The organism is Aeromonas rivuli (genome assembly GCF_020149575.1).
Lineage (GTDB): Bacteria > Pseudomonadota > Gammaproteobacteria > Enterobacterales > Aeromonadaceae > Aeromonas > Aeromonas rivuli.
Genome location: NZ_CP079742.1, coordinates 1,317,644 through 1,375,314 on the forward strand (window position 1 = coordinate 1,317,644; position 57,671 = coordinate 1,375,314).

At 61.0% G+C, this 57,671-nt stretch carries 47 protein-coding genes and 2 tRNA genes (2 of these 49 running past the window's edge); 23 read left to right on the forward strand and 26 right to left on the reverse strand.

Annotated features, from left to right (window positions below):
* Positions 1 to 53 carry the final stretch of an MFS transporter gene (locus KYK33_RS06315; RefSeq protein ID WP_224432417.1) on the forward strand. The gene continues 1,120 nt to the left of window position 1, outside the view, so only the last 53 of its 1,173 coding nucleotides appear in the window; its start codon lies off the left edge, out of view; it ends in the stop codon at positions 51 to 53.
* A 131-nt stretch (positions 54 to 184) separates the two neighbouring features.
* Here KYK33_RS06315 and KYK33_RS06320 read toward each other — a convergent pair whose 3' ends face one another.
* Positions 185 to 1,078, reverse strand: coding sequence for a LysR family transcriptional regulator (locus KYK33_RS06320; RefSeq protein WP_224432418.1), 894 nt, complete (start codon positions 1,076 to 1,078; stop codon positions 185 to 187).
* A gap of 91 nt (positions 1,079 to 1,169) precedes the next feature.
* Positions 1,170 to 1,925 carry a YciK family oxidoreductase gene (locus KYK33_RS06325; protein ID WP_224432419.1) on the reverse strand — a complete coding sequence of 252 codons (756 nt, stop codon included), beginning with the start codon at positions 1,923 to 1,925 and terminating at the stop codon, positions 1,170 to 1,172.
* 361 nt (positions 1,926 to 2,286) lie between these two features.
* On the opposite strand from KYK33_RS06325, the gene sohB reads away from it, so the two are divergent.
* Positions 2,287 to 3,294, forward strand: coding sequence for a protease SohB (sohB, locus tag KYK33_RS06330; RefSeq protein WP_042041486.1), 1,008 nt, complete (start codon positions 2,287 to 2,289; stop codon positions 3,292 to 3,294).
* A 215-nt stretch (positions 3,295 to 3,509) separates the two neighbouring features.
* Here sohB and astB read toward each other — a convergent pair whose 3' ends face one another.
* Positions 3,510 to 4,847 (reverse strand): N-succinylarginine dihydrolase, encoded by a 1,338-nt coding sequence (gene astB, locus KYK33_RS06335; protein WP_042041487.1) that lies wholly within the window; start codon positions 4,845 to 4,847, stop codon positions 3,510 to 3,512.
* Positions 4,848 to 5,209: 362 nt separating this feature from the next.
* Here astB and topA point away from each other — a divergent pair, with 362 nt between their 5' ends.
* Positions 5,210 to 7,831, forward strand: a complete 2,622-nt coding sequence (topA, locus tag KYK33_RS06340; RefSeq protein WP_042041488.1) for a type I DNA topoisomerase — start codon at positions 5,210 to 5,212, stop codon at positions 7,829 to 7,831.
* Between the two features lie 103 nt (positions 7,832 to 7,934).
* A complete protein-coding gene (locus tag KYK33_RS06345) occupies positions 7,935 to 8,102 on the forward strand; it encodes a hypothetical protein (protein WP_198135252.1) in 168 nt (55 codons plus the stop codon).
* Between the two features lie 48 nt (positions 8,103 to 8,150).
* On the opposite strand, the gene KYK33_RS06350 is transcribed toward KYK33_RS06345, so the two are convergent.
* From KYK33_RS06350 to KYK33_RS06405, 13 genes are all read right to left on the reverse strand, one after another.
* Complete coding sequence (locus KYK33_RS06350) at positions 8,151 to 8,501, reverse strand: MGMT family protein (protein WP_042041489.1); 351 nt, start codon at positions 8,499 to 8,501, stop codon at positions 8,151 to 8,153.
* 142 nt (positions 8,502 to 8,643) lie between these two features.
* Positions 8,644 to 10,197: a methyl-accepting chemotaxis protein gene (locus KYK33_RS06355; protein WP_224432420.1), complete on the reverse strand. Its 1,554-nt coding sequence runs from the start codon at positions 10,195 to 10,197 to the stop codon at positions 8,644 to 8,646.
* Between the two features lie 228 nt (positions 10,198 to 10,425).
* A complete protein-coding gene (locus KYK33_RS06360) occupies positions 10,426 to 12,294 on the reverse strand; it encodes a beta-N-acetylhexosaminidase (protein ID WP_224432421.1) in 1,869 nt (622 codons plus the stop codon).
* Entirely contained in the window at positions 12,279 to 13,178 is a 900-nt protein-coding gene (locus tag KYK33_RS06365; protein ID WP_224432422.1) for a BadF/BadG/BcrA/BcrD ATPase family protein, read from the reverse strand. Before KYK33_RS06365 ends, KYK33_RS06360 begins: the two co-directional genes overlap by 16 nt.
* Complete coding sequence (locus KYK33_RS06370) at positions 13,171 to 14,877, reverse strand: glycoside hydrolase family 9 protein (RefSeq protein ID WP_224432423.1); 1,707 nt, start codon at positions 14,875 to 14,877, stop codon at positions 13,171 to 13,173. The genes KYK33_RS06365 and KYK33_RS06370 overlap by 8 nt, the downstream gene beginning before the upstream one ends.
* 136 nt (positions 14,878 to 15,013) lie before the next feature.
* The gene (locus KYK33_RS06375) at positions 15,014 to 16,006 is read right to left on the reverse strand and encodes an ABC transporter ATP-binding protein (protein WP_042041494.1); all 993 of its coding nucleotides are present in this window, start codon (positions 16,004 to 16,006) and stop codon (positions 15,014 to 15,016) included.
* Between the two features lie 10 nt (positions 16,007 to 16,016).
* Complete coding sequence (locus KYK33_RS06380; RefSeq protein WP_224432424.1) at positions 16,017 to 17,048, reverse strand: ABC transporter ATP-binding protein; 1,032 nt, start codon at positions 17,046 to 17,048, stop codon at positions 16,017 to 16,019.
* Positions 17,045 to 17,959, reverse strand: a complete 915-nt coding sequence (locus KYK33_RS06385) for an ABC transporter permease (protein WP_224432425.1) — start codon at positions 17,957 to 17,959, stop codon at positions 17,045 to 17,047. The genes KYK33_RS06380 and KYK33_RS06385 overlap by 4 nt, the downstream gene beginning before the upstream one ends.
* A 1-nt stretch (position 17,960) precedes the next feature.
* Entirely contained in the window at positions 17,961 to 18,944 is a 984-nt protein-coding gene (locus KYK33_RS06390) for an ABC transporter permease (RefSeq protein WP_042041498.1), read from the reverse strand.
* Positions 18,945 to 19,061: 117 nt separating this feature from the next.
* Positions 19,062 to 20,747 carry an ABC transporter substrate-binding protein gene (locus KYK33_RS06395; protein WP_042041499.1) on the reverse strand — a complete coding sequence of 562 codons (1,686 nt, stop codon included), beginning with the start codon at positions 20,745 to 20,747 and terminating at the stop codon, positions 19,062 to 19,064.
* Between the two features lie 680 nt (positions 20,748 to 21,427).
* Positions 21,428 to 21,562 (reverse strand): hypothetical protein, encoded by a 135-nt coding sequence (locus tag KYK33_RS20130; protein ID WP_263480022.1) that lies wholly within the window; start codon positions 21,560 to 21,562, stop codon positions 21,428 to 21,430.
* A 393-nt stretch (positions 21,563 to 21,955) separates the two neighbouring features.
* Positions 21,956 to 23,635 carry an ABC transporter substrate-binding protein gene (locus tag KYK33_RS06400; protein ID WP_224432426.1) on the reverse strand — a complete coding sequence of 560 codons (1,680 nt, stop codon included), beginning with the start codon at positions 23,633 to 23,635 and terminating at the stop codon, positions 21,956 to 21,958.
* An 878-nt stretch (positions 23,636 to 24,513) separates the two neighbouring features.
* Positions 24,514 to 27,951 carry an ATP-binding protein gene (locus tag KYK33_RS06405; protein WP_224432427.1) on the reverse strand — a complete coding sequence of 1,146 codons (3,438 nt, stop codon included), beginning with the start codon at positions 27,949 to 27,951 and terminating at the stop codon, positions 24,514 to 24,516.
* 250 nt (positions 27,952 to 28,201) lie between these two features.
* Here KYK33_RS06405 and KYK33_RS06410 point away from each other — a divergent pair.
* Together KYK33_RS06410 and KYK33_RS06415 are read left to right on the forward strand one after the other, a co-directional pair.
* Positions 28,202 to 28,277: transfer RNA gene (locus tag KYK33_RS06410), tRNA-Gly, on the forward strand.
* A 60-nt stretch (positions 28,278 to 28,337) separates the two neighbouring features.
* Positions 28,338 to 28,411 (forward strand) — tRNA-Cys (locus KYK33_RS06415).
* Between the two features lie 23 nt (positions 28,412 to 28,434).
* Here KYK33_RS06415 and KYK33_RS06420 read toward each other — a convergent pair.
* The gene (locus KYK33_RS06420; RefSeq protein WP_224432428.1) at positions 28,435 to 28,719 is read right to left on the reverse strand and encodes a hypothetical protein; all 285 of its coding nucleotides are present in this window, start codon (positions 28,717 to 28,719) and stop codon (positions 28,435 to 28,437) included.
* Positions 28,720 to 28,928: 209 nt separating this feature from the next.
* Between KYK33_RS06420 and KYK33_RS06425 the strand changes: the two genes are divergently transcribed.
* The 8 genes from KYK33_RS06425 to KYK33_RS06460 all read left to right on the forward strand — a co-directional run bounded on the left by KYK33_RS06425 (position 28,929) and on the right by KYK33_RS06460 (position 34,190).
* Positions 28,929 to 29,129 carry a YbfA family protein gene (locus tag KYK33_RS06425; RefSeq protein WP_042041503.1) on the forward strand — a complete coding sequence of 67 codons (201 nt, stop codon included), beginning with the start codon at positions 28,929 to 28,931 and terminating at the stop codon, positions 29,127 to 29,129.
* A gap of 235 nt (positions 29,130 to 29,364) precedes the next feature.
* A complete protein-coding gene (locus KYK33_RS06430) occupies positions 29,365 to 29,622 on the forward strand; it encodes a BufA1 family periplasmic bufferin-type metallophore (RefSeq protein WP_042041505.1) in 258 nt (85 codons plus the stop codon).
* A gap of 68 nt (positions 29,623 to 29,690) precedes the next feature.
* Positions 29,691 to 30,533 carry an MNIO family bufferin maturase gene (gene bufB / locus KYK33_RS06435; RefSeq protein WP_224432429.1) on the forward strand — a complete coding sequence of 281 codons (843 nt, stop codon included), beginning with the start codon at positions 29,691 to 29,693 and terminating at the stop codon, positions 30,531 to 30,533.
* Positions 30,526 to 31,326 (forward strand): HvfC/BufC N-terminal domain-containing protein, encoded by an 801-nt coding sequence (locus tag KYK33_RS06440; RefSeq protein WP_224432430.1) that lies wholly within the window; start codon positions 30,526 to 30,528, stop codon positions 31,324 to 31,326. The genes bufB and KYK33_RS06440 overlap by 8 nt, the downstream gene beginning before the upstream one ends.
* Positions 31,327 to 31,348: 22 nt before the next feature.
* A complete protein-coding gene (locus tag KYK33_RS06445; protein WP_224432431.1) occupies positions 31,349 to 31,789 on the forward strand; it encodes a DoxX family protein in 441 nt (146 codons plus the stop codon).
* A 118-nt stretch (positions 31,790 to 31,907) separates the two neighbouring features.
* Positions 31,908 to 32,891, forward strand: coding sequence for a D-2-hydroxyacid dehydrogenase family protein (locus tag KYK33_RS06450; protein WP_224432432.1), 984 nt, complete (start codon positions 31,908 to 31,910; stop codon positions 32,889 to 32,891).
* Complete coding sequence (locus KYK33_RS06455; protein ID WP_224432433.1) at positions 32,888 to 33,355, forward strand: GNAT family N-acetyltransferase; 468 nt, start codon at positions 32,888 to 32,890, stop codon at positions 33,353 to 33,355. The genes KYK33_RS06450 and KYK33_RS06455 overlap by 4 nt, the downstream gene beginning before the upstream one ends.
* A 277-nt stretch (positions 33,356 to 33,632) precedes the next feature.
* Positions 33,633 to 34,190, forward strand: coding sequence for a DUF3332 domain-containing protein (locus KYK33_RS06460; protein WP_224432962.1), 558 nt, complete (start codon positions 33,633 to 33,635; stop codon positions 34,188 to 34,190).
* Positions 34,191 to 34,257: 67 nt separating this feature from the next.
* On the opposite strand, the gene KYK33_RS06465 is transcribed toward KYK33_RS06460, so the two are convergent.
* The 4 genes from KYK33_RS06465 to KYK33_RS06480 form a co-directional block, all read right to left on the reverse strand.
* Entirely contained in the window at positions 34,258 to 35,331 is a 1,074-nt protein-coding gene (locus tag KYK33_RS06465; protein WP_224432434.1) for an FUSC family protein, read from the reverse strand.
* 59 nt (positions 35,332 to 35,390) lie between these two features.
* A complete protein-coding gene (mobB, locus tag KYK33_RS20235) occupies positions 35,391 to 36,149 on the reverse strand; it encodes a molybdopterin-guanine dinucleotide biosynthesis protein B (RefSeq protein ID WP_224432435.1) in 759 nt (252 codons plus the stop codon).
* Positions 36,146 to 36,790, reverse strand: coding sequence for a molybdenum cofactor guanylyltransferase MobA (gene mobA / locus KYK33_RS06475; protein ID WP_224432436.1), 645 nt, complete (start codon positions 36,788 to 36,790; stop codon positions 36,146 to 36,148). Before mobA ends, mobB begins: the two co-directional genes overlap by 4 nt.
* A gap of 246 nt (positions 36,791 to 37,036) precedes the next feature.
* Positions 37,037 to 37,624: a TMEM175 family protein gene (locus tag KYK33_RS06480; protein ID WP_224432437.1), complete on the reverse strand. Its 588-nt coding sequence runs from the start codon at positions 37,622 to 37,624 to the stop codon at positions 37,037 to 37,039.
* 260 nt (positions 37,625 to 37,884) lie between these two features.
* On the opposite strand from KYK33_RS06480, the gene KYK33_RS06485 reads away from it, so the two are divergent.
* The 4 genes from KYK33_RS06485 (at position 37,885) to KYK33_RS06500 (ending at position 42,863) form a co-directional block, all read left to right on the forward strand.
* Positions 37,885 to 39,594, forward strand: coding sequence for an NAD-dependent malic enzyme (locus KYK33_RS06485; RefSeq protein ID WP_224432438.1), 1,710 nt, complete (start codon positions 37,885 to 37,887; stop codon positions 39,592 to 39,594).
* 300 nt (positions 39,595 to 39,894) lie between these two features.
* Positions 39,895 to 41,133 (forward strand): uracil-xanthine permease family protein, encoded by a 1,239-nt coding sequence (locus tag KYK33_RS06490; protein WP_042041518.1) that lies wholly within the window; start codon positions 39,895 to 39,897, stop codon positions 41,131 to 41,133.
* 169 nt (positions 41,134 to 41,302) lie between these two features.
* Positions 41,303 to 42,040, forward strand: a complete 738-nt coding sequence (locus KYK33_RS06495; RefSeq protein WP_224432439.1) for a dienelactone hydrolase family protein — start codon at positions 41,303 to 41,305, stop codon at positions 42,038 to 42,040.
* A 256-nt stretch (positions 42,041 to 42,296) separates the two neighbouring features.
* On the forward strand, positions 42,297 to 42,863 hold the full coding sequence (locus KYK33_RS06500; protein WP_042041520.1) for a lipid-binding SYLF domain-containing protein: 567 nt from the start codon (positions 42,297 to 42,299) through the stop codon (positions 42,861 to 42,863).
* 91 nt (positions 42,864 to 42,954) lie between these two features.
* Here KYK33_RS06500 and pgl read toward each other — a convergent pair whose 3' ends face one another.
* Positions 42,955 to 43,968 (reverse strand): 6-phosphogluconolactonase, encoded by a 1,014-nt coding sequence (gene pgl / locus KYK33_RS06505; protein ID WP_224432440.1) that lies wholly within the window; start codon positions 43,966 to 43,968, stop codon positions 42,955 to 42,957.
* Between the two features lie 169 nt (positions 43,969 to 44,137).
* Positions 44,138 to 44,905, reverse strand: a complete 768-nt coding sequence (locus KYK33_RS06510; protein ID WP_042041524.1) for a helix-turn-helix transcriptional regulator — start codon at positions 44,903 to 44,905, stop codon at positions 44,138 to 44,140.
* Positions 44,906 to 45,154: 249 nt separating this feature from the next.
* Here KYK33_RS06510 and KYK33_RS06515 point away from each other — a divergent pair, with 249 nt between their 5' ends.
* From KYK33_RS06515 to KYK33_RS06535, 5 genes are all read left to right on the forward strand, one after another.
* Complete coding sequence (locus KYK33_RS06515; protein WP_224432441.1) at positions 45,155 to 46,234, forward strand: substrate-binding domain-containing protein; 1,080 nt, start codon at positions 45,155 to 45,157, stop codon at positions 46,232 to 46,234.
* A 59-nt stretch (positions 46,235 to 46,293) separates the two neighbouring features.
* Positions 46,294 to 47,778 (forward strand): sugar ABC transporter ATP-binding protein, encoded by a 1,485-nt coding sequence (locus KYK33_RS06520; protein ID WP_042041526.1) that lies wholly within the window; start codon positions 46,294 to 46,296, stop codon positions 47,776 to 47,778.
* Positions 47,779 to 47,795: 17 nt separating this feature from the next.
* Positions 47,796 to 48,776 carry an ABC transporter permease gene (locus KYK33_RS06525; RefSeq protein WP_084218170.1) on the forward strand — a complete coding sequence of 327 codons (981 nt, stop codon included), beginning with the start codon at positions 47,796 to 47,798 and terminating at the stop codon, positions 48,774 to 48,776.
* Between the two features lie 30 nt (positions 48,777 to 48,806).
* Positions 48,807 to 50,414: a glycoside hydrolase family 3 N-terminal domain-containing protein gene (locus KYK33_RS06530; RefSeq protein WP_224432442.1), complete on the forward strand. Its 1,608-nt coding sequence runs from the start codon at positions 48,807 to 48,809 to the stop codon at positions 50,412 to 50,414.
* 124 nt (positions 50,415 to 50,538) lie between these two features.
* Entirely contained in the window at positions 50,539 to 52,716 is a 2,178-nt protein-coding gene (locus KYK33_RS06535) for a carbohydrate-binding protein (RefSeq protein ID WP_224432443.1), read from the forward strand.
* Between the two features lie 94 nt (positions 52,717 to 52,810).
* Here KYK33_RS06535 and KYK33_RS06540 read toward each other — a convergent pair whose 3' ends face one another.
* The 3 genes from KYK33_RS06540 to pykF all read right to left on the reverse strand — a co-directional run.
* Positions 52,811 to 53,422 (reverse strand): LysE family translocator, encoded by a 612-nt coding sequence (locus tag KYK33_RS06540; protein WP_224432444.1) that lies wholly within the window; start codon positions 53,420 to 53,422, stop codon positions 52,811 to 52,813.
* A gap of 190 nt (positions 53,423 to 53,612) precedes the next feature.
* Positions 53,613 to 56,912: a mechanosensitive channel MscK gene (gene mscK, locus KYK33_RS06545; RefSeq protein WP_224432445.1), complete on the reverse strand. Its 3,300-nt coding sequence runs from the start codon at positions 56,910 to 56,912 to the stop codon at positions 53,613 to 53,615.
* Between the two features lie 146 nt (positions 56,913 to 57,058).
* On the reverse strand, positions 57,059 to 57,671 hold the final stretch of the coding sequence (gene pykF / locus KYK33_RS06550; protein WP_263480023.1) for a pyruvate kinase PykF. Its footprint extends 800 nt past the window's final position; 613 of the gene's 1,413 nt are visible here — the last part of the coding sequence; its start codon lies off the right edge, out of view; the stop codon is at positions 57,059 to 57,061.

Here is a 57,671-nt window from a genome sequence, read left to right on the forward strand (position 1 = left end):
TGACCCTGGCCATGCTGGCCCTGGTCGCCTGCTGGCGAGTCCCCAATGCCTGAGTGAGTCTGGCCTGTGGCCAGCGGCATGAATAGAAGAGAAGACCCGCGTTGTGCGGGTTTTTTATTGGCTGGCAAGGGGGAGGGAGAGTGGCGTGTAACGGTGGCCCCGGCGGTGGATCCGGGTCTTGGCCTTAGCGCTCCGGGCGCTTATCCGGATGCTGGTACTCATCGCGCAGGCAACGCAGCAGCAATTCGGTGGCCGGGCCCAGGGCATCCGGGCTCATGGTCAGCAGGTAGGTATAGAGATGGCGCTCGCTGCCACCCTCCAGGGTTAGCGGTACCAGGCTGCCATCGGTCAGGGCGCAGTTGGCCAGGTGGCGTGGCAGCCAACCATAGCCGAGCCCTTGTTGCAGCAGGGCGATCGCCTCCTGGTAGTGGGTTACCTTCCAGCCGGTATCCTCGGCATCATTCCAGTCCACCGAGCGATGAATGGGGGGATGCAGACCTATCTGGTTATGGCTGGCCAGTCTGTCCAGGGGCAGGGGGGCTGGTTCGCAGGCCAGGGGGTGCCCGGGGGCGCACAGGGGCAGCAGAGTGACCTCGTCCAGGGGCAGGCCGGTGCGATCGCTTGGCAGGTGCTCCGAGATCATCAAGTCCCCCAGTTGCAAGGCACTGAAGTGGCAATGCACCCGCTCATGGAGGTTGATGCGGCAGCCCCTACTGCGAGGATAGAAGCGGGCCAGCGCCCGATAGAGTCGCTCCCTGGGTTGCAGCGTGCTGACATAGAGGTTGATCTGGGGTTCCCACTGTCGCTCCAGGTTGTCGGCCAGGTTTTCGAGGTCTTCAACCTGCAGGCTGAGTTGGCGGGCGCGCTTGAGGAAGATCTCTCCCGCAGGCGTCAGCACCGCCTTGCGACCACGTACCTCCAGCAGCGCCACCCCCAGACTCTGCTGCAGCTTGGCTACCGCATGGTTGAGGGAGGACTGGCTCTTGTTCAGTGCCTCGGCCGCCTGGGCGTAGCCGCCACAGTCGACCACGGCCTGAAAGATGCGCCACTGCTCGAAGGTACTCTTGGGTCGAAACATAACTCACCTGCTGGTTATTCTGCACCAAGCCCGTATCAACGGACTCTAATAACACTAACTGCCATTGGCGGGACAGGCCTGTTTTTTCTGGTTATTTGGGTTGGGCGACGAAGGTCTGGCCCGTTTTGCCCTGGCTGTCAGCCCCCATCAGGTAGAGATAAAGGGGCATGAGATCGGCTGGCGTCTTGAGCGTCATGGCATCTTCGGCCGGGAAGGCGCTGGCCCGCATCTTGGTGCGGGTGCCCCCCGGATTGATGCTGTTGACCCGCACCCCAGTGTTATCCAGCTCATCGGCCAGCACCTCCATCATGCCTTCGACCGCGAACTTGGAGATGGCATAGGTGCCCCAGTAGGCGCGGCCCTTTCGGCCCACACCGGAGGAGGTAAACAGCAGGGAGGCCTCGCCATGTTGCTTGGCGGTCTGACGCACCAGCGGCAGCAGCGCCTGGGTCAGCAGAAATTCGGACTTGACGTTGACCTGCATCACCTCGTCCCACTCCTTCTCCTGGATATGCTCGAAGGGCGACAGAGTACCGAGCAGGCCCGCATTGAACAGGACGCCATCGAGGCGCCCGAACTGCTGCGCGAAGGTCTCGGCCATGCCACGGTAGTGGCTGGCGGTGGCCCCCTTGAGATCGACCGGGGCGATGGCGGGCAAGGGGTGACCGGCGGCTTCAATCTGGTCATAGACGGCTTCGAGTTTGGCCACGGTGCGGCCGAGCAGTATGACGGTGGCGCCATGGGCTGCGAAGGTCAGTGCCGCTTCACGGCCAATGCCATCGCCAGCTCCCGTCACCAGGATGACTTTGTTGTTGAGCAAGGTGGCGGGGGCCTGATAATCGAGCATGACAACTCCTTTGATTCTCTGCGGTTGGCCAGTGCGCTCGATCATTGCTGTCGAGCAAGGCGCTGGCATTATCCGGGCAAGTGTACTGAGGCGTTTGGCGGTTTGACCAGCGTCCGGGGGTAAAAATGTGAAGAAAACGAGGGGCTTGCCAGCAAATAATTCAAAGGCGTCAGGCAATGGCGCGCTCTGTGTCCTGTTTCTGTGTCCTGTTTCACCCGGCTCGCTGGCCGAGGCACACCCGGCGCCAAGGGCGGGAGACGGCTCCCCAGCCGCGGCCTGCTTTGGGGCTGGCAACAGTCTTTGCGCCCTTTGGGCAAACTCCCTAGAATGGGAAAAATTTTCACTCTCAACGGAGTTCTCTGTGGCATTTCTGAGCGAATATGGCCTGTTTCTGGCCAAGACACTCACCTTCTTGCTGGCCATCGGCGCCCTGATCCTGATGCTGGTCAGTGCGCGCCACCCCAAGTCCCGCAAGGGTGAGCTGGTGATAAGGGATCTCTCCGCCGAGCTGGAGCAGACCCAGGACAGGTTGCGCACCTCTCTTGCCGGCAAGCAGGAGCGCAAGCTGATCGAGAAACAGCAAAAAGAGCGCAGCAAGCAGCGTGGCAAGCAAGGGGATGAGCGGCGCCGTCTGTTCGTGATGGACTTTCATGGCAGCATGGATGCCAGAGAAGTCGCCTCCCTGCGGGAAGAGGTGAGCGCCGTGATAGGGGTCGCCCAGCCTGGGGATGAGGTATTGCTGCGTCTCGAATCCGGCGGCGGTGTGGTGCATGGCTATGGCCTGGCCGCCTCCCAGTTGCAGCGACTGCGGGACAAGCAGATCACCCTGACGGTGGCCATCGACAAGGTGGCGGCCAGCGGTGGCTACATGATGGCCTGCGTGGCTGACCGGATACTGGCGGCCCCCTTCGCCATCGTCGGCTCCATCGGCGTGGTGGCTCAGATGCCCAACTTCAACAAGCTGCTGAAAAAGCACGACATTGAATTCGAGATGCACACCGCAGGCGAATACAAGCGCACCATCACCATGTTCGGCGAGAACGATGAGCCGGGTCGGGAGAAGTTTCGCGAGGAGCTGGGGGCCATCCATGAGCAGTTCAAAGGCTTCGTGGCCGCCCATCGCCCGGCCCTGGAGATCGACAAGGTCACCACCGGGGAGCACTGGCTCGCCGGTCATGCCAAGGAGCTGGGGCTGGTGGATGAGCTCTGTACCAGCGATGACTACCTGCTGCGCCGTGCGCAAGAGCGGCATCTGGTGGGACTCTGCTTCCAAAAGCCCAAGTCGCTGACCCAGAAGCTGGGCCAGCAGGGGGCGCTGGGGCTGGTGCAGGGGCTGGAGCGGCTCTGGCAGCAGAGCCCCTGGCGCTGAGCAGCCATTACGCAAACGAAATGAAAAAGCCGGGCTCTTGCCCGGCCCTTCGTTTATGGCTTTGTTGCGGCTTAGAACCTGTCTACGAGCTGTCACGAGAGGTCGTCAGCAAGGTAAAGAGCAGCGCAGGAACCGGAGCGTATAGGCATACGTGAGGATTCCGAGCCGCGCATGAGCCTTGATCACGGCCTCGCAGTAAGATCGTGACCAGGTTCTTAGCGCTGGAAGGGATAGACGGAGCCAAGTTTGAGGATCTGGGTCAGCTCGTCCAGGGCGGTGCGGGACTCTTGCACCAGGGCCGGATCGCGCAGGTCATCCAGGGCCAGGCTGTCGCGGTAGTGCTTCTCGACCCAGGCGTCCAGTCGGGCAAACTGGCCGTCATTGATGAGGCAGGCCGGATTGACCGCAGTCAGCTCGGCATCATTCATGGCGACCCGCAGCCGCAGGCAGGCGGGCCCGCCGCCGTTACGCATGCTCTGCTTCACATCCATGAAGTGCACCTGCTTGATGGGGGTGCCCAGGCCAACCAGTTTGTTGAGATAGGCGGACACGGCCGGGTTGTCACGGCACTCGGTCGGGGCGATGATCGCCATCTCGCCTGAGGGCAGGGTCAGGATCTGGGTGTTGAACAGATAGGATTTCACCGCATCTTGTACCGAGACCTCGGCAGTCGGCACCTCGATAAAGTGCAGATCGCCTTCACCAAACTTGGTGCGCACTTCGGCCAGGGCCGAGTCGGTATTGAGGAAGGCCTGCTGGTGGAAGAAGAGCACATTCTGGTTGCCCACCGCGATGACGTCGTTGTGGAATACCCCCTGATCGATCACCTCCGGATTTTGTTGGATGAAGACGGCGGTCTCCTCGCCGAGGCCGTGCAGACGGGCGATGGCCTGGCTCGCTTCCAGGGTCTGGCGCGCTGGGTAGCGTTTGGGCGCAGGCTGGGATACGTCAAAGGCGCTGCGGCCATAGACGAACAGTTCGACGCCCGCCTCGCCGTAGGCGCGACACAGCCGGGTATGGTTGGCGGCCCCCTCGTCGCCGAAGTGATCATTGTCCGGTAGGTGACTGTGGTGACAGAAATGGCGATCGCCCGGGAAGACGGCGCGCAGGATGCGCCCTGTCACGTCGGGCTCGAGGGAGCGATGGAATTTGTTGGTCAGGTTGGCCGGGGTGAAGTGGATGCGGCCATCCTGGGTGTCGGCGCTAGGCGAAACGGTGGCGGCGTTGGCGGTCCACATGCTGGAGGCGGAGAAACAGGCGGCCAGCACGGCGGGGGCCTGGCGGGCTGCCTGCTCAAGCACCCGGGCATCGGAGCCGGTGAAACCCAGGCGACGCAGGGTGGCGAGATCCGGGCGCTCCTGAGGGGCCAGTACCCCCTGGGTCATGCCGAGATCCGTCAGCGCTTTCATTTTGCGCAGCCCCTGCTTGGCCGCTTCCTTCGGGTTGGAGGCTTCTTTGGCATTGTTCTGGGAGGCGACGTTGCCATAGGAGAGGCCGGCGTAGTTGTGGGTCGGGCCGACCAGGCCGTCGAAGTTAACCTCGAAGTGCTTCATCAGAGTACATCCTTTCGATTTTTATATGGGTTGCGGTTCCTTCCGCGCACAAAGCTGCGGGATGTGGCCATTATAAAGAGATTTTGTCTGTTGTAACAAGCTGATAACGAAAGTGCTTTGTTATGTTACGAGGGCGGTTTGTTATGTTGTTTCGGATATAAAAAACGGCGATGTGCGGCATAAAAATGAAAAAGCGGTTGCGTCCGGCGGCTCGGCTTCGCATTAATAAATAAAGAAGCGATGCGGTTAGCCATGGTAAGCAAAGTTGTCGCCAAGATTGCTTTTTGGCGTCAAATCTCTTATACAGCCCCACAAAACCGCACACCAACCCCGACGGGTGCAACGAGGATAAAAGTTACAGCATGGGCAAATCACTGGTCATCGTAGAGTCTCCGGCCAAGGCCAAGACCATTAATAAATACTTGGGTAAAGACTACGTGGTGAAATCCAGCGTCGGTCATATCCGCGACCTGCCGACCAGCGGCAGTGCCAGCAGCGAACCCAAGAAACCCGTTATTCGCGGTATCAAGCTCAGCGAATCCGAGAAGGCTGCCAAGGATCGCAACGCCTTGTTTGCCCGCATGGGGATCAATCCGACCAATGGCTGGCAGGCGAATTACCAGATTTTGCCCGGCAAAGAGAAAGTCGTCAGTGAACTGCAGAGTCTCGCCGCCAAGGCCGACACCATCTATCTCGCAACCGACTTGGATAGAGAGGGAGAGGCGATTGCATGGCACCTGCGCGAGATCATCGGCGGTGACGAGAGCCGCTACAAGCGGGTGGTGTTCAACGAAATCACCAAGAGCGCGATCCAGGAGGCCTTTGCCCAGCCGTCCGAGCTGAACATGCACAGGGTCAATGCCCAGCAGGCCAGGCGTTTCCTGGACCGGGTCGTAGGCTACATGGTCTCCCCGCTGCTCTGGAAGAAGCTGGCCCGCGGCCTCTCCGCCGGTCGGGTGCAGTCGGTGGCCGTGCGCCTCATCGTCGACAAGGAGCGCGAGATCAAGGCGTTCGTGCCGGTGGAATTCTGGGACTTGCATGCCGACTTGATGACCGCCGGGGACGAATCCCTGCGCATGGAAGTGCTCAGCCGCAATGGTGCCGACTTCAAGCCGGTGACCAAGGCCGAGACCGATGCCGCTCTGGCCGCCCTGAACGGGGTGGATTACAAGGTCATCAGCCGCGAAGACAAGCCGACCGGCTCCAAGCCCTCTGCTCCCTTCATCACCTCCACCCTGCAGCAGGCCGCCTCGACGCGTCTGGGCTTTGGGGTGAAGAAGACCATGATGATGGCTCAGCGTCTCTATGAAGCCGGTTACATCACCTATATGCGTACCGACTCCACCAACCTCAGCAAAGAGGCGGTCGAGGCGGTGCGTGACTACATCACCACCCAGTACGGCGCCCCCTATCTGCCAAGCGAGCCGAACCTCTATGGTTCCAAAGCCGGGGCCCAGGAGGCGCACGAGGCGATCCGTCCCTCCAACGTCACCCTGACCACCAGCGAGCTGGAAGGGATGGAGTCGGACGCGGTGCGGCTTTATGACCTCATCTGGCGCCAGTTCGTCGCCTGTCAGATGACCCCGGCCCAGTACGATGCCTCCACCCTGACCGTCAAGGCTGGCGAGTTCGAGCTGAAAGCCCGTGGCCGTATTCTGCGCTTCGCCGGTTGGACCAAGGCGATGCCGCCCATGGGCCGCAAAGGCGAAGATACCCAGTTGCCGGCGGTGACCGTCGGTGAGGCGCTCAAGCTGATCAAGCTGGACCCTCGTCAGCACTTCACCAAGCCGCCTGCTCGCTTTACCGAAGCGGCCCTGGTGCGCGAATTGGAAAAACGCGGTATTGGCCGTCCATCCACCTATGCGTCCATCATCTCCACCATAGTGGACAGGGGCTATGTGCGGGTCGAGAGCCGCCGCTTCTTCGCCGAGAAGATGGGGGAGATAGTCACCGACCGTCTGGTGGAGAACTTCGTCGAGCTGATGAACTACGAGTTCACCGCCAAGATGGAGAACAAGCTCGATGAGGTGGCCCAGGGGGAGCAGGAGTGGAAGGACGTACTCGATGCCTTCTTCGCCGAGTTCACCGAAGAGCTGGCCCAGGCCGACAAACCCGCTGAAGAGGGGGGCATGCGCGCCAACCAGATGGTGCAGACCGACATCGACTGCCCGGATTGTGGGCGCAAGATGGGCATTCGCACCGCCACCACCGGGGTCTTCCTCGGTTGCTCCGGCTATGCCCTGCCGCCCAAAGAGCGCTGCAAGAAGACCATCAACCTGGTCTCGGCGGACGAGTTCGTCTCCGCGGCCGATGGGGAAGAGGCCGAAACCGAGGCGCTGCGCGCCAAGCATCGTTGCACCCTCTGTGGCACCGCCATGGATGCCTACATCATCGATGAGACCCGCAAGCTGCACGTCTGTGGTCGCAACCCCGACTGCGAGGGTTACGAGATCGAGAAGGGCCAGTTCAAGCTCAAGGGCTACGAAGGACCCAGCATAGATTGCGACCGTTGTGGCAGCGAAATGCAGCTCAAGAACGGCCGTTTCGGCAAGTACATGGGCTGCACCAACGAGACCTGTAAAAACACGCGCAAGATCCTGAAAAATGGCGATATTGCACCGCCAAAAGAAGATCCGGTGCCGCTGCCAGAGCTCAAGTGCAGCCAGTCCGATGCGCACTTCGTGCTCCGTGATGGCGCGGCGGGTCTGTTCCTCGCGGCCAGCAATTTCCCGAAATCCCGGGAGACCCGAGCCCCCCTGGTGGAGGAGCTCAAACGCTTCAAGGAGCGGCTCTCGCCCAAGCACCAGTACCTGGCCGATGCCCCGGCGTCAGATCCTGACGGTAACGCATCCATCGTCCGCTTCAGTCGCAAGACCAAGGAGCAGTACGTGATGACCGAGGTAAACGGCAAGGCGACAGGCTGGACGGCCCACTACGACAATGGCAAGTGGCAGGAGAGTCTGGCCAAGGCCAAGAAGGCCTGATCCCTGTATGTCGATAGGCCCCGCATAACGCGGGGCCTTTTTCGTTTATGGGGATATACTGCAAAAGCTGCAAGGTAGCGGCAGGCAAGACAAGGAGTCAAAGATGGATATCAACGAGATCCGGCCAGGCATGAGCTGCCTGACACGCGAGGGGGTTGGCTACGTGCTGGAGGTCGACAGACAGAGCCAGCTGGTATTGCTGCAGCGGGAGGCGGAAACCATACCCGTGCAGGTTCGCAGTGACGAGATCCTCTCATCTCGCGAGGGATGAGCCCTATCATGGGGCTCGTCATGAGCGCCATGTCATGGCAAGGGATCCCTAGAAGGGGATCAGGAACAGCAGCTCGGCGAGATCGGGCTGCCACTGCCACTCCTTCATCCTGACCCGTCCCCCCATCACTGGCACCCCCTCCTGTTGCAGGCGCCCCGTCTGTTCGTCGAATCCCACCGATCCCCTGGGCAGGGAGAGTTTGCCCCCGGCTCCCAGCACGCGGTGCCAGGGCAGGGTTTTCTGGGTCTCTCTGAGTACCTTGCCGACCAGACGAGCCCGGCCCGGCAAGCCGGCGAGATCCGCTACCTGGCCATAGCTTGCCACCCGACCGGCCGGTATCAGCGCCAGTATGGCCTCTATCCTGGCCTGTTTGGTGAGCCCGGTTTCCGTTCCTTGCATGGCTGATCATTTTCCATAACGACAAAGGCGCCATTGTGGCGCCTTTGTCGTTATGGGGGCAAGTTTGGCAAAGGCTCCATGTTGGTGGCGCCTGTGTCGTCAGCTGGGCAAGTGTGACAAAGGCCCCGTTATGGGGGCAAGGTCAGCCGAAGGTCTGGCTCAGCCCCTTGAGCTGGCTGGACTGGTTGAGCAGTGCCTGACTCACCTCATCGACCTCGCGCATCTTGTGGCTGTTGTGCTGGGAGTGCTCGGAGATGGAGTGGATGTTGCGGCTGATCTCTTCAACCACGGCCTGCTGCTGCTCGGCGGCTGCCGCTATCTGGGCCCCGCAGGCACTGACTTGCTCTATCTCTTCCAGCACCTGATGCAGGCTGCTTGAGCCCTGGCGGGTCAAGTCGGCGCAGGTGCGGGTCTGCTGCAAGTTGGTCTGCATCATCGCCTGCCACTGGGTCAGGGTCTGCTGGATCTGGTTGATGCTGCCCTGGATCTGCTCGGTTGCCTTGTGGGTGCGGGTGGAGAGGGTGCGCACCTCGTCGGCCACCACGGCAAAGCCACGGCCCTGTTCGCCAGCGCGAGCGGCCTCGATGGCGGCGTTGAGGGCCAGCAGGTTGGTCTGATCGGCGATGCCCTGGATTTCGCTCATCAGGGTACCGATCCGTGCCGACTCCTCGGCCAGGCTGACGGCCGCCTGATACGCCTGCTCGGCCTGACCGGTCAGGGCGGTGATCTGGCGTTCGGTCTGCGCGAGTTGATCATCGGTCTGCAGGCAGCGGCTGCGAGCCTCGTCCACCTGACCGTGGGAGTCCTGGATATTGCGGGCTATCTCCTGGGCCGTACTGGCCATCTGGGTCATGGCGGCCGCCATCTGCTGGGTCTGGGCATCCTGCTCGCCGATGGCGCTGCAGGCCTGACCAGAGGCGAGTTTGAGGGAGCTGGCGAGTTGTTGCAGCGGCATGGTGGCATCATTGACCCGGCCCAGCACCGTCTTGAGCCTTGCCTCGCCCATCTTGAGGTGGAAATCGGCAATGGCCACCTCTTCCCCCCCCGAATAGACCTGACGGGTCAGGCTGTCATAGTTGTGGCGCAACCCGCGCAGATAGTGGCGGGTGCCGATCAGCTCGTCGCGATAGAGGAGACCGAGCAGCAACAAGGGCATTGGCATCAACAGCGCCGCAGTCGTCCCGGCCATTTGCCAGGCCAGCACCACCAGGGCCGCGAGACCAGCCAGCGCCAACCCGGGCCGCAGGCGGGTAAAGGAGACGCTCATGGAGGCTGCGCCCTGCTCCGCTTGGCGCAGGGTGCGATAGATGGTGCTGGCCCGCTGGATCAGGGCGGGAGTGGGCTTGCAGCGCACCGACTGGTAGCCGCTGATCTTGCCCTCCTCATAAAGCGGGGTGACGTAGGCATCGACCCAGTAGTAGCGACCATCCTTGCAACGGTTCTTGACCATGCCGCGCCAGGGTTTGCCTGCCTTGAGTTGCAGCCAGAGGTCGGCGAAGGCGGCCTTGGGCATCTCGGGGTGGCGGACCAGATTGTGATGCTGGCCAATCAGCTGTTCCCGGGTATAACCGGCCACCTCGCAGAAGTGCGGATTGGCATAGGTGATCACCCCGCGCAAGTCCGTGATAGAGACGAGTTGGACCGAATCGGGGAAGGTTACTTCCTGGTCGTTCAGGGGAGCCGGCTGATTGGGCATGGGAGAGTTCCTTTCGTATGGGCGAGCGTTGTTATTATTATCGGCTTCAATCGAGATCCATTGAGGGCTGCTTATGGGATTTACAGGGCAACAGGTGGATAATATGTATCCATATGGCACGTTAAAAGCCGCGCAAAGTGTATGTCTTTTGATGCGAAGAAGTAAACAAGAGGTTGGGGGCGGGATAAAAAAAGGCGGCCGCGCAGACCGCCAAACAGAGTGACAACATTACCTTTGCGGTGTCCGGTAACGCACCTGCTGCTGGTCGAGTATCGCCAGTTGACCGGGCAACCGGGCACAGAAGTGCGCCCAATCCTTGTCACTCGGCAGACTCCAGGCGACTTCCGCCGTGGCCAGCATGCGTGGGAACAGCATATAGTCGAGTCGGTCACGGGTATGGACCAGCTCGGACCACAGGGGGCTCAGCACCCCCAGGATGTTATCGTTGGCATGGAAATCGGCTGGGGCAGGGTCACAGGAGTAGACCTGCTCCAGATTGGGAGTGCCTGCCCAGTAGAGGCCAGGTTCGTCAATGTTGTCGTTGCAGGCGAGATCCAGATAGAGGTACTGGGCCGCCGCCATCAGCACAGGATACCCCTGACTGGCGGCGTCCAGGCCCGCCTGGAAGCTGGTCCAGGCACAGATGATGGCCTCTTTGCCCACCTTGTCCCCTTGCAACACCTCCTCCCAGCCCACCATCTGCCGCCCCTTGGCGGCAAGATAGTCCTGACAGTGGCGCAGCAGGTGACCCTGCAATTCCCGGATGTCCCGATAGCCCTGCTGCTGCATCAGCGCCTGGCAGGCCGGGCTGTCGGTCCAGACGCCGTGGGGCACCTCATCGCCCCCCATGTGCACCAACTTGCTCGGGAACAGCTCGCACACTTCGTCCATGACCTTGTCGAGGAACTGATAGGTGCCGGGCAGTGCCGGGTTGAGCACATTGTCGTCAAAAAATTGCACAGACAGGTAGCGGGAGTGATCCGCAGGCTCGATCAGCAGTTCGGGCAGCGCCTTGATGGCGGCATGGCAGTGGCCGGGAATGTCGATCTCCGGGATCACCTCGATGCCGAGGCTAGCGGCGTATGCGATCAGCTCGCGGGCTTCATCCTGGCTGTAGAAACCGCCGTAGCGCGCCGCGCCGCCACTGAGTTGGGGGCCGATGGCCAAGCCGTGACCACGCCAGGCGCCCACCTCGGTCAGGGCCGGGAAGGCCTTGATCTCGAGGCGCCAGCCTTCGTCATCGGTCAGGTGCCAGTGGAAGCGGTTGAATTTGTAGAGGCTCATCTGCTTGAGCAGGCGCTTGAGGCTCGCCATCGGCTGGAAGTGACGGCCGCAATCCAGATGAATGACCCGCAGGCCAAAGCGCGGTTCATCTTCTATCTCGATGCAGGGCAGGCTCTCGCCATGTTGCAGATACCATTGGGCCAGGCTGACCAGGCCATGACGCCAGCCCGGGAGGCCGGCGGCGGCAATCTCGACCCCTTGTGGCGTGATGTGCAGGCGATAGGCCTCATCGGCCAGTCCGGCTTCGATCAGGGTGATTTCGGCGTCGTGATCCTGCTCAAGGGCCAGGGAGGTCAGTTCGTTGAAGTGGCCGAGCAGGGCGCTGAGGTTGCCCGGCCCCCTGACATGAGCGCGCTCGGCGAGCCGAAAGTAACTCTCCTCAAGGCGCACCAGGCGACGGGGCTGCGGCACTATGCCGTGCTCGCTATCGACGCTGGCCAGCTCAGGTTGCACTGACGCGGGAGAGTCGAGACCGAGCTCCTGGCTTGCCACTGTGACGGGGATGATCTGGGGACCATGCTGGGACTCTGGCAGGCTGAGGAAGAAGCCTTGCGGCATGTCGGTGAGGTGTTTGAACACCGTCTTGCGACAGCAAAGTGCCAGCTCTCGACTCCCCGGGTGGGGGGCTATCACCTTGTAAGTGCCGCTCTGGTGGATGAGTTCACCCCCTTTCAGGCTGCTGGCGTCTACCTGACGGCCGAGGCAGAAGTGCAGTTGCCAGGGCTCGCTCGGCAGCCTGTCCAGGGTCAACAAGACCCAGACGTCCTCCTCATCGCGGCGTTCGATGGCAATGGTGATCAGGGGTGTAGACATGGCAGTTCCTTCCGTTTCGCAAAGAGGATGGCGCCTTCCAGGGCATCCGCCTGCGGGGTGACAAGGGGAAGATGGCCGAGGCGAGGGCGCAGCCGCTCCCCTATGCCACCGAGCAGGGCGACCTGGTTGGCACCTTGTGCCAGCATGCCGCCAATCAGGGTCTCGAGCTGATCCCGGGTTTCAGCCAGCAGGGCCTGGGCGAGGGGATCCTCGTCCTTGGCTGCCTCGAACACCCAGGGGGCGAAGCGGCCATAGTCGGCCGGGATCGCCTGGGCCGCCCAACGGACCAGCGCCGCCTGATCCCGTCCGAAGTGGTCGAGCAGGCGTACCGCCAGCAGACTGGGAGCCAGTATGCCGTCGTGGCAGAGCAGGGATTGCTGGATGGCGCGCAGGCCCAGCCAGGCACCGCTGCCCAGATCCGAGATGGGGAAGCCGCGGCCCGAACAGGTGCGAATGCGGCCTCCCTGAAAGATGAGCCCGACCGAGCCGGTGCCGGCGATGAGAATGGCCCCTTGGTCGCCGCCAAAGGCACCCAGGCAAGCGCCGAAGGCATCCGAGGTCAACCGGGTTTCGGCAAAGGGCAGGGGCTGGGCCAGAAAGTCCCGATAGCAGCTCTCCAGCTCGGCGGAGGCCAGCGCCAGCCCGGCGCTCATCCGGGCCAGGGCCGAGTCCGGCAGCCGGGCCGCCGTCATGGCGCCCTGCACCGCACCCAGCACATGGCGTTGGGCCAGGTCGATGCCCAGTTCCAGATTGGAGCCGGGGGCGCGTCCCTCACCGAGCAACTCGCCTTTCTGGTTGCGAATGCGAGCCCGGGTATGGGTGCCGCCACCATCGACGCCGACCCAGTAGGCGATGTTATCGGGCAACACAGGGTGCTTACTCATGACGAGTCCCCTGCCAGCTGATCGCCAAGGCAAACCAGGCGCCATGGGGGATCCACTGTTCGCCCCAGCGCCAGTTTTGATCCAGGCGATCCCGGTATTCATCGGGGATGAAGGCGACATCGGCCTCGTCCTCGAAACCCGAGGTGATGCCGTTGCAGATGCCGCCCGGGGCGCTGGGGTAGCCCGCGGTGTAGCCCGGGTTCTTGATGCCGTGCCCGATGAGCATGCAGGCGTCGAAGGGATTGAGCCCCAGGATCCAGTCCAGTTGTCGTTGACCGTGGGCGTCGAGGGAAGCGGCCAGGTCCGGCAGCCGGGCGGCGGCGGCAAAGGCCGCGGCGGCCAGGGATGCCAGCCGGGCGTTCTCCCCTTGCCACCAGTAGCCTGACTCGTTGTGATGGGGCATAAAGAAGCTCACCCGAGGTGCCTCATCCACCCCTTTCACATACTGGCGGGCGAGGGCGAAGGGGTTGCCGGGACGCCCGGTCAGGGCCAGCTCGGCGAGCAGGGCCTGGCGCACGACGAGTTCGACCCTGGCGATGCGGTCGGGATCTGTCTCCAGCGCCAGGTATTCGAGCAGGGCCAGTACCGGCAAGCCCGCCTCGGCGGCATGGTAGTAAGGGCGCGAGCCATCCTGGTTCGCGCTCCAGTAGTGACCAAGTGCGTCGTGGGGGCGCAAGCGGGCACAGAGCCGCTCGGCCCAGTGACGCGCCTCGGCCCGCCACTCATCCCCGAAGCTGTGCGTCAGCTCGACCGCAGCCAGGAGGGCGCAATACTCATCGATGATGTTCTCCTGGCCATCATCCAGATAAGCAAAGTTGTGCTCGCGCAGGTGCAGGTAACCGCGCCGGGCCGCCTCGCCATACTCGGCCTGTGCGAAGTCACCACTCACCCCGGCCCGGGCGGCGCGGGCCAGGGCGGCGATGGCCAGGCCCCCACCTTGGCGAAAGCCCGCCTGCCAGCTGCCGGATTTGAGCCCCTGCTGGGTGGCGTAGGCGCACAGTTCGCGCTGGGTGACATCCTTGCTCCACTTGTCAAACAGCGTCATGTAGAAGAAGCCGGACTCGTCTTGCATGCGGCACAGGAAGTCGGCGCCGTGCAATCCCTCATCATCGAGACGCTTGCCCAGGTTCAGGCTGTCGATATCCTGACGTCGGGCCAGCAGCTCCCGGCTCTTGAGCAGAGACCAGACCACCAGCGGGGTCTGCTGGGGGTTGAGGTAGTTGGCGTAGGAGAGGTGACTCAGGTACTTGCTGACATCGCCGCTGGCGTCATACCAGCCACCGTGCACGTCACGGCGTTGCTCGCCGCCGAACAGGGGGGCGGCTCTGTCCGCCTTGTCATATTGGCCGCTGCAACGCTGACCCTTGAAGTAGTGGATGACGTCAGACAGGCAGTGCTGGGTCAGTAACCGCTCACCCAGCCGGAAGCGGGCGGAGCGCACTATGCCATGGGCGGTGATCACCTCGAGCCGGTAGTCGCCGGCCTGGGTGACTGCGCTGAAGTCGATGACCCAGAAGGCCCGTTGCTGCCAGCCCGGGACGCAGACCTCCTCGTTGAGGGGCTTCTCAAACAGGGCAGGGCCGCCGGTCAGCGGCAGCAATCGCGCCAGGCCCTCCTGGATCTGGCCGGGTCGGGTCTGCAGCAGTGCCTGCTTGCGACCCTGACACTCATAACCCACCTGATTGACTAGCAGTTCCATCGATACCTCAACATTCGGGGAAGGGCACAGAGGATGGATGAGCGGTGCAGGCATGAGGTACTCCCCGCATCTGCGATGCCATCTCGCCTCTGTATTTGATTCAGGAAGGGGACGGCCCAAGGCCGCCCCTTCGGGCTTATTCGTGCAGGTAGCAGCGCACGAAGTGATTGTCGGCAAGCTTGGTGACGGGCGGCATGGCCTCCTTGCAGCGGGTCATCACCTGGTTGCAACGCCCGGCGAAGGGGCAGCCATAGGATTCCGGCGTCCAGAGCGGGATCTCCCCCTTGCGCCCGCCTTCGAGCTCGGCGTGGATGCTCTTCTCGGGGTCGGGCACCGCCGAGATGAGCAGCTGGGTATAGGGGTGCTGCGGGTGGTGCAGGATCTCGTCCACCTCGCCCCACTCCACCATGTGACCCACATACATCACCGCCAGATCTTCGGCCACGTAGCGGGCGGTGGCGATGTCATGGGTGATGTAGAGCATGGAGACCCCGAGCTCGTTCTTCATCTGCTCCATCAGGTTGAGGATGCCGATGCGAATGGAGACGTCGAGCATGGAGGTGGGCTCGTCGGCGAGCACCACTTCCGCCTCCACCGCCAGGTTGCGGGCGATGTTGACCCGCTGGCGCTGGCCGCCGGAGAGCTGGTGGGGGTATTTGGCCGCCGTTGCCTTGGCCGGGGTCAGTCCCACTTTCTCCAAGAGGTCATGGACCATGTCCGGCAGATCTCTCTTGTCGAGCACCTTGCTGTGCAGCAGCAGGGGGCGGGCGATGTGGTGATAGATGGTGTGGGTCGGGTTGAGCGAACCAAACGGATCTTGCCACACCATCTGCACGCTCTGACGGTAGTCGAGCAGAGCGGTGCCCTTGTTGAACTCCTCCAGATCCCGGCCGCGATAGAGGATGCGGCCGCTGGAGAGCTTGTACATCTTGGCGATGATCTTGGCGATGGTGCTCTTGCCCGAGCCCGACTCCCCTACCACCGCCAGGGCGCGGCCCTTGTGCAGGTTGAAGGTGATGTCGGAGAGGGCCCGCATCTTGCCGCTCTTGATGGCATTGGAGTTGACCGAGAAGTCCTTGTAGAGGTGCTCGACTTTGATGATGGGAGCCTGGGTATCGGCGATATGCATGGAAGACTCCTTAACAGCCAGCGGCCTGAGCGAAGATCAAAGGTTCGGATGCCAGCTCGTCATCGGCCAGGCCGTCGGCGTAGAGATGGCAGGCGGTTTGTTGGCCGGGGCGAATTTCGGCCAGGGCCGTGTACTCCTGACGGCAACGCTCGTGCACCTTGGCGCAGCGCGCCTGGAAACGGCAGCCCACCGGCACCTCCAGCAGGTTGAGCGGGGTGCCGGGTATCCCTTCCAGCACGGTTTTCGGGCCGTGCAAGGGTGGGAAGGAGTTGCCGAGTCCCTTGGTATAGGGATGCAGGGGTGCGGTCAGGATCGCCTTGGAGGGGGCGACTTCGATCAACTCACCGGCGTACATGATGCCGATGCGATCGCAGAACTCGACCATGAGCGAGAGATCGTGAGTGATGAACAGGATGGAGAAGTTGAACTTCTCCTTGAGGGCATAGACCTTCTGCAAGATCTCCCGCTGCACCACCACATCCAGGGCCGTGGTCGGCTCATCCATGATCAGCAGTTCGGGGTTGAGGGCCATGGCGATGGCGATCACCAGCCGCTGACGCATGCCGCCGGAGAACTGGTGCGGATAATCCTTGAGCCGGCTCGGATGGATGTCGACGATGGCGAGCAGCTCCTGGGCGCGCTTGATCGCCTCATAGCGGGTCAGCTTGGGGTTGTGGGCTTGCAGCACGTCGCAGAACTGCTCCTCCATGCGTAACACCGGGTTGAGCGCGTTCATGGCGGACTGGAACACCACGCTCGCCTGACGCCAGCGGTAGCTGCGCAGCCGCTCGTCGTCAAAGCCGAGGATGTTCTCCCCCTTGAACAGGATCTCGCCGCCGCTGATGTAGGCGGGCGGCTTGTGCAGCCGGGCCACCGAGAAGGCGACCGTGGACTTGCCACAGCCGGATTCACCGGCGAGGCCGAACACCTCCCCCGGCATGATGTCAAAGCTGACCGAATTGACGGCGCGCACGTCGCCGCTCTCGGTGATGTAGTCGACGCACAGCTCGCGCACCGACAGCAGGGGTTGTTGCGAGCTCATGCTGTCTTCTCCTGAGCGGTGATGACCGGGGCCGGGACGGCGAGTTGTTTCCAGCGGCGCAGACCTTTGTGGGAGCGCAGCTGCGGGTTGGCTATCTCATCGATGGCGAAGTTGAGCAGGGCCAGACCCGCCCCCAGGGTGGCGATGGCGAAGCAGGGGGCCAGTATCTCCCACCAGGCGCCCACCAGGATGGCACTGGAGGTCTGGGCGTTGTAGAGCATGATGCCCCAGCTGACCACGGTCGGATCGCCCAGGCCCAGGAACTCCAGGGTCGCCTCGGTGACGATGGCGTAGATGATGGAGCCGATGAAGCTCACCCCGATGATGGAGATGAGGTTGGGCAGTATCTCCACCAGGATGATGCGCCAGGCCGGCTCACCCAGCACTTCGGCGGCGATGACGAACTCTTTCTCCCGCAAGGCCAGGGTCTGGGCGCGAATGACCCGTGCCCCATAGGCCCAGGACGTTAACCCTATGATGAGGGCTATCACCAGGGGGGATGCCTCCCCGATGAAGCTCGCCAGCACCAGCAGTAGCGGCAGCCCCGGGATCACCAGCATGACGTTCATCAGGAAGGTGAGGCACTCGTCGATGAGGCCGCCGAAGTAACCGGCGGTGATGCCGATGCCGATGGCCAGGGCGCAGACCAAGAGGCCTGCCCCGAAGCCCACCATCAGCGAGATGCGGGCGCCATTGGTGAACTGGGACCAGATATCATGGCCCATGCGGGTGCTGCCCATCACGTACTCGGCACTGGGCGGCTGGTGGGGACGGGCAACCCGCTTGGTCGGCTCATTGCTGGCGAGCAGCGGAGCAAACAGGGCCATCAACACGAAGGAGACGACGATGGCGAGGCCGAAGGCGGCCTTCTTGTTGCCCAGTAAAATCTTGAGGATGGTAGGCATACGCATCTTATTTACCTCCGGTACGAAGACGGGGATCCAGGAAGACGTAGAGCATGTCGGCCAGGAAGTTAAAACTGAGCATGGTGATGGTCATGATGAGCAGCTGCCCCTGAATGAGCGGGTAGTCGCGCGCCAGGATGCCCTGGTAGAGGGTCAGGCCCAGTCCCGGGTAGTTGAAGATGACCTCGGTGATGAGGGAGCCGCCGATGACGAACCCCAGCGCCATGGAGAGCGCGGTGACGCTCGGCAAGATGGCATTGCGGGCACCGTAGTTGAAGATGACCCGTCTGTTGGAGAGCCCCTTGGCCTTGGCCATGGTGATGTAGTCTTCCCCCAGCAGGTTGATCATGTTGTTGCGCATAGTGATGAGGAAGCCCCCCACCTGCACGATGGCCAGGGTGCCGACCGGCATGATGGCGTGCAGCATGATGCTCTTGATGTGCTCCCAGCCATAATCGGCGGTGATCTCCGGGCTGTAGGCGTAGCCGATGGGCAGCCACTCCAGGCTGACCCCGAACAGGAACAGGGCAAGCAGGGAGACCACCACGGGGGGGATGGCCTGCATCACCAGGGTGAGTGGCGAGAGGATGCTGTCCATGCGGCCACCCCGGTACCAGGCGGCGAAGATGCCGACGATGGAGCCGAAGGAGAAGCTGATGATGGTGGAGGTGCCTACCAGGAACAGGGTCCAGCCGATGGCGCGACCCAGTACGTCGGCAACCTGCTGCGGGTAGTAGCGCACCGAGGTGCCCAGATCCCAGGTGAAGACGCTCTTCACATAGGTCAGAAATTGAGTGCCAATCGGACCATCTACAAAGCCGAAGGTGGCCTTGAGTGCCTCGAGGGCTGCGGGTTCCATCATGGCGCCGGCCCGGGCAAACATGACGGAGACGGGATCCCCTGGCATGGCTCTGGGTAGCAGGAAGTTAATGGTGGCGGCCACCAGGAAGGCGACCAGATAGAAGGAGAAACGTCTTAGTATAAATCCCATGATGATACCTTTTACTGCAAGTCTGCCCCGCACCGGGCATAGCTACCCCAACCCCGGCAGATCCGGGAAGTGGGCAGGCGGCGGGGAAGAAGGCCCCCCGCAGGGGGCCAGGAGGATTTAGCTGTTCGGCTTGAGGGACAGCACGTGCAGCAGACGCTCAGGCGTATCCGGGTGGAGCTGCGGTTTGGCGACCGGGTTGTCGGCGCTGAACCAGCCATGGAAGCGCTTGGTGCTGTACTCATACCAGGTCGGGTTGTTGAACACCGGGATGATGGTCTGGTTGGCACCGACACGTTCCTGGATAGCGAACATGATCTCTTTTTGCTTGGCAGCATCGGCGGTCTGGGTGAAGTCATCGATCAACTTGTCCAGCGCCGGATCCTTGTAGCGGTTGGCCGCGAAGCGGTTGCCACGCTCACCCATGTTGCGTGAGTGGAAAGCGGTCTCGAAGTACTTGTGCGGGTTGGCACCGGCAAAGTAACCCTGCAGGGCGACATCGAAGTCACCGGTGACCAGGGCGTCTGTCCAGACGGTAGCTTCCGGGGTGGAGGTCTTGGCGTTCAGACCCAGTGCCTGCAGGCCTTCGACGCCGATCTGGACGGTGTTGACCCAGTCGGTCCAGCCGTTGGGTACCAGCACCTTGAACTCGATCTTCTTGCAGCTCGGGGTGTCGAGGAACTTGTCGCCGTCACAATCTTTGTAGCCAGCCTGTTTGAGCAGCGCCTTGGCACCTTCGACATCAAACTTGCTGAACTTGCCGTATTTCTTCTCGACGTCCGGGTTATCCCAGGAGGCGAACGCCTTGCCCAAACCTGACGGATAGTCGTTGACTGTCGGGTAACCGTAACCGGCGATGTCCACCATGGACTGGCGATCCATGGCCATGGAGAAGGCGCGACGGAAGTTGATGTCGTTGAAGGCTTCGTGGTTGCCCGGGTTCTTGCTCTGGAAGTTGACGTTGAACGCCACTGTGCCGGAGGCCGGGAACCAGTATTTGTTGTTCTTGGGATCGTTGCCGACGTAGAGGCGCTCGATGTCCGGTACGAAGGAGCCGAACCAGTCAACATCACCCTTCATGACGGCGGCCAGCACCTGGTCATTGGTGGCCATCTGCGGCATGCGGATACAGTCGATGGCGAGGTTGGCGTTATCCCAGTAGTGCGGGTTGCGGCATTGGGTATAGAGCTGGGCGGAGAAGTTGTCCACTTCGGTGAAGGGACCGGTACCGACCGGCTTGTCGTTGGTGAAGGCAACCGGGTCCTTGACGGACTTCCACTGGTGCTCAGGCACTATGGGGATCAGCACCAGGTCGTTGACCACGTTGGTGTTGACCTCGGTCAGGTCGAACTTGATCTTGTGGTCACCCAACTTCTCGATGCCCTTGATCTGGGTCCAGATAGAGCGCTCATCCAGCGCCTTGTTGGCCTTGACCAGATTGAAGGAGAAGATGATGTCGTCGGCGGTGAAGGCTTCACCGTCGGACCACTTGACGCCATCGCGCAGGTCGAAGGTGACGGACTTCAGGTCATCGCTGAAGGCATAGTGGGTCGCCAGACGATAGACGGGTTTGCCACCCTGCATATCGTTGAAGATCACCAGCGGCTCATAGATGAAGTGACGGGTGGTGTGCAGCAGACCGGCCTGCAGGAAGGGGTTGAAGTTCTTGACCCAGGCTGTCTCCTGTTGGGCGACCATGGTCAGCACCGTCTTGTTCTCGGCGGCCATGGCACTGCTGGTGGCGCCAGCAATCATCAGGGTTCCCAGCATGACTGAGGTAGCTATTTTGGATACTTTGGCAAGCATATGTTTTCCTTTCTTATTGGTCTTCCATGTTTTGGAATGGAGCACCGACATCGCATGCTATGCATATCGGCCCTCTGTGTTGGGCAGGTTTTGCACCCTTGTCTTTATCTAATCCAACGCCCCTAGCAAAGCAGAGTTAACAGAAGAACAACAAGGCCTGATTTCGTCGATTTCGTAAAAACCAAAATTCTTTCGTCATTCTCGTTAAATTCCATTTCAAACCTTTTAAAATTATATACTTACATTTATTTACGCTAAACATAAAGTTCGCATTTAAAAGCCATGCCAGCCGATTGTGTGACCTCGATCGTCCCAGATTTTTCCGTTGCCATCAGGGCTTTTTTTTACATTTGAAACAAGGTTGGAAAGTGCCAGGCAGGCCCTATCTTGCAGGTGATATTGATTATCACTCATCTGTTTTCAGGGCCGTTTGGGCGAGGGAGAAGCGAATGAGGAGACTGTGCCTGGGGATCCGGTTCCGACCCGCCGGCGATCTTGGTGAGCGCCATATTGCCTTACCCATCCTGGCTCGCAGTTGTGCACCAGCCAAGGGAACCGTTCGACTCTTTGGTTGGCAAAGAGAGAGCTATCAAGAAGGCACTCGGCGGGCTTGGGCCAGGGTTTGAGGCGATCACTGTGATGGGGTGGCTTTCTTTTGCATCACTGAGCCCGACAAGGCCTCAGCGGCCGTTATCGGTGCCGGAGCAGGCATCTCCTTGGGGGCCGGCGGTCAGCATGAAGGCGGCAAGGGCATCCCTGTCCATTGGCTTCTGGGGACGCCAGATATGGGGAGAACTGGAAAGTGGCAAAAGCATGGCCCCCATGCGCCCAACTGGCACCCACAGCCCAACCTTGGCTGGTCACCTGTGGCGCCGAGTCGGTCTCCTTATCTGAGCGCTGTCATACCCCTGGCAGGTGGATCTGGCCCCATGAGGCTGGCGAGGGCGTCATTGGGCGATGCGGAGCTTGCTTTTAGTGCTGCCTGCCGATCATCTCTATCGATGATGGGGGGGCGGATAAGCGCTCTGCCGAGCTTGGGGTATCAAGCGCGGCTCCTTGTTGGTGGCCTGGAGAGGGAGGGCGCGGATGGCAAGCGATGGGCTACGGGGGGATGGGATCCCGTTGATGCGTGGTGGTGCTGGCGTGCTGAAGAAGGATGAATGGAAACGGGCCCCGCGGGGCCCGTGTTGTCAAGACTCAAATGGCCGTTAGGCGTTAGGTTTGAGGGCGAGCACGTGCAGCAGGCGCTCAGGGGTGTTGCTGTGTACCTGGGGCTTGGCGACCGGGTTGTCGGCGTTGAACCAGCCATGGAAGCGTTTGGTGTTGTACTCATACCAGGTCGGGTTGTTGTAGACAGGGATGATGGTCTGGTTGGCACCGACCCGCTCCTGGATCTCGTTCATGAGCACTTTTTGCTTGGCCAGATCCGCGGTCTGGCTGAAGCCGTCAATCAGCTTGTCCAGTGCGGGATCCTTGTAGCGGGGTGCCGCGAAGCGGTTACCACGTTCGCCCATGTTCCGGGAATGGAAGGCGGTCTCGAAGTAGTTCTGCGGGTTGGCACCGGTCAGGTAACCTTGCAGGGCCACATCGAAATCACCAGTGACCAGGTTGTCGGTCCAGACGGCCGCTTCGGGGGTGGCTGTCTTGGCATCGATCCCCAGCGCCTTGAGCCCTTCCACCCCGATCTGGACGGTGTTGACCCAGTCGGTCCAGCCGTTCGGCACTATGATCTTGAACTCGATTTTCTTGCAGCTCGGGGTATCGAGGAATTTGTCGCCGTCACAGTCCTTGTAACCGGCTTCCTTGAGCAGGGCCTGGGCGGCCGCCATGTCGAACTTGTTGTACTTGCCAAACTTCTTGTCGACATCCGGGTTGTTCCAGCTGTCGAACAGTTTGCCAAGGCCGGACGGGTATTCGTTGATGGTGGGATAGCCGTAACCGGCGATGTCCACCATGGACTGGCGGTCCATGGCCATGGAGAAGGCGCGACGGAAGTTGATGTCGTTGAAGGCTTCGTGATTGCCCGGGTTCTTGGTCTGGAAGTTGACGTTGAACGCCACTGTGCCGGAGGCGGGGAACCAATACTTGTTGTGCTTGGGATCGTTGCCGACGTAGAGGCGCTCGATGTCCGGTACGAAGGAGCCGAACCAGTCCACATCCCCTTTCATGACGGCGGCCAGCACCTGATCGTTGGTAGCCATTTGGGGCATGCGAATGCAGTCGATGGCGAGATTGGCATTATCCCAGTAGTGCGGGTTGCGGCACTGGGTATAGAGCTGGGCGGAGAAGTTGTCGACCTGGGTGAAGGGGCCGGTACCGACCGGCTGGTCATTGGTGAAGGAGACCGGATCCTTGACCGATTTCCACTGATGCTCAGGCACCAGCGGCACCAGGGCTATCTGGTTGACCACGCCGGTATTGACGCCAGCGAGCTCGAACTTGACCTTGTATTGGCCCAGCTTCTCGACCCCGGTGATCTGGGTCCAGATGGCCCGTTCGTCCAATGCCTTGTGGGCCTTGACCAGGTTGAAGGAGAAGAGCACGTCATCGGCATCGAAGCCTTCGCCATCGGACCATTTGACCCCTTGACGCAGGTCGAAGGTGACCGATTTCAGGTCTTTGCCAAATTCATAGTGGGTAGCGAGTCGGTACTCGGGTCTGCCTCCCTGCAATTCGTTGAAGATAACCAGGGGCTCATAGATGAACTCCTTGGTGGTGTGCAGCAGACCGGCCTGCAGGAAGGGGTTGAAGTTCTTGACCCACGCCGTCTCCTGTTGGGCGACCAGGGTCAGCACAGTCTTGTTGTCGGCGGCATTGGCGGCCCCGGCAGAGAGCATCAGGCTCCCCAGCATGCAGGCGGCGGCGACCCGGGATACTTTGGCAAGCATATTATTTCCTTGTTATATGGACGTCCCTGTTGATCTTGTTGAGGGGCGCATGGCTGGCGCTCTACCTCATGTCTGGGTCTGTATGACCCCCCTTAGCTAAGCAGGTTTAACAAGAAAGAAACATTTAATCCTTACGTCGATATCGTAAAAATCCCCTTCTCGACGTTGAAAACGTCAATTTCATTTATTAGTTAATTAATATCAATTGTTTAAGTTATTTGATTTCGCGCAAAAAGTGCTATTTAAGCCCTGTATTTGACGATAATGTGACGAAGATCTGGTCGGTTTTTATCCGCCTTTTGCATTCTTTGTTCTCTTGAGGAAAAAACCTGGTGCGGCTGTTGGGGTACTCTCCGAGAGGGGGGAGAAAACGCCATCGCCAGCCCGCTCCTGATGCTCGTTCCCGGACAGGCAAGGCTCATGGAGGGGGATGTTCCCAGTGCTGGACCATGGACGATAAAAGGGGGCTGCGCATGGGTCAGACGCCATCAGGCGGAGTCTGGGGCAGCGCCGCCAGGCAAGGTGTGGCTCCTTCAGCTCTGTTCATCTGTGGTTGCACGGTTTGCGGGTTGCATCTGGGGTGAGGGCTCGTTGAGCGGGTTCATGGGGTTGGCAGGGGTTGGGCCCGATGAGCGGAAAGGGGGCAAGGAGATGCGCCATCGTCTGTCCAGGGGCCCTGGCAGCCGAGAGAGGAAGAGGGGTGGCGAGTCAGCCCCGGGCAGTGCACTGAGCACGGGGCTGACCTGAGGGGCAACCTCGTCTCAGCCTGGACTGGGATATGGGGCCCAGCGCCTGCCATGCCACGTCTTGGGCAGAGGGAGAGGGGCCAGAGTGCCCGCTGCCAGCGGGCTCTCTGGGTTGAGGATGGCTTTTGATGATCAGCCCTTGCGATTGGCGAGCTGGCGCAACAGCTGGGCGCTCTGGTGCAGGCTCTGCTGCTGGGCTTCGCTCAGGGGGCACTGCTTGATCACGTACTCGGCCGTGGCGACCACCGTCTTCCAGCGTGGCGCCTTGGGCAGGGTATCCAGACTCAGATACTTGTCCAGGGTGCGGGTCTGGGGGCTGGATCTGTCCATGTAGACTCGCCACAGCTTGCTCTTCTCCGCCAAGACTATCTTGCCCTTGCCGGTGCTGTGTTGCCAGGCATCGAGGGAGAGGCGCATGGTGTCGACCAGGGCGTGGCGCAGGGGATCATCATCTTGCTGGCGGATCAGATTGTCGGCGAGGGAGCGGAACTCGCCACCGAGTCGGCTCAACTCCCCAAGCAGGTGTTCATCTTCGATGATGGCCTGACGTGACAGGCTCTTGAGGGCATTCTCCAGGGCCGCGACTCTGTGCTCATCCGGCGCGCTCTGGTTGCAGATAAGGGCATAGGCATGGCAATCATTGAGCTGGATAGGCAGGGCGCGCACCAGGGTGATCTCACTCTGACCGGCCACGCAGAACTGCAGACTCTGTTCACCAAGGTTCGTCATATCCGGCCACTGGCTGTGCAGGGGCTGGCTCAGCCACTCATCGAGGGATTGGCCCTCCATGGCCTCGGGCTCCTGGCCGAGACGGGTGGCCAGGGCGCGGCTGGCAAAGAGCACTCTGCCCTGCTGGTCGATGAACACCATGGCATCCCCCCCCTCGCTGATGAGGGCGAGCAGGCGCTGCTGATCCTGACGCAGGCTCTCCTGCAGGTTCAACCTGTGTTCGATCTCCTGTTTGAGCAGCCGGTTTTCAACCAGGGTGGCCCGCCCTTGTCTGGCCTCGAGCAGCGCGCGTACCCGGGCGAACAGCTCCTCCTTGCAGAACGGCTTGACCAGATAGTCGTTGGCCCCCGCATTGAAGCCCTCTTCGATATCCTTGGGCTGATTGAGGGCGGTGAGCAGCAGCACCGGCAATTGATCCTTGGGACTCTTCTCGCGCAGACGGCGACAGACATCGAATCCGGACAGGGTGGGCATCATCACATCGAGCAGCACCAGATCCACCGGCTCGGTGGCGAGCTTGGCCAGGGCATCATGGCCATCGCTACTCGGCAATATCCGATAGCCGCAAGGTTGCAGCAGGTGGCGCAAGATGTGCAAGTTGATGGGCTCGTCATCCACCACCAGCAGCAAGGGCGCATCCGGCGGAGGGGGGGGCAGGTCTTCACTCTCCCATTCGGGCAGGTTCAGAGGGACATGGCGCACCAGTGGATGCTCTTTGGGACGCAACTCGCTCGGGCCGGGCAGGGCATCGTGATGGGAGAGCGGCAGGCTGAAGCAGAAGGTGGAGCCGACGCTCGGCTCGCTCTGCACCGTGAGTCGCCCTCCCATCAACTCGATCAACTGGCGGGTGATGGAGAGGCCCAGCCCCGCTCCCTGCTTGCCCGCTTCATGGCTCATCTGTACCAGGGGTTCAAAGATGTGTTCCAGATTCTCTTGGGCGATACCGATGCCGGTATCCGTGACCTTGATCCAGAGGAAGTGCTCATCCTGGCTGGCGCTCAGCACGACTTTTCCCTGAGGGGTGTATTTGATGGCGTTGCCGACCAGATTGTAGAGCACCTGTTCGAGCCGTTGTTCGTCCGCCAGTACGGCGGGCAGCGCCTGTGGCGTGATATCGACCAGGGTCAGCGGTTTGGCCTGTACCAGATGCTGGCAGAGATCCAGCACCAGGCGCACCACCCCCTTGGGGTTGACGGACTGGGAGTGGATCTCCAGCTGGCCGTAGCGCATCTGATGGTAATCGAGCAGATCGTCCACCAGCCGCGCCAGGCCATCGGCGCTCTTGATGATGAGACCCAGCTGCTGCTGTTGCCCCTCGGTCAATTGCTGTTGACCGGCCAGCATGGCTTCCGCCATCCCCTTGATGCCATGGATGGGAGTGCGCAGCTCGTGGGAGGTGTTGGCGAGCAGTTCATCTTTGAGTTTGTCGGCCTGCTGCAGGCTGAGGTTCTGCTTGTGGGTCAGCTTGACCTGCTGTTGCAGCTCCTGAGTCTGGCGTTCGATCAAATCTATCTTGTCCCTCACCGAGCGCTGCATATGACGAAACGCCTGGGCGAGGCGGTCTATGTCATCTTCGGTGCGGGGGATGGCGATGGGGTGATCCAGGGCGCCATCTGCCACCTGTTCGGCGGCAGCCGTGAGGGAGCGCAGCGGTGCCGTGATGGAGTTGGACAGCCAGCGGGAGAAGAGAATGAGCAGCACCAGGGAGCCAACCCCGAGCAGCACGGAGAGCGTCTCCAGCTTGCGGATGGGATCATAGGCCTCCCGGGTCGATATCTCGGCGATAAAGGCCCACTCGGTATCGTACACCTTCACCTGGGTGTAGGCGGCCAGTACCTCATCCCGTTGATAGGACTCGAAAAGTCCGACGCCCTGCTCACCGGAGAGCGCCTTGAGGATAAGGGGGGTCTCCAGGGGGCGAAAGTCGGGGGAGAAGCTCTTCTCGACGCTGAACTCCGGTGCCAGCCAGGCATTGGCCCGCATCCGTTTGTCCGGGCCTATGAGGATGGTCTCGCCGGTTTCCCCCAGCCCTTCACGCTCCCCCATGATCTCGTTGAGCTTGTCCGGGCGCAGTTCGAAGATGACCACACCGCGCACATAGTCGTACTGCATCACGGGGGCGGCCAGGTAAGCGACCACTTCGCCGGTCAACTCATTGCGGCCGAAGTCGGTGAATTCGAAGATCTTCTGTGGTGATTCACCGCTGTCGAGCCGGCGTTTGATACGGGCGAAGGTGTCGCCAAGGCCGCTCGACTGATAGGGGCCTGAGAGTAAATTGGTGGCGAAGTTGGCACGCTTGGTGACCGAATAGACGACATCACCATTGATGTCGATGAGGAAGATATCGCTGTAGTTTGACTTGCGCACCATGTCGGCATAGCCACGGTGAAAACGCTGATGGACCCGGCCATACATCTCGTCCGCCAGGATCAGCGCACTGATGGAGGGTTCAATATCACTGTTTTGGGGATCGGGTTTACGCAGTTGATCCCAGGAGCCGGTGATGTAGCGATTATGGGCCCGCAGGCGCGCCTCCTGGGGGGTGGTGCCCAGCTTCTCGAAGGCACCGGTGAAGCCATAGAAGCGGCCGATACTGTTACCGGCAAAATCCTGCTGGGAGAAACCCATCACCTGAGCCTTGAGGTTGGCGAAATAGTCTTCCAGCTGGTTTTTCTTGATGTTACGCACCGACACCAGATGGTTCGAAGTCTGGGCGGTGAGATCCTTGCCGTGGGTGTGGAGGAAGAAGAGGGCGACGACCAGAAAGGGCACCATGCCCAGCATGAAAAACGCGAGCATCAGTTGTGTTTTGAGTCCGCGCGCCTTGAAGATCCATTTCATCGTATCAAGTTCTATTGAGAATCCAATTAGTAACCTTGCCAGTCTCGGGCCAAAGGCGTTGTATTTCAATGGCTTTATCCTAAATTCGTCTGTGGGGTCACAGCGGGACGCGCTTTTTTTACCCAAAGCGAATAAAGCCTGAGCAAACGGTCGCGCCGCGGGGCTCGAGGCACAAAAAAGGGTTGTGCTGCCTGCGGGGGTACGTATAATGCGCCTCGTTGTCAGGCAAGACCGGGCAGCATGAGTTCAGGCGGGAATAGCTCAGTTGGTAGAGCACGACCTTGCCAAGGTCGGGGTCGCGAGTTCGAGTCTCGTTTCCCGCTCCAATTTATCTCATCGACACCAAGGATGAGATGTCAGTTACAGTATTGAAGTCTTGACCCTGTGGCGCGTTAGCAAAGCGGTTATGCAGCGGATTGCAAATCCGTTTAGTCCGGTTCGACTCCGGAACGTGCCTCCATTATCTCCTTCATTTCCCTCGTTCTAGCCCTGTTCCAATGCCATGTCACACCGATGTGACAGCCACTGCGTATCCAGATATTTCCTCAATTCGATCATATCCTGCCGTTGCATGGGCGAACCTTGCGTGCTGATTTCATCCAGCTCGGCCATGCGTTGCTTGAGCAGACCACACTGCCACAGGCTGGCGGTAGGTACCCCCTTGTCAGCAAAGGCTATCCTGTCATTGACATTGCTGCGCCACTCCTGCCATTCGTTGTGGGCGAGCAGGCCGCACAGGCCGATGAGCACCATGTTCGCTATCTTCATCCGTCATCCCCCTGTCGTATCTGCTCTAACTCTGGTCAAGGGTGGCTGCTTGGGCAAACATTGTTATTGTTTGGTTAATAAACGTAATTAAGTTTCATCTCTGTCATTGAATGCAGGATTTGGCGGCCATATGGGTAAGAATGGTGTAGTAATTCAACAATTCATGGCGTAAACTTTGCTGAGTGGTCTTACCAGTGAGGCGTTCAATCATGTTTCATCCCTTCTCCCTGACTCGCATCATCCTGCGTCGCACCCTGGTGCTCCTGGTCGGCGTGCTGGCGTTTCCCATCATGCTGTTTCGCCGCGATCGGGCGCGTTTCTACAGCTATCTGCACCGAGTCTGGAGCAAAACCAGTACCAAGCCGGTCTGGTTGAAAATGAGTGAACGGGGCGACCGCATCTTCTACTGATGGGATAACCCCTCGGCAAAAAAATAAAAAAAGGCAGCAGCGGCTGCCTTTTTTTTATTTTTATTTTTTCATTTAAAACATGGCGTTACGTTTTATTTAATGCAGGCTGCCCTGCCTGTTTGACATTTTTTCTGACATTGCCTGAAAGATTAGTGGGCGGGGGCCGGTTCTATTCACTGAATCCGCGCCGCGGTTCATTCAACCCCGACGACCTCTATTCAGAAGGAATATGAACATGAAGAAATCGATCGCACTTGCCTCTGCCATGACCGGTCTGCTGGCCCTGGGCAGCCAGTTTATCGCCGCGCCCGCCATGGCCGCCGACGAGAAAGAGAAGTGTTTCGGCGTGGTCAAGGCTGGCCAGAATGATTGCGCGACCAAGACCAGCTCTTGCGCCGGTACCGCCAAGGCTGATGCGGCGGGTGATGCCTTCGTGGTCATGCCAAAAGGGCTGTGCGAAAAACTGGCTGGTGGCAGCCTGCAGCCGAAGTAAGCACTCATGGGGCGACGCGCGCTTGACGAGTCGCCCCTCCCTCCTGGTATGCAAGGGAGACAGGGTTGATGCACTCCTCCATCGGTATTGGCCTGCGCGCCCCCCACTACCAAGTCATGCTGGCAGAACGCCCCGATGTTGGCTGGCTGGAAGTGCACAGCGAGAACTATTTTGAGCCCCACAGCCGGGCCTTTCATATGCTCAGTCAGCTGGCCGAAGATTACCCCATCAGCCTGCACGGCGTGGGTATGTCCCTGGGCTCCAGCGATCCCCTCGATGGGGCCCACCTTGCCCAGTTGCGCGCCCTGATCACGGCCATCAAGCCTGCGCGCATCTCTGAGCATCTGAGCTGGGGCAGTGTCGACGGCCGTCATTTCAATGATTTGCTGCCCATGCCCTACACCCAGCAGGCCTTGGTCCAGATGAGCGACAAGATAAAGGCGGTGCAGGATCAGTTGGGTCGCGAGCTATTGATCGAAAATCCCTCTTCTTACCTGCAATTTGAAGCAGGCATGCCGGAGTGGGAATTTCTGGCGCAGTTGCAGCAGCACAGTGGCTGCGGCCTCTTGCTCGATCTCAACAACCTCTATGTCAGCGCCTTCAATCATGGTTTCCCTTGCACCGAGTACCTGGCAGCCATCGATCTCGATACCGTCAAAGAGATCCACCTGGCCGGCTTTACCGACAAATCCCTCGAGCAGGGCCACCTCTATATAGATACCCACAGTTGCCCCGTGGTGGAACCCGTCTGGGCGCTCTATCGCGATATCTGTGTCAGGCGGACTATTCCGACTCTGATTGAGTGGGATCTCGAGATCCCGGCGCTCGCTGTGCTGATTGCCGAGGCGGACAAGGCCAGCGAGATTGCCGAGCTTGCCATGGCTCGGCGCCAGGAGAGACACCATGTCTGAGCGGGTGACTGAGCAACCAGACCCGGGATCCGTCAGGGCGTTGCAACGGGAGTTTGCCGCCAGCCTGCTCGGCGAGCCAAATGAGGTCGCAGCACATATTCAGCCGGGACGCTTTCCTCCCGAGGCCTTGCTGCAGGTCTATCGAAACAACTTCATCCTCAGTCTCACCGAGGTGCTCTCCATCAGCTATGCCGCGAGCCAGGCCATGGTTGGGGAGGATTTTTTCAATGCCGCCGCCCGGGGGTTCATTCTGGCCAACCCGCCAGGAGAGGGCTGTGTGACCGGCTATGGCACAGGGTTCGCCGACTGGCTCGAGAAGTTGCCGACCACGGCGCATCTGCCTTGGTTGGCCGAGTTGGCCCGCTTCGAATGGCAGTTGGAGCGAGCGAGCCTGTTGCCATTCGAGCATCGCCGATGGCCAGCGGATGCGCTGGCTGCGCTGGCGCCGGATGAGTGGGACAGGGTACGTTTGCTGGTTGCCGACAATCTTCTTTTGCTGTCGGTGAGCGCCGACGTGGTCGGCCTGTGGCGGATGGCGTTGACGGGGGGCGAGGCTCCCCCCGAGCCGTTGCAACAGTGCTGGCTGGCGCTGCAAAAACAGCCGGATTTCAGTGTCATCCCTGTGGCCATAGACAAAGGGCAGTATCAATTGTTGCAGGCCTGCCGCCAGGGGATCCCCCTGACCGAGCTCGATGAAGCGCTCAACCCTGGCGCACTCTTGCCGCAACTGGTGGCCCAGGGGCTGCTGGTGGCATTTTCAGTCGACGCCGCACCGGGCGTTGACGATCAATAAGTAAACAGAAAGGAATTATCTGATGGAACATCTTATCGCCCGTGGTCAGCAACTGGCCGATCGTTGGCAGGGAGCCCTGTCGGGCTGGGTATTGCTGCTGGCGCGGCTCTGGGTTGCCCAGGCTTTCTTTCGCGCGGGCTGGCTCAAGCTCAATGCCTGGGATTCGACCCTCTATCTGTTCGAGTTCGAGTACCAGGTGCCCCTGCTGCCCTGGCAGTGGGCCGCCTACCTGGGCACGGCCACCGAGCTGCTCATTCCTGTGCTGCTGCTCCTTGGTCTGCTGACGCGTCCCGCGGCCTTGCTGTTGTTTGGCTTCAATATCATCGCCGTCATCTCTTATCCGACCCTGTGGCCGAGCGGCTTCTTCGATCATCAGCTCTGGGGCTGGATGCTGCTGACCCTGGTGGTATGGGGCGCGGGGCCGGTCTCGTTGGATCGCTGGCTGATCACCAGACTGAGATAAGGCCATCGCCAGTCGGTTGAGGGAGCCAGTTGCCGCATTGAGTTGTCAAATGGAGATACCTTGATGCACCATGATGCCGGTCATTGACCGGCATTTTTTATGGGCCAGGGGAGCAGGGATGAAGATAGCCATACTGGACGACTATCAGGGGGCCACGCGCGAGCTGGCCTGTTTTGCCAAGCTGGCAGACCATGAGGTGACGCTGTTTCGGACTCCTGCCCAGAGCGAGGCCGAGCAGGTCGCGCGGCTGCGCCCGTTCGATGCCCTGGTATTGATCCGTGAGCGCAGCCAGGTCGATGACAGCCTGCTCGCACAGTTGCCCCGGCTGCGGATCATCAGTCAGACCGGCAAAGTCAGTCAGCACCTGAGTCTTGCCGCCTGCAGCCGCCATGGGGTGCTGGTGGTGGAGGGGAGTGGCTCCCCTGTCGCGCCAAGCGAGCTGTGCTGGGCCCTGATCCTGGCGGCGAGCCGCCAGCTGCCCGCCTATTGGCAGGGGTTGCAGCAGGGACAGTGGCAAGATAGCGGCAGCCTGGGGCTGGGGCGCTCCCTGGAGGGGCTGACACTGGGTATCTGGGGGTTTGGCAAGATAGGGCGCAGGGTCGCGGCCTTCGGTCAGGCCTTTGGTATGACGGTGCTGGTGTGGGGCAGTGAGGCATCCCGCGCGGCAGCCTGCAGTGCAGGTTATCGGGCGGCGTCGAGCCAGGCGGCGCTGTTTCGCCATAGTGATGTGCTGAGCCTGCACCTGCGACTGTGCGAGGCCACCCGCCATTGTGTCACTGCTGCAAGTCTGGCATTGATGAAGCCCGATGCCCTGCTGGTCAATATCAGCCGGGCCGAGCTGGTGGTGCCCGGCGCTCTGCTGGCGGCGCTCCAGGCCGGGCGACCCGGCTTTGCCGCCCTCGATGTGTTCGAGTGCGAGCCCCCGAGCCAGGAGCCCTTGCTCGCCATGGCCAATGTGATAGGCACGCCCCACCTCGGTTATGTCACCCGCGACAGCTACGAGCTCTATCTGGGTCAGGCTTTTGACAACCTGATCGCCTTTGCCGCGGGCTCCCCCGTCAACATGGCGAACCCCGATTGTGGCTGGGAGACCAGGCAATGAATATCCGTCAGGCCACCCTGGCCGACATCCCTGAACTGGTCACGCTGCGCATGGCGCTCTTTGCCGAGCTGGGGGAGGCGTTGGGGGATCAGGGGGAGGCGCTGCATCAGGCCAGTGTCGACTATTTCAGCCGTGCCATGGCCGAAGGCAGGCTCATCTCCTGGGTCGCCGAGGAAGGAGAGGCGGGGGGAGGGCTCTTGGCTGTGGGCAGCCTGGCCCTGTTCGAGCGGCCGCCGTACCCCGGCAACCTGCCTGGCCGGGAGGCTTATCTGCTCAACATGTATACCCGCCCCTCATGGCGAAGGCGCGGACTGGCTCGGCAACTGCTGGCTGCCATGACTCGCTACGCCGACCTGGCCAAGTTTGGCAAGCTGTGGCTCCATGCCAGCGAGGCTGGCCGTCCTCTCTATGAACAGGCCGGCTTCGTGGGACATTCAGGCTACCTGGAGCGGCAGCCGGATTGATTGCTGCGGGCGGGCAAGATCGGGCCAGGTGGAATCGATTGACCCTTAGCTATAAGGGGGGGAGGGTTGGCGGTGCGTGCCCGGCACCATCTTGGTGAAGAGGCTGCCCTCAAGCAGAGGATGGCGAGAGATGCCACCTCCATTGTTGATTCATTGCGCGATCGCACCGTTAAACTGAACCCTGCCTGTACTGCCTCCCCCTTGCCGATTGTGACCCTCTGCCCCCTTGTTTAGGCTGGCCGCCTTTCGATGATTCAAGACGGCGGACATGACGGATATGGCACAACAGATAAGCAAGAAGGTGGCGTTGTCGCTGCTGCTGGCGATGGGCACCCTGGGGCTGGGTGGCTGCATGGGGCAGATGGGGCTCTCCTCCATGGTGACGAAAGGCAACCTCAAGGTGGTGGATAACCGTTACGGCCGCGCCGGCGTCTTCGTGCTGCTTTCACCCGTCTATGGCCTGGCCGCAACCGCGGATCTCTTCATCTTCAATACCGTGGAATTCTGGTCAGGGACCAACCCCATCACCGGGAAGTCTCCTGCGCTGGTCGATCATAAGGTCGACACGGCCATCAAGGTGAATCAGCATCTGGACAGCTCCCTCAAGACAGTTCCCCTGGCCAGCCTGCCCGCCGATGTGCGCAGCATGGACATTAGCTACCCGGATGCAGATAACGCTCTGATGGAGCTGCACTATAAGGATGGCAGCCGCAGCACAATGCGAGGCCAGCGCCGGGGCGATGTGGTCGATCTCTACTATCAGGGTCGCCTGGTCTCAACCCTGACCCAGGCGCAGCTGGCGACCATGAGTCGCACCGGACGCGTGGCCGCCTGAGCCACGCTGCCTCTGGGAGGATCCCGCTCCCATCCTGATGACAAAGCCCCGCTTCTGCGGGGCTTTGTCATTTTCGCGCCGCGGGGGTGGCGTATGGCTGCAGCACCAGTCCCAGCAAGCGCCCCAGGTGGCTGAGCTGCTCGGTGAGCTGCAGATTGAGCCAGAGGTAGCCGCTGATGGTGGCCTCGTCATCGGCCCCCGGGCGCACCTCGGCCTGTACCTGGGCGGCCGCCGCCTGCAATCGGGCGATGGCCTGCTCGGCGGCGCTGCTGTCGCCGCTCTTGAGCATGAGGGCGAGCTGGGTGAACACCTCCTCGGCAGCCTGCTGACAGGCGCGCAAGGCGGGGTTGCTTTGCATCAGGAAGTGGCTCTGCCGATCCCGCCAGTAGGTGTTGGCCAGCATCTCCAGGATGCAGAGGGTGTTGCGCATCGTGGTCTGGATGGCTTCGAACAGGGAGCTGTTGAGGCGGGTCTCCTTGACGGCGGGGGCCAGCAAGGGGCGTAGGCTGACCACTTTGGATAGCAGGCGGGAGTGGCTCTGGGCCAGCCTGGGGCGCTCCAGAATATTGGGGGAGAGGTGGGTGTGATAGAGGCGGTGCGCCTGCAGCAGGGTGTCGTGCAGCTGCAACCGCCAGTGGCTGTAGGCGCGCTGGGGGTAGATGCTGCAAAACAGCAGCGCCAGCAAGGAGCCGAGGATCACATCGCCGCTGCGCCACAGCGCCGTCTCTATGTCCCCCGGCATGGCGCCCATGGTCACGCCTAAGGTGATGCCGATGAGCAGCCCTACGTAGGGGCGCTTGCCAAGCGCCAGATAGCCGCACAGGAACATGATGGCGCTGCACCATACCAGCATCAGCGGCAGGGAGTAGAGCTCCAGATAGAGGGCCACCACCCCGCAGGCGGCGCCGAAGATGGTGCCGACCACCCGTTGCAGGGCCCGCGACAAGACATTGCCCCAGAACGAGATGGGGCCCATCACCACCACCAGGGTGATGAGGGGCCAGGTGCTCTCCGGCAGCTTGAGCTCCCGGGTCAGCAGGAAGGTGAGGGTGAAGGCCAGGGAGATGCGCAGGCCGTGGACCAGACGGTAGCGACCATAGATCAGCAGATCGAAGCGGGAGAGCGGCGTGTTCAGGCGCAAGGGAGTCGTCTCATGTCAGGTTGATCTTCTCGTGTTGCCGTGCCGGCTGACGCTCGCCATCAGGGCAAGAGGCGGATCCGGACCCGCTCACCTGGGATGATGGCCGATCGGGCGGGGTTTTCGATCACGCAGTTGGCCGGGGGCAGGGCAGAGGGCATGAAAGCACTTGCCGGACGCACCTGCAAGCAGCCGTTGGCATCCTGGCTGAGGTGGCCGGGCAGGCAAGCCTCCCCCGCCGGATTGGGCATGGCCTCCAGGGCCAGGGCGAACAGGCGCAGCGGCGGCGATAAAGGGGGCTGGTTGCTTGCATCCCGGGGCAGCCGGGCGCAGAGGAAGTCGGCGATGGCGTCCAGGGCCTCGAAACGAAACTGGGGCAGGGTGGTCGCCTCGGGCTCATCGCTGATGAGCGCCACTATGTCCGGGTCGCTTGGGAACAGCAGGGGCCTCCCGAGGGCGCGGCGATGGAGCTCTATCTTGGGAAAATGGTGATGCTTGAACCCCTCGACCAGCAGCAGATCGAGCCGCTCCCAGTCGAAGCGGGCCAGCAGCGCCTCCAGTGAGGGCTCTTGCTCCGGGGTCTCGCAGATCAGGGCGTGGCGCAGGGAGGAGGCCGCCATCACCTGCAAGGCGCCAGCCTGGCGCAGGCGATGGCTGTCCTTGCCCGGCTGATCGGTATCGAAGTGGTGATGGGTATGCTTGAGCACCCCCAGCCGCAGCCCGCGCCGGGTCAGCAGCGGAATGAGCCGCTCCAGCAGGGTGGTCTTGCCGGTGCCGCTCCAGGCGACGAAGCCGAGCAGGGGCCGTTGCGCAGGGATCATGGACGTGCGTCCCCTGCCAGCGATCCGCTTGCACCCAGCAGGCGCGCCTCGTAGGCGGCGAGCTCGGTCTGATCATTGAGATTGATGAAGGCATCGGGCTGATCGACGAAGGAGACCACCGCCATCCGGTGGCGGGCAAACCAGCAGGCTATCTTGCGCTCCCCCTCAGCCAGTGCCTGGCGCAGGGAGGGGAGCAGGGACTTGTGCAGCAGGGCGACCACGGGTTGCAGATGAGATCCATCATGGGCCACAACCAGCTCGATGTCCGGCGTCAGCGCGGCGCGAAAGCGGCTCATCAGATCCATCGGCAGGCCGGGGCCGTCGCAGGGCACGAACAGCACCCAGTCGTGGCGGGCGGCGGCAAGACCAGCCTGCATGCCCGCCAGGGGACCCAGGAAATTGCCGTTGCCATCATCGATAACCGGGGCCAGCGCCCGGTAGCGCTCCTCGCTGCGGTTGGCGTTGATCAGCAGCTCGTCCACCTGGGGGCGCAGACGTTCGAGCACGTGGACTATCAGGGGCTTGCCCGCCAGGGGCACCCAACCCTTGTCGTCGCCCCCCATGCGGGTGGCGCGGCCACCGGCCAGGATCACGGCAGAAACGGGAAAGTGGGCACGAGGGGCTGCGGAGTCTGGCGTCATGTCGCTCTGTCAGGTTCGGTGGAAGGATGCTGGCCGCGGGCTCGTTGCGGGCACCGTCGCCGTTTGCGGTTCGGCTCCGGCCGATCTTGCGCCAAGGGGGCCGGCAGGGCAATGGCATTTATATCCGGCTGCCGGGCTTTCTGGGGTGATCCAGATCAATCCGCTCCGCCTTGAGCCCTTCGCCGGGGCGTGATGCTGCCAGCCGAACCGGGATACTGGCTGATGGACGCCATGGGGAAAGGCGAGCTAGTTCGCCTCATGCTCGGCCAGGATGTGCTCGATGCGACTGTCCGGCACCAGCCAGATCAGGGCGGCCAGCACATAGATGAGCTGGGACAGCCACTGGGCCCAGAAGGCGGCGACGATGGCGCTGAAATAGAGCAGGGGGGAAACCTTGCCCTTCCAGTCGCTGCCGAGTGCCCGCTTGAGCAGCGAGTGCGGGCCCTGGGAGCGGATGATCAGCGTCTGCAACACGAAGTAGGCGATGGCCGCCATCAAGAGTACCAGGCCGTAGAGGGCGGTCGGCAGGCTGGCGAAGTGGTTTTCCCCCATCCAGCCGGTGGCAAAGGGGATCAGGGAGAGCCAGAACAGCAGGTGCAGGTTGGCCCAGAGAATGGGGCCTGTGATATGGCGGCAGGTGTGCAGCATGTGATGATGATTGTTCCAGTAGATCCCCAAGTAGATGAAGCTGAGCACATAGCTCAGAAACACCGGCAGCAGTGGGATGAGCGCCGACCAGCTGGCGTCGTGGGGCACCTTGAGCTCCAGCACCATGATGGTTATCAAGATGGCGATGACGCCATCGCTAAAGGCTTCCAGTCGCGTGCTTCCCATTATGAGCTTCCTTGAGTCCGAAGTGCGGTTGATATGTGTGCCCGAGTCGCGAAGCAACGGCACCAGCGGTGGCTGCTCCATGACAATGGCAGATCTAGCTTAGTCGAGGCCGGGGCAGGGGCCGGGAGGGCACCGCTGGGGTGAGCGACTTTATGCCCGGCCTCACAAAATCGATGAAGTAAAAGTTATATGATTGATTTCACTATGTGTCTCGCTTCTTCGCCGCAATGGCAACTTCATGTAAATCAAAGAGAATGACTATGGCTACTGGACAATATCTGCTCTGGAAAGATGCAGAAGGCAATGCCTTTCGCCCCGTGTCCCTCACCGGCACCGACTTGCTCAACAACCGCTACCTCAACAAGAGCACGGCCTTCACCGAACAGGAGCGCGCCGACTTTGACCTGGACGGTCTGCTGCCACCCCAGGTACAGACCTTCGAGGCCCAGCTGGAACGGGTCTATCAGGGTTTTCAAAGCGCCTGCAGCGACATTGAGAAATATCAATATCTTCGCGCGCTGCAAGACAGAAACGAGACCCTGTTCTACGCCCTGATCTCCCTGCATGTGGAGGAGATGACCCCCATCATCTATACCCCGACCGTGGGCAAGGCGTGTCAGGAGTTCAGCCACCGTTTCCAGAAGGCGCGCGGCCTCTATATCACCCCGCAAAATGTCGAGGACATGGGATCCCAGGCACGGCACTTCGATGGTAAAGGGATTCGCATCATAGTGGTCACCGACAGCCAGGGTATTCTCGGCATCGGCGATCAGGGGGTGGGCGGCATGGGCATCCCCATCGGCAAGCTCTCCCTCTATACCCTGGGGGCGGGGATTCATCCGGCCTGCTGCCTGCCCATCGCGCTCGATGTGGGCACCGACAATCAGGCGCTGCTGGATGATCCCATGTATCTCGGCCAGCCCCATCGTCGTATTCGCGGCAAGGAGTATGACGACTTCATCGACAAGTTCGTGGCCGGGGTCAAGCGTCACTTCCCCAATGCCGTGCTGCAGTGGGAGGACTTCAGCAAGTCCAATGCCTTCAACAATCTGGCGTGCTACCAGCAGGCACTGCCCTCCTTCAATGATGACATCCAAGGGACAGGCGCCGTGGTGCTGGCGGGCATCATTGGGGCGGTCAAGTTCAAGGGCGAGACCCTGGGCCAGCAGAACTATCTGGTCTATGGCGCCGGCGCCGGCGGGGTCGGGGTGGCGGATCAGATCTGTGCGGGCATGATCCGCGAGGGGCTGGATCCGCAGGCGGCGCGGGATCGCATCTATATCCTCGATACCCAGGGGCTGGTGTGTGACAACCGCGAGGGGCTCGACGAGTACAAGCGCCGCTACGCCAAACCGGGTCTGCTGCTGGCGCAATGGGATGTGCAGGGCAAGGCCGGGCTGACCGAGGTGCTGCGTCATGTTCCCATCACCGTGCTGCTGGGCACCAGCGGGGCTGGCGGGGCCTTCCAGGAGCAGCACATCAAGCTGATGCTCGAGCACTGCGAACACCCCATGGTGTTCCCGCTCTCCAACCCGACCGCCAACTGCGAGGCACTGCCGGAAGACATCTACCGCTGGAGTCAGGGCAAGGCCATCGTCGCCACCGGCAGCCCGTTCGCCGATGTCGAGTATCAGGGGGAGCGTTATCGCATCGGTCAGGGCAATAACGTCTTTATCTTCCCCGGGGTGGGGCTGGCCGCCATCGTCAGCCAGGTGAAAGAGATTGGCGCCGACATCTTCACCACGGCGGCCTTCGCCCTGGCCGAGTGCGTGAGCGAGGCCGATCTGGCCCGTGGCACGGTTTTCCCGCCGATCCGTGACCTGCGCGCCATCTCGGTGCGGGTTGCTACCGCGGTGCTCAAAGACATCGTTCGCCGAGATCCGACCCATCCCCTGATAGGCCAGGATCTGGAACAACATATCCTCAGCCACATGTGGGAGCCGACCTACCTGCCTTATCGCAAGGTATAAGAGGCTACTCCATCAAGACAGGCGACCCTAGGGTCGCCTGTTTCGTTTCAGGTTCGCAAAATAGACAAATAAAAAATTATCCCATAGGCAAACGATTGGAATTTGCCAGAAAGGTGCGTAAAATCGCATCCTCGATGCTTGTAGCAACGAATCCCGCCTAAAAGGTTAGTTTCTCGCCCTCCCCAAGCAGTAAAAGGTAAAAATTGATGCTTTTTTGTGTCAAGCCTGCCTTGAAAATATGTAGTGATGATTGAAAAGTGTGAAATATCACCCTCAGTCATCAAAATCGTAAGGACGCTCATGTTTTCCTTAGTCAAGCAAAGTGTCGCCGGGCTGCAGATCCTGTTTGTTGCCTTCGGTGCCATGGTGCTGGTGCCCCTGCTCACCGGACTGAACCCCTCCATGGCCCTGCTCGGCGCCGGTGTGGGTACCCTGCTGTTCCAGCTCTGCACCCGCCGCCAGGTGCCGATCTTCCTCGGCTCCAGCTTCGCCTTCATCGCCCCCATCATCTACGCCACCCAGACCTGGGGACTGCCGTCCACCATGTTTGGCCTGTTTGCGGCCGGTTTCATGTACTTCATCCTGGCGGCGCTGATCCGCGTGCGGGGCATGGGGTTCGTGCACAAGCTGCTGCCGCCCGTGGTGATTGGCCCGGTGATCATGGTGATTGGTCTCTCCGTCGCCCAGGTCGCCTGCAACATGGCTATGGGCCGTGCCGGTAGCGATCAGGTCGTAGAGCCGACCACCGCACTCACCCTGGCGGGGATCTCCCTGGCGGTGACCCTGATTGCGGCCGTGTTCTGCAAGGGCTGGATCAAGCTCATTCCCATCCTCTCCGGTGTCATCGCCGGTTATGTGGCTGCCATCATGATGGGGCAGGTGAGCTTTGAGGGGATGGCCAACGCCCCCTGGCTGGCCATGCCTCACTTCGAGACCCCGGAGATCAACTGGGCCGCCGCCCTGTTCATGCTGCCGGTGGCCATCGCCCCCTGCATCGAACACATCGGCGGCGTGCTCGCCATCGGTGGTGTGACCGGCCAGGATTACACCAAGAACCCGGGTCTGCACCGCACCCTGGCCGGTGACGGCATCGGCGTCTGCTTCGCCGGTTTCATCGGTGGCCCCCCCGTCACCACCTATGCGGAAGTGACCGGCGCCGTGATGATCACCCGCAACTTCAATCCGGTCACCATGACCTGGGCTGCGGTATTTGCCGTCATCCTGGCCTTCTTCGGCAAGTTCAACGCCCTGCTCACCTCCATCCCCATGCCGGTGATGGGCGGTATCATGCTGCTGCTGTTCGGATCCATTGCCGCCATCGGCCTCAAGACCCTGGTGGAGTCCAAGGTGGATCTGGGCCTGGCCCGCAACATCGCCATCGTCGCCGTGACCCTGACCGTTGGCGTCGGCGCCCTGGAGCTGAAGATCGGTGACTTCGCCCTGGCCGGTGTGGGTCTGGCCTCGGTAGCCGCCATCCTGCTCAACCTGATCCTGCCTGCGCACTCGCAAGAGGGCGCGATGGAGTCGGCCAAGGATTAAGCCCCCCTTCGTCGCCATATAGCCAAAAAGAGGCCACCCCAGGGTGGCCTCTTCTTATTGGGTCGCCAGCCATGGTGGGACGGCTGCGGGTCATGCTCCGCAGGCCTGGCTTGAGAGCGGCTACAATCAGGGTCGCAGTGAGTTGCAACGGGCTAACAAGGAGAACGTGATGAAGATGGCATGGATTTTGGCTCTGTTCGGATTGGTATGGGGCGGTGTGAGTCAGGCGGGCCCGGTCAGTTATAGCGTCGATGGTCAAGCGTTTGAGGGCTTTTACCTTGGCAGCAACAAGCAGGCCCCTCTGGTGCTGCTGGTGCATGATTGGGACGGTCTGACCGATTACGAGGTCAAACGCGCCGAGATGCTGGCGGCGCTCGGTTATAGCGTGTTTGCCGTCGACTTGTTTGGTGCCGGTGTGCGCCCGACCGAGATGGAGGAGAGAAAGCGGCTCACCGGCGCGCTCTATCAGGACAGACCCAGGATGCGCACACTGCTGATGGCAGCGTTGACCGAAGCGGGCCGATTGGGTGGGCGCCTCGACAATGTGGTGGCACTGGGTTACTGCTTCGGCGGCGCGGCCGTGTTGGAGCTGGCCCGCAGCGGCGCCGATCTCAAGGGGGTGGTGAGCGTTCATGGTGGCCTGGCCACGCCCCCCGGCCAGGACTACAAGCAGACCAAGGCGAGCCTGCTCATCCAGCATGGCAGCGCGGATCAGGCTGTTTCATTGACAGAGTTCGCCACGCTGATCGGTGAGCTGGAAGCGGCGGGGGTGACCCATGAGGCGACCAGCTATAGCGGTGCCCCCCATGCCTTCAGCGTCTTTGGCGGCGCCAATTATCGCGCCGACGCCGATGCCAAATCCTGGCAGCGTTTCACCGCATTTCTCGGTGAGGTGAGCAAGGGGTAGGCAAGGGCATCGGTGTCTCATTCCATCGATGCCTTGTCTGTGCACGCCCCCAGCGCGCGTTGCTGGGGGGATCCGCAGAGAACCTGTGGCTGTTGGGGAGATGGACTTCACAAGGTACTGATATCTGGTTGGGGTTTTCGGGAGACGGGAGCGTGATCGAAGGGATCAGAGTCCTGTCTCTGACTGGACTCTGGAGTGGGAGCTGGCGCGTCATCTGAAGGCAGCTTCCGCACGTGAAACATAAAGGAGAAATGAGATGCGTCTATGGATTCATATTGTGGCCGTTCTGCTGCTTGTTGGTTGTGCCGCCAAGGGAGACACCCCGGCCGAGCAGCGTAGCAACATTCAACAGATGCGCCAGCAGACCCTTGCCACCCTGTATGGCCAGGATGCGGGCATCCGACAGGAGGTGGCAAAATCCAAGGGTTATGCCGTCTTTACCAATGTGAACAACAACCTGCTGGTGCTCAGTGCGGGCAGCGGTTATGGCGTGCTCCATGACAACCGCACCGGCCGTGACACCTATATGAGGATGGCGACGGCCGGGATGGGGATCGGCATGGGGATCAAGAAATTCCAGGCATTGATCATCTTCAACGATGTCACCGCCCTGGACAGATTCATCACCACAGGATTCGATGCCAGTGCCCAGGCTGATCTGGCTGCCAAGTCGGCCGATGATGGCAAGGTGGTGGTCAGCGAAGCGGCCAACGCCGATTTCCAGAAGGTGAAGATGTACCAGCTCACCGAGCAGGGGGTCGCGGTGCAGGCCACCATGCAGGGTTACAAATATTGGCCGGATGATGACCTCAACGGCAAGTAGTCGCCGAGGTGGCTGATCTTTCCCGCTGGCGGCGCTCGATCTGAGCGCCGCCTCTCTTTGTGGCGACTGAGGCCGCGTGAGCCTCGGGCGCTCAGGCGGGGCGTCCGTCGAGCTTCAATATCCTCACCCACATGGCCCCCTTGCCCACCGGCTGGCGGGAGGCGAGGCTCAATTGCCCCGTCGCGGGTGCGATGCGGTGCAGGGCCACATCCTGGGAATCCTGCCCGGTCACAATCAGCGCGTGCCCGCTGTGGTCGATGGCAAAGCCACGGGGGCACGGTTCGGTCGGGAAGTGGGTGAGGGGGGTCAGGGCGCCGCTCTCCTGGTCAATACCGAACAGGCTGAGCAGGCTGCTGGCCCGCTCGCTGGTATAGAGGAAACGCCCATCCGGGGTCAGGTGGATGTCGGCCCCCCAGCGCTCTCCCTGATAACCCTCGGGCAGCATGTCCAGACTCTCCCGCGCGCTGATATGCCCATCCGCCTCCCGGTGGTAGCGATTGAGGGTGCCATCGAGCTCATTGAGGCAATAGATATCACCGTTGTCGGGGTGGCGCGCCAGATGGCGCGGACCGGCGCCGGGGGCGGTGTGAATGTCACCAAGGGGGTGGGGGGCCAGCAGGTCATCGTCCCCCAGGGTGAAGCGGCGAATGACGTCCTCCTTGAGGCAGGCGACCAGCAGCTCCTGATGACCCTGCTCATCGGCCAGCAGGGTCACCGAGTGGGCGGCCATCAGTGCATCGATGCGCTGGTGGGGCGCCAGCACCCGACCCGCCGCATCCATGGGGGAGACGCTGACGTGGTTGAAGGCGTAGGAGGCGGCGAAGAACAGTCTGCCCCGTGCGTCGGTGCAGGTGTGGGAGGCGCTGCCCGCGAGGGGAGCCGAGCTCGGTTCGCCGAGTCGACCATCAGCCTGGATGGGATAGCTCTGCACCATGAAGTCGGGTCGCACCCCCGCATGGAGCCAGCGCTGGTCCGGGCTGATGACCAGTGGTTGCACTTCCCCCCCGGTCTGCACCTGTTGCAGCGGCACCAGCTCATCCTCCATCAGCGCAAAGACATGGATCAACCCGCTGACCGGATTGGCGACATAAACGACTTGTTGCATGGGGTTCTCCTTGTGCGCTGACGCCCATCATGGGGTCATTTTTCCAGACTAAGCGGCGGGTGATGCAAGTTGCCTCAGGCAATTTTTTCAGACTAGGCAGATAGTTGCATAGATTTACCCATGACAGAGCAGCCCCGTCTGTTGTGACTGTGCAGGCTATTTTTCCAGACTATTTTTCCAGACTAAGCAGATAGTTGCGCAGGTTCACGCCGCGGTTGGCCAGTCCAAGCTTGATGCGCACGCTGTTGCGATGATTTTCCACCGTCTTGCGCGCCACATTGAGGGCGCTGGCGATCTCCTGGCTGGACATGCCGCTGCGAATAAACTCGGCCACCTGCATCTCAGAGGGGGTCAGCACTTCCAGCAGGCGTTGATTTCCCTCCTCCTGCAGGCCGTGCAGGCTCTTCTCCATGCTGGCGCGAATAAGCTCCAGGCACATCTTGAGGGCTGGATCCTGGATCTGGGTCAGCTTCTGCTCCACCTCGGGCAGGTGGCGGGCGATCAGCTGCTGATGCTGCTCGCCGGGGGCCGCCCCCTGATTGCCGCTAAGGGCCGCCAGGGAGTGACCGAGTTCGTTGATGAGCCGGTGATCCTGCTCTATGCCGGAGGCGTCCTGGTTATCGCTTGGCTTGATCTGCAGGCACCAGCTGCGGGTGCCGTCCGGCCCGTGGTGAGCGAACAGCTCGAAGGCAAGGTTGAGGATCTCGAACCGCAGAGTGGGCAGGTTGCCCCGGATCCGCTGGCGCATGGCCTTCAGATAGTCGGGACCGACCAGGAACACCAGATCGTCGAGCCGGTTGAGGGTCAGGGTGTCAACCGGATAGCTGGAGGCGACCACCTGCTCCTGCTCATCGAAGCTGATGAAATAGATGTCATTGCGTGCCAGCAGCTGATGGCAGAGCCCCTGCTCGTCTATGGCGGTCAGCTTGTTACTCATGTTCCTTCCAGTTCTGCATCTCGTGATCGGGCCCCGTATGTCACCTTCATCCACCCCTGCTCCGCGTTCTGCTCATCCATGGAATACCTAGGCGATCAGGTTTTTTCCTGTCATTAATTAACAAAAATTAAACGTATTGTGAGCTGAATCGCAAAAAAATCGCGCTCTTTAGTGAGGTGCATCTCATTACAGGCTATAAAACACCTAGATAATACCTATCAACCACTCAATGGATATAGGGAGAATACCATGTTGGCAAAACGCTCACACTTTTTACTGGCAGGATTGACCGCCGCCATGCTGCTCGGCAACGGGGCCCACGCCGCCGAGGCGACCACGACCCTGGGGCCCAATGGCGAACAACCGACCCCTTATACCCAGGTAACACTCACCACGGCTCAGCAAGACAGGGTCAAGGCCCAGAACTACACGGCCGCCATCCTGATGCACACCACCTCGGACTGGTCGAGTGCCCTCATCAAGGGTGCCAAGGACAAGTTCCAGGATCTGAACGTCAAGGTGGTGGCGGTGACCGATGCCGAATTCAATGCCAACAAACAGAAGACGGACGTGGAAACCGTGATGGCCATGTCCCCCGACATCATTCTCACCCTGGTGGTCGATCCCGTCTCCGGTGCCGCCGCCTTCCGTCCTGCGGTGCAGCAGGGCAGCAAACTGGTGCTGATCAGCAACCTGCCGAGCGGTTTCGAGTACGGCAAGGACTATGCCGGCATCGTCACCGATGACCTGTTCGAGATGGGCGGTTTGGCCGCCGACATGCTGGCCAAGACGGTGGGTGAGCAGGGCAAGATAGGTTTCATCTACCACGAGGCGAATTACTACGTCACCAATCAGCGGGATCAGGCGGTGCTGACCAACCTGGCCAAGCACCACCCCGGCATCCAGATCCTCGCCAAGCAGGGCATTGCCAACGCCAATGATGGCGAGGTCGTTGCCTCTGCTCTCATTACCCAGCACCCGGATATCCAGGCCATCTATGCCCCCTGGGATTCCATCGCAGAGGGGGTGGTGGCCGCCACCCGCGCCGCCGGGCGCAGTGACATCAAGGTGATCACCATGGACTTGGGCGCCGCCAATGCCCTGGACATGGCCAAGGGCCGCAACGTGGCCGGCATAGTGACGGATTTACCTTATGACCTCGGCCAGACTCTGGCCACCATGGGGGCCCTCGCCAAGCTGGGGGAGCAGACTCCCCCCTTCGTCACCGTCTCCGCCGATGCGGTAACCCGTGACAACCTGGCCGAGGCCTGGCAGCAGGCCCTGCGGCGGGATCCGCCGGCCGCCGTGACCAAGGCACTCAGTCAATAAGCCCATAGCCCGTCGCCCAAGGGCGGCTGGCTGCCTCATCCCATGGAAGGAGTCATCACATGGAGCTGTACGCCATAGAGGCGAGTGGTATCAAGAAGGGGTTTGACGGCATACCTGTACTCAAGGATGTGTCGTTCAGCCTCAAGCGTGGCGAAGTACATGCCATCGTCGGCCAGAACGGGGCGGGCAAATCCACCCTGGTCAAGCTGCTCAACGGCTTTCATGGCCGGGATGGTGGCGAGGTGCGGCTGTTTGGCAAACCTTGCCGCTTCACGACTCCCAAGGAGGCCCAGGCCGAAGGGATCGCCATGGTCTACCAGGACTTGAGCCTGGTGCCGACCCTGTCGGTGGCCGACAACATCTTCCTGGCGGGGGGGGCAGAGAGTGGCGCCATCATCTCCAATCGGGACAGGGTGCGCCGTGCCGCACCCCTGCTGGCCATGCTGGGTGTCGATCTGGACCCGAACTGCGAGGTGGGACGCCTGAGTGTCGGCCAGCAGCAGTTCGTCGAGATAGCCAAGGCCCTGGCCCAGAATGCCCGGATCCTGGTGCTCGATGAGCCGACTGCCTCACTGTCCAACAACGAGATCAACGAGTTGTTCAAGGTGATCGCCACCCTCAAGGGGCAGGGGATGTCCATCATCTACATCACCCACTACTTGAGCGACATCATGCGGGTCTGCGATGCAGTGACCGTGCTGCGTGATGGCCATACGGTGCTCGCCACCAACACCAGCAACACCAGTGTCGAGGCGCTGGTCGAGGCCATGCTCGGCAGCAAGGGCGACACCAGCCTGAGTTGGCCGCGCCCGGCATCGGCGCCGGATGCCGTGGCGCTGCTCGAGCTGGACGGGGTATCAAATTCACAACTGCACGACATCTCCCTCAAGGTGATGCCGGGCCAGGTGGTGGGACTGGCGGGGCTGCTGGGCAGCGGGCGCACCGAGATCCTCGAGGCCATCTATGGTCTGACCCCCATTCAGGGCGGCGAGATCCGCATCAATGGCGAGCCGGTGCGAGTCCGTTCCCCCAAGCAGGCCATCGCGCTTGGCATCAACATGGTGCCGGAGGAGCGGCGCAGTCAGGGATTGGTACTCGATTTTTCCGTGGCCGACAACATGCTGATGGCCGCCTATGACCGGCTCTCCCAGGGATTGAGCCTGGACAAACCCAAGGGTGACGCCATGGTACGTGCCCAGATCAAGAGCCTGGGGGTCAAGACCAGCGGCCCCGAGCAGTCGGTGCGTTTTCTCTCCGGCGGCAATCAGCAGAAGGTGGTGATCGGCAAATGCCTCTCCACCGAGGCCAAGGTGCTGCTGCTCGACGATCCCACCTTCGGCATCGATATCCATGCCAAGTACGAGATCATGAAGATAGTGGACAGCTATGTCGCCGCCGGTAATGGCGCCATCTTCGTGTCGAGCGAGTATGCCGAGGTCGCCAGCTTCTGCGACCTCATTTATGTGGTAAACAAAGGACGCATCGTTGCCTGCCTGGAAGGGCGGCGCATGAATGAAGAGACGCTGCTGGCGGCGGTTCAATGACAAACGAGGAGTCAAGGATGAAAGATTTAACCCTGCCGGCCGCCCCCAAGGGTAGCCGTATCAACTGGCGTGACTACATCATCTACATGGTGTTCGTCGGCATCTTCGTGTTCTTTTCGGTGGTGCTCCATGACAAGGGCTTCTTGAGCTCCGTCAACCTGATGAACATCGCGCGCCAGACTGCCACCATCGCCATCATGGCGGTGGGCATGACCTTCGTGCTGAGCGCCGCCGAGATAGATCTCTCCTTCGGTGCCACGGTCGCCCTCAGCGCCATCGTCTCGGCCCTGACCCTGCAAGAGACGGACAGCATCTTGCTGGCGGTCTCGGCGGCGCTGCTGGTGGGCACCATGATAGGGGCCATCAACGGCCTGTTCGTGACCCAGGTCGGTATCCCCTCCTTCCTGGTGACCCTGGGGACCACCGGCATCATCACCGGCATCGCCCGCTGGTCCACCTCCTTGCAGTCGATCCCCATCGACAACGACCTCTATGTGTTCATCTTCGGCTCGGGGGACATAGGGCCCATCTCGGTGCTCTTCATCTGGACCATTCTGGTGACGGTGATCGGGGCTTTCGTGCTGCGCAACACCCGCTTTGGCAAACAGGTGCTGGCCACGGGCGGCAACAAGATCTCCGCCATGTATTCGGGCATCAACATCAACCGCATCAAGCTCTACGTGCTGATGCTCAACGGCTTTCTCGCCGCCCTGGCCGGCATCCTCTACTCGGGACGGCTGCAGAGTGCCCGCTACACCCTGGGGGAGAGCGATCTCATGCTGGTGATCGCCGCCGTCATCATAGGTGGCACCAACCTGTTTGGTGGCAAGGGCATGGTGGTGGGCTCCGTCATCGGCGCCCTCATCATGGGCATGGTCAACAACGGCCTGATCCTGATGGGGCTGAACGTGGATCAGCAGCTGATCCTGCGCGGCATCATCGTCATCGTCGCCGTCACCTTCACCATGGGCCAGCTCAAACAGCTGCGTAAGAAGTAAGTTAACTCTTTGAGACTTAAGGACGAGAACATGAAGATAGATCCCAAGGTGGCGAGCATCATTTCCGGTTGGAGCTTGAAGGAGAAGGTGGGCCAGCTGTTCATTCTGGCCTTCCCCGGCAAGTCCGCCGAGCAGGCGCGCACCATGATAGCCGAGTACAACCTGGGGGGCTGCTACCTCAGCCAGGACAACAGCGACACCTTCGCCGAGGCGCAGCAGCTGACCCGGGATCTGGCAAGCATAGGCGCCGAACAAGGCCGTCTGCCGCTGTTGCTCGGGGTGGATCAGGAGGGGGCCTGGGGGGTGCTGGTGGGGGAGTCCACCACCGGGCCCGGCAACCTGGCCCTCGGCGTGGCCGAGACCGGGCAGGGCACAGAACTCATGTATAAAACCATGGCCGAGGAGATGCGCTTTGCCGGGTTCAACTGCATCCTTGGGCCCTGTTGTGACGTCAACTTCAATCCCAGCTCCCCCATCATCGACAGCCGCGCCTTCGGCGACCGACCGGCCAAGGTGGCACTGCACTCGGCGGCGGCGGTGCGCGGCCTGCATCAGGGCGGGATCTGTGGCAGCGGCAAACACTTCCCGGGTCACGGGGATACCCATGGTGACACCCACAGGGAGATCCCCAGGGTCGACAAGTCCCTGAATGAGCTGCGCGAGCAGGATCTGCGCCCCTTCCAGGCGGCCATCGATGCGGGGGTGGATCTGATCATGACCAGCCACATCCTCTACCCGCAGATAGATGCTCAACACCCGGCCACCTTGTCATCGGTCATCTTGCAGGATCTGCTGCGCGACGAGATGGGCTTTGAGGGCATCATCATCTCCGACAGCATGAACATGGGCGCCATCGTTCATCACTACTCCCCCGCCACGGCGGCGGTGCAGGCGCTCAAGGCAGGCATCAACATGATCATGCTCTCCGAGGAGCATTACGATCACAGCGACTCCTACCTCGACAAGCAGTTCGCCATGATCCACGGCATCATGGCCGCGGTGGCGGCTGGGGACTTGGACGAGGCGCTGATCGATGCCGCTCTGGCGCGTATCGTCGCCTTCAAACTCGCCAAACTGGTGCCCATGGCGCTCTATCAAACCATCGACATGGCCGCGAGCCAGAAGGTGGCCAACACTTGCGCCAACCAGGCGCTGACCTGGCTGCGTCAGGTGCCAGAGCTTGGCGAGGGGCCACTCCATGTGCTCAATGCCACCCCGGCCGCCAGCTATCACAACCTCACCAATCCCCGTGGCATAGGCCCCAATCAGCGCGAACCAGCATTTGATCACTTCCTCGCAGCCCTGGACAACGGCACTCGCCTGGTGCGACCCCTGACCCTGGATCAGCTTGGGGCGGTGGGAGATGGCTGGCTGCTGGTGGTGACCGAAAATCACCCCCTGCCTGGCGAAGACTTCGCCCAAGAGGAGGCTCAGGCCTTGGTGCGCCGACTCAGCCTTGACGTCGAGAAACTGATCGTGGTGGCGCTGCGCAGCCCCTACGACCTGCTCGGTTATCCGGATGTGCGCTACTACCTGTGCAGTCACTCGGCCCGCCCCGAGAGCGCTCGCGCCGCGGCGCAGGTATTGAATGGCACCCTGGTGACCCAGCAGAGCCGGGCGGTGAGCCTGGTCAGTTAAGTTTTTGCTTTTCCCGCCATGAGAATGGCGGGGGATTTCTCCTAGGAGTCTGTGGTTGGGAGCTCATGGGCGATTGCCCAGTTATTAATGGACTAATACGAGGGTTCGGGATTTGAAAACCACCATGAAAATAGTGTCGGCAACCGTGTTGCTGGTATTGGCTGCCCCCGCCTTGGCGGCGAAGGGCGGTACCCAGGATTTCCTGGATGCACTGCGCAACTTTGAATCAGGTATCAATCCGGCACTGGCCGATTTCTATCTGCAAAACCTCGACAACCCCGTCTACACCTATGCCCAGGTGACGGCGCCGGGTCGTCTGGTGCGGGATTGCTCCACCGGCACCATGCTCTCCGAGCCGACCACCATCAGCGGCTTCTTCAACAAGCTGGGGGTGGGCAATATTTATAACTCCTCCACCCCGACGAATGCGGCCATGTTCAGGACCATGCAGTACAACTCCTTGAACGCGTGGGGTTTTATCGGTTATCAGTTGGGTGAGGCCGTGTTGATCGATGCCGGCTACTACAGTCCGAAACAGGTGACGGTAGATGGCAAGGAGTACGACAGCTTCTACATGTTCGTGCCGGATTCCACCTGGGCGGGTTGCAAGACCGAAGCCCTGGCCGAGATCGAGGGCTCGGGCGGCAACAAGGTCTATGTGACCGATGTCAACCGCTGGCAGGGCACCTTCGTCGGCAAGAATGGCATCAACTCCCTGGCCGACCTGCGCCTGCCCGAGAAGCAGGAGCTGGTGATGCGCGATGCCATGCACTTCAACTATCAGGTGATCAGCAAGCTGCTCAAGGACGCCAACATGACCTGGGCCCAGGCCCTTGCCAAGAGCTGGCCCGACACCGATGACAATGGTCAGCCTATCCAGGTGCAGGCCACCATGTCCGGCATCCTGGCCGCGGCGCACCTGCGTGGCGCCTGGGGCGTGGGCTCCCTGCTCACCAAGAACCAGATCACCTGCGATGAACTCGGTACCTGCATCACCAAGTACGTCTACAAGTTTGGTGATTACAACAGCCTGTTCGATACACCGGGCAACAGCACGACCCAAGGCTCGCCCTATGATGAGGTGCTGACGGCGGGCTGGGGCAATGACATTGTCATCACCGGCGGTGGCAAGGATCAGATCCTGCTCAACGAGCAGGCGAACGGTCTGACCACGGTCAACGACTTCACGGTCGGCGACGATCTTATCGTGTTGCGTGGCTGGAGCATGGCCGAACCCTTGGCCGATCTGGTCATTGGCGATGTAGCCGATGGCGCCGAGTTGCAATTCGCCGGTCAACGGGTGGTGCTCAAGGGAGTCAGCGCGGCCTCTGTGCAGGCCAATCCGGCCGCCGTCATCACCAAGTCCGACATCTATACCCTGGCCTGGAACTCGGGCAAGCAGGTGGTGCAGGGCTTCGATCCTGCGGTCGACAAGATAGCGGGCAGTGCCGGTATCGGCTTCAAACACCTGAAAGCCTATGAGACGGCCACTTCGGTGGTGATGGGCCCGCAGGCGGAAGATGGCGGCATCTACTCCTCCTACGAGCTGGTGGGACTGACCCTCAACGACATCAGACCCGAGATGTTCAGCAATGTCACCGGCAGTTACGATCGCCTCGGCTACATAGTGCCGCTCAGCTCGCTGAACTGGGGCTGGAACATGACGCTGGTGGCCAATCGCTTCGATCCGGCCAAGACGGTCATCACCACTCCGAGCAATCAGCCGGTGCCCTTCTCCGGCATCAAGCTGACTCAGGAGGGGAGTGATGTGGTCATCACCCTGGTGGAGCCCTATGCCAAGGGCGATGCCAAGAAGATAGTGCTGAAGAACACGGCGGTGAACACCATCACGGCCGCCAACTTCGCCGGCTTTAGCGGCAATTACAGCGAAGCCACCATCGACATCCCCGTCTTCTTCGACATCAGCGTCAACATAGGGGCGGGCGGTACTGTCTCCCCTGCACCGGCGAACGGCATCCTGCAAGGAAAAGGCGGCACCAACTTTACCGTCACCCTGCTGCCCAATACCGGTTACAAGGTGAAGTCCCTGAGCGTCGATGGGGTGGCTCAGGCCGTGGCCGGCAGCTACACCTTCAATGCCTTGAATGGTGCTCATAGCCTGTCGGTCAGCTTCGAACCTGGCAGCAGCACCACCTGCCCGGCGAACTGGGCAACCGGCTCCGTCTACACCACGGGTAACAAGGTGACCTACAACGGCAATATCTATGAGGCCAAGTGGTGGAGCAGCGGTAACCTGCCCACGGCCGGGGATCCCTGGAAGCTGATTGGCCCCTGCAGCTAAGGTGGCATCAACCAGCATCAGGTGATGGCAATCACCCCTATGAAACAGGCCCCGCTTCGGGGCCTGTTCTTTTTGATGCCGTTGCCGCAGGGGCTTATCCGAGCTGTGCCAGCAGCTCGCCGAGCACCGGCACCACCGAGAGGACGAGCAGGAGTGCCATGGTGTAGTTGAACCACCGGCGGGCCTTGTCATGTTGTAGCCAGCGTTTTAGCAGGGAGCCAAACAGCATCCAGATGCCGACACTGGGGAAGGAGACGATGAAGAAGGTGAGGGCTATGGTGAGATTCTGGCTGTAAAAGCTCGCACCCACAGTGGTGAATGCGGCAATGGCGCCGGTGGCAACCACCCAGGCCTTGGCATTGACCCACTGGAACAGGGCCCCCTTGATGAAGGAGAGCGGTTGCTGTTGCTCCTTGCCCGTCGCCATCCCGGCCGAGCGGGCGATCAACCAGGCGAGATAGAGCAGATAGAGGGTGCCTGTGACCTTGATAAGCAGATGCAGGTCAGGCCACAGGCGAAACAGCTGGCCAAAGCCCAGGCCAACCAGCAACAGCATGATGGCGAAACCGACGCAGATCCCGGCCAGCAGTGGCAAGCTTCTCCTGACACCGAAATTGAGCCCCGAGGTCATCACCATGATGTTGTTGGGGCCGGGGGTGATGGAGGATGAGATGGCAAACAGCACCATGGCGTAGAGGTAATCCATGACAGCATCCTTTGAATAGTCCTTTTTTGAATCCATTAGATGGGGGCCCATTTCGCAAATGCAATGGTGGCGCCTGTTCTGGCATTGATTGCTGAGGCGCGGGCAAGCCATGGCATGACCCGCTGAACGGCCACAAAAAAGGGAGGCCCTGCAGCAGGGCCTCCCTTGGTCAGTGATCCACCCGTCAGGATCAGACGGCTTTGCCATCTTCCCGGGGGAGGGCGGGGTGAGAGGCAATCTTCTGCTCGTCCCCTTGCAGGTTCTTGATATAGACATCCATCTGGTTGAAGGAGATGTCTATGCCATTCTCCTTGAACAGGCGGTCTATGGTGCGGTTGAGCTCATCGATGGCGGGGTTGCGATCGCCGAGTTCACTCACGAAGAAACGCAGCTCATGATCCAGGGTGCTGGCGCCGAAGGTAAGGAAGTAGACCAGGGGTTCGGGATCCTTGAGCACCCGACTGTTCTCCTGGGCAGCCTGCTTCAGCAAGGTACGGGTCAGCTCCAGATCCGAGCCATAGGCGACCCCGACCCGGGCGATGACCCGGGTGACGGTATCGGACAGGGACCAGTTGATCAGCCGCTCTATCATCAGCTGCTGGTTCGGGATGATCACCTCTTTGCGGTCAAAGTCGGTGAGGGTGGTTGAGCGGATCCGGATCTTGTTGACCGTGCCGGATATGGTGCCAATGGTGACCGTATCGCCGATCCGGACCGGACGCTCGAACAGTATGATGATGCCGGAGATAAAGTTGGAGACTATCTGCTGCATACCAAAGCCGATACCGACCGAGAGCCCCGCGGCCAGCCACTGCAACTTCTCCCACTGCATGCCGAACATGGCCAGTGAGGTGAGGGTGCCCACCCCAATCAGCACGTAGTTGAGCATGGTGGTGATGGCGTAGGCCGAGCCCTGGGCCAGCTTGAGTTTGGAGAGTACCAGCACCTCCAGCAGACCGGGCAGGTTGCGGGCCAGGGACCAGGCGACCCCCAGCAAGAAGAGGCCGGTGAGGACATCGCTCAGGCTGACGGGATATAGCACGGCATTGGCGCCGGTTCCCTCACTCTTGTGCCAGAGCACCACGCTATCGAGGTAAGTAAATACCGCGATAAGATCGGACCAGAGCCAGTAGAAGGCGACCCCGAAGATGCCAAGCAGCACGATGCGGGTCAGGCGCAGGGATTGCTGGCTCACCTCTTCCAGTGCCATGGGCTGCTCTTCGATGGCGTCGCCCCCTTCCGCATCTTCTTGCGCCCTGTGCTCACGCTTGGCCACGGCACGGCGCCAGGCGAGACGGCGGGCTGCCAGTTCCAGACCGCGCAGGGCGGTACGATAGACCAGGCTCCATATCAGCAAGAGATAGAACGACTCGATGAGCCGGCCGGTCAGCTTGAGTGCCGTGTAGTAGTAACCAAACAGCACCAGGCCTATCAGCACTATGGGGGTGAGCAGTAGCAGGAAGGAGAGCATCGACTGCAACATGCTGACACCGCTCTTGATCCTGGCCCTGAACAGGGGATAGAGCATCCAGGCGGTGGCGCCCAGCAGGATCAGGGTCAGCGCCTGGCCCAGGGCGTCATTGCCCAGGGTCGAGGGCTCGATCACGGCCTTGGTCGACAACATGATGAGTGGCATCAGGGTGAACCAGAGATAGCGAAAATGCTTGCGCTTGCTCGCCAGCTCTTCCCTGGGCAGTCGGAAGTGACTCTCGGCGATGCCCCCCGGGCGCATGACCCCGAGATAGACGCTAAATACCAGATAACCCAACGCCAGATTGAGGGTGATCTGCATGGTCAGGTTGATGCTGAGCAGACCATTGTAAGCGAGCAGCAGCCCGGCGGCGCAGATGAAGAGGGCGCCCGGCAGGGAGAGCAGGGTCATCATCAGCAGCGCCTTGGGAGTGTGCAACTGGCTGTCCTGACGGAAACGACCAAGATCCTTGTTGATATTCTGCAGGCGGGTCTTGATGGCCTGACGCTTCCAGAGCAGCAGCCAACCGATGACCAGCAGCGGCAGGGCCAGCAGGCTGACGGCAACCAGCACATCCAGCCAGGCCTTGGGGGTCAGGGTCCAGTCGCTGATCTGCTTGGCCACCTGGCCAGGCCAGGAGAGGAGCCATTTGCTGTCGATTGGCTTGTTGCTGCTCACCCAGAAGATGTGCTGCTGCAGGGTCAATTCGATGGAGTTGTAGATCCGTTTGATCTGCTGCTGGGTCAGCTGCAGGCTGATGGCGTTGGTCAACTGCGCATCGAGCTGGCGATTGAGCTGGTCGAGCAGCGAGATGCGGGTGTCGAGCAGGAGGGAGAGGTTCTCCCTGTCTTCGGCACTGACGGCCAGGCCACTGGTCTCGATCAGCTTGTCGAGGAACTGGTTCTTCTGGAACAGCTGATCCCGCTGCTGGCTCAGTTCGAATTGGGCAAGGTGCAGGTCGGCTATCTGCTCCTCCAGGTTGCTGACCGCACTGGTGGGGGCCGCCTCCAGTTGCTGATAGAGCTGATACAGGATGCGGGAGAGCAGCAGGTTACCCTTGAGCATCTCAACCTGTTCATTGAGGTTGCGCTCGGTCTGAGTGCCCCGTTCGAGCCAGCTCTTGGCCTGCAGGTTTTTCTGCATCAGGGTGTTGAGATTATTGGTGGCGGAGATCAACTGCTTGCTGAGCTGGTGATTGGCCTCCTGCTCTTTCTGGATCAGCGGGTTGTTCAGACTGGCGACCAGCTCGCCAGTCTGCTCTGCGGTTTTTTCAGTGTTGCCGAGGCGCTTGCTACTGACTTCATTTTGCAAGGACTGCAGTTTCTGCTCTTCCAGTGCCAGGCGAGCGTTTTGATAGTCCCGTTGCTTGACCGCGAGATCCTGCATGCTGGTTCTGTTATCCAGCTCCTTTTGCAGGTAGGCGAGTTGCAGGTCGAGCAGTGCTTGCTCCGCGTTGAGCTTGCCCCGTTCGGCACTGCTCACGGCATCCCCGGCATTGAGGCGGGAACGGATCTCCTGGCTACGTTGATACGCCTTGCTCATGGTGCTCTGGGCACGTTCTGGCAGGGTTTGCAGGTTGGTTATCTGGCTGGCAATGGTGCCGAGGGATTCCTGGGCATCCTGCATGCTGGCCATCACTTCTGGCTGGCGGCTCTCGAGTGCCTCCAGGCTCATGGTCGCATATTCTTGCGCGATCTGCTCCGGGCTCTTGCTCTTGTTTAGTTCATCGATCTTTGCCGAGATCTCCTTGAGATCCGAGGGGAGCGTCCTGAGACGTTGGCTCTGTATCTTGGCCTTGGCATTCTCCTTGTCGATGCTGTCGAGCAGGGAGAGGGTTTCACTGAGAAACGTCTTGTCAGCCTGTTGGCTGACGGTCAGGCTGTCCGATTTGGAGAGGGTCTCGAGCTGGCGCTGGATCGTTCCCTGCTGGGGAAGATCCTGAGCCAGGGCCTGGCCCACGGCGAGGGTGGAGAGCAGACACAACAGGGTGGCGACTCGTTTGAACATGAGTGAAAGCATAGGGGTTCCGTTGGTGACCATATGAAGGGATGGATCCGATCACTGATAAATTGCGCGAGATTCTAGCACTCGCCTCGGTCATCAAGCAGAGGGGATGATAAAAAAAAACGGCGCCCGCAGGCGCCGTTTCATCGGTTCAGCACGGATTAGAGTACGTGAACGGAGGCAGTGTTGGTGGTACCGCTCGGTACCAGGGCACCGGAGACCATGACAACAATGTCACCCTTCAGACCCATGCCGCTTTGCAGCGCCGCGTCTTTGCCGATGCGATAGAAATCGTCGGTAGAGGCGATGCTGTCAACCACATGAGCCACCACGCCTTTGGTCAGCACCAGCTGGGCAGCGGTTTTCTTGTTGGTGGTGATGGCCAGGATCCAGGCTGTCGGGAAGTACTTGCGAATGGCCTTGGCAGACTTGCCGCCTTCGGTCGCGACCACGATCAGCGGGGCATCCAGCTTCTGGGAGGTCTCGACAGCGCCTTTGCAGACGGCTTCGGTGATGCGCAGCTTGTTGCTGTCATTGGCAGCAGACAGGTTGGACGGCATCACGGCATCGGTACGTTCGCAGATGGTGGCCATGATGGTCACGGCTTCCAGCGGGTACTTGCCCTTGGCAGACTCACCGGACAGCATGACGGCATCGGTACCGTCCAGGATGGCGTTCGCCACGTCACCGGCTTCGGCGCGGGTCGGACGCGGGTTCTTGATCATGGAGTCGAGCATCTGGGTCGCGGTGATAACGACTTTGCGAGCCTTGTTG

Excerpts from the sequence above, each read along its gene's own strand:
- KYK33_RS06320 (WP_224432418.1), bottom strand. The coding sequence starts at position 1,078 with ATGTTTCGACCCAAGAGTACCTTCGAGCAGTGGCGCATCTTTCAGGCC.
- KYK33_RS06325 (WP_224432419.1), bottom strand. The coding sequence starts at position 1,925 with ATGCTCGATTATCAGGCCCCCGCCACCTTGCTCAACAACAAAGTCATC.
- astB (WP_042041487.1), bottom strand. The coding sequence starts at position 4,847 with ATGAAGCACTTCGAGGTTAACTTCGACGGCCTGGTCGGCCCGACCCAC.
- topA (WP_042041488.1), top strand. The coding sequence starts at position 5,210 with ATGGGCAAATCACTGGTCATCGTAGAGTCTCCGGCCAAGGCCAAGACC.
- KYK33_RS06345 (WP_198135252.1), top strand. The coding sequence starts at position 7,935 with ATGGATATCAACGAGATCCGGCCAGGCATGAGCTGCCTGACACGCGAG.
- KYK33_RS06350 (WP_042041489.1), bottom strand. The coding sequence starts at position 8,501 with ATGCAAGGAACGGAAACCGGGCTCACCAAACAGGCCAGGATAGAGGCC.
- KYK33_RS06355 (WP_224432420.1), bottom strand. The coding sequence starts at position 10,197 with ATGCCCAATCAGCCGGCTCCCCTGAACGACCAGGAAGTAACCTTCCCC.
- KYK33_RS06360 (WP_224432421.1), bottom strand. The coding sequence starts at position 12,294 with ATGTCTACACCCCTGATCACCATTGCCATCGAACGCCGCGATGAGGAG.
- KYK33_RS06365 (WP_224432422.1), bottom strand. The coding sequence starts at position 13,178 with ATGAGTAAGCACCCTGTGTTGCCCGATAACATCGCCTACTGGGTCGGC.
- KYK33_RS06370 (WP_224432423.1), bottom strand. The coding sequence starts at position 14,877 with ATGGAACTGCTAGTCAATCAGGTGGGTTATGAGTGTCAGGGTCGCAAG.
- KYK33_RS06375 (WP_042041494.1), bottom strand. The coding sequence starts at position 16,006 with ATGCATATCGCCGATACCCAGGCTCCCATCATCAAAGTCGAGCACCTC.
- KYK33_RS06380 (WP_224432424.1), bottom strand. The coding sequence starts at position 17,048 with ATGAGCTCGCAACAACCCCTGCTGTCGGTGCGCGAGCTGTGCGTCGAC.
- KYK33_RS06385 (WP_224432425.1), bottom strand. The coding sequence starts at position 17,959 with ATGCGTATGCCTACCATCCTCAAGATTTTACTGGGCAACAAGAAGGCC.
- KYK33_RS06390 (WP_042041498.1), bottom strand. The coding sequence starts at position 18,944 with ATGGGATTTATACTAAGACGTTTCTCCTTCTATCTGGTCGCCTTCCTG.
- KYK33_RS06395 (WP_042041499.1), bottom strand. The coding sequence starts at position 20,747 with ATGCTTGCCAAAGTATCCAAAATAGCTACCTCAGTCATGCTGGGAACC.
- KYK33_RS20130 (WP_263480022.1), bottom strand. The coding sequence starts at position 21,562 with ATGCTTTTGCCACTTTCCAGTTCTCCCCATATCTGGCGTCCCCAGAAG.
- KYK33_RS06400 (WP_224432426.1), bottom strand. The coding sequence starts at position 23,635 with ATGCTTGCCAAAGTATCCCGGGTCGCCGCCGCCTGCATGCTGGGGAGC.
- KYK33_RS06405 (WP_224432427.1), bottom strand. The coding sequence starts at position 27,951 with ATGAAATGGATCTTCAAGGCGCGCGGACTCAAAACACAACTGATGCTC.
- KYK33_RS06420 (WP_224432428.1), bottom strand. The coding sequence starts at position 28,719 with ATGAAGATAGCGAACATGGTGCTCATCGGCCTGTGCGGCCTGCTCGCC.
- KYK33_RS06425 (WP_042041503.1), top strand. The coding sequence starts at position 28,929 with ATGTTTCATCCCTTCTCCCTGACTCGCATCATCCTGCGTCGCACCCTG.
- KYK33_RS06430 (WP_042041505.1), top strand. The coding sequence starts at position 29,365 with ATGAAGAAATCGATCGCACTTGCCTCTGCCATGACCGGTCTGCTGGCC.
- bufB (WP_224432429.1), top strand. The coding sequence starts at position 29,691 with ATGCACTCCTCCATCGGTATTGGCCTGCGCGCCCCCCACTACCAAGTC.
- KYK33_RS06440 (WP_224432430.1), top strand. The coding sequence starts at position 30,526 with ATGTCTGAGCGGGTGACTGAGCAACCAGACCCGGGATCCGTCAGGGCG.
- KYK33_RS06445 (WP_224432431.1), top strand. The coding sequence starts at position 31,349 with ATGGAACATCTTATCGCCCGTGGTCAGCAACTGGCCGATCGTTGGCAG.
- KYK33_RS06450 (WP_224432432.1), top strand. The coding sequence starts at position 31,908 with ATGAAGATAGCCATACTGGACGACTATCAGGGGGCCACGCGCGAGCTG.
- KYK33_RS06455 (WP_224432433.1), top strand. The coding sequence starts at position 32,888 with ATGAATATCCGTCAGGCCACCCTGGCCGACATCCCTGAACTGGTCACG.
- KYK33_RS06460 (WP_224432962.1), top strand. The coding sequence starts at position 33,633 with ATGGCACAACAGATAAGCAAGAAGGTGGCGTTGTCGCTGCTGCTGGCG.
- mobB (WP_224432435.1), bottom strand. The coding sequence starts at position 36,149 with ATGATCCCTGCGCAACGGCCCCTGCTCGGCTTCGTCGCCTGGAGCGGC.
- mobA (WP_224432436.1), bottom strand. The coding sequence starts at position 36,790 with ATGACGCCAGACTCCGCAGCCCCTCGTGCCCACTTTCCCGTTTCTGCC.
- KYK33_RS06480 (WP_224432437.1), bottom strand. The coding sequence starts at position 37,624 with ATGGGAAGCACGCGACTGGAAGCCTTTAGCGATGGCGTCATCGCCATC.
- KYK33_RS06485 (WP_224432438.1), top strand. The coding sequence starts at position 37,885 with ATGGCTACTGGACAATATCTGCTCTGGAAAGATGCAGAAGGCAATGCC.
- KYK33_RS06490 (WP_042041518.1), top strand. The coding sequence starts at position 39,895 with ATGTTTTCCTTAGTCAAGCAAAGTGTCGCCGGGCTGCAGATCCTGTTT.
- KYK33_RS06495 (WP_224432439.1), top strand. The coding sequence starts at position 41,303 with ATGAAGATGGCATGGATTTTGGCTCTGTTCGGATTGGTATGGGGCGGT.
- KYK33_RS06500 (WP_042041520.1), top strand. The coding sequence starts at position 42,297 with ATGCGTCTATGGATTCATATTGTGGCCGTTCTGCTGCTTGTTGGTTGT.
- pgl (WP_224432440.1), bottom strand. The coding sequence starts at position 43,968 with ATGCAACAAGTCGTTTATGTCGCCAATCCGGTCAGCGGGTTGATCCAT.
- KYK33_RS06510 (WP_042041524.1), bottom strand. The coding sequence starts at position 44,905 with ATGAGTAACAAGCTGACCGCCATAGACGAGCAGGGGCTCTGCCATCAG.
- KYK33_RS06515 (WP_224432441.1), top strand. The coding sequence starts at position 45,155 with ATGTTGGCAAAACGCTCACACTTTTTACTGGCAGGATTGACCGCCGCC.
- KYK33_RS06520 (WP_042041526.1), top strand. The coding sequence starts at position 46,294 with ATGGAGCTGTACGCCATAGAGGCGAGTGGTATCAAGAAGGGGTTTGAC.
- KYK33_RS06525 (WP_084218170.1), top strand. The coding sequence starts at position 47,796 with ATGAAAGATTTAACCCTGCCGGCCGCCCCCAAGGGTAGCCGTATCAAC.
- KYK33_RS06530 (WP_224432442.1), top strand. The coding sequence starts at position 48,807 with ATGAAGATAGATCCCAAGGTGGCGAGCATCATTTCCGGTTGGAGCTTG.
- KYK33_RS06535 (WP_224432443.1), top strand. The coding sequence starts at position 50,539 with ATGAAAATAGTGTCGGCAACCGTGTTGCTGGTATTGGCTGCCCCCGCC.
- KYK33_RS06540 (WP_224432444.1), bottom strand. The coding sequence starts at position 53,422 with ATGGATTACCTCTACGCCATGGTGCTGTTTGCCATCTCATCCTCCATC.
- mscK (WP_224432445.1), bottom strand. The coding sequence starts at position 56,912 with ATGCTTTCACTCATGTTCAAACGAGTCGCCACCCTGTTGTGTCTGCTC.